Below are 57,017 nucleotides of genomic sequence, written 5' to 3' on the forward strand. Positions count from 1 at the left end.
CAACATGATGTGGAAGGTCGGCGACTACGAGGTCGACCCCGCGCTCGAGCGCGCCATGGACATCTTGTTCATCCTCCACGCCGACCACGAGCAGAACTGCGGCACCACGGCGATGCGCGTCATCGGCTCGAGCCACGCAGACCCCTACTCGTCGGCGGCCGGTGCCGCTGCTGCGTTGTACGGCCCACGCCACGGCGGCGCCAACGAGGCCGTCGTACGCATGCTGACCGACATCGGATCGATCGACAACGTTCCGGCGTTCGTCGAGTCGGTGAAGAGCGGCCAGGGACGCCTGATGGGGTTCGGCCACCGCGTCTACAAGAACTACGACCCGCGGGCGACCATCATCAAGAAGGCCGCCTACGACGTGTTCGAGGTGACCGGCAAGAGCCCGCTGCTCGACATCGCGTTGAAGCTCGAAGAGACGGCGTTGGAAGATCCGTACTTCGTCGAGCGCAAGCTGTACCCGAACGTCGACTTCTACTCCGGCCTGATCTACCAGGCACTCAACTTCCCGGTCGACATGTTCACCGTACTGTTCGCGATCCCGCGGATGTCCGGCTGGCTCGCCCACTGGCAGGAGCTGCTCGAACAGGAGCAGAAGATCAGCCGCCCCCGCCAGTGGTACGCCGGCCCCGAAGAACGCGACTACGTCGCCATCGCCGACCGCTGACAACACGTGGGGTCAGACCCCACGTGTTCAACACCTGGGGTCAGACCCCACGTGTTCAACACCTGGGGTCAGACCCCACGTGTTCAACACCTGGGGTCAGACCCCAGGTGTTGAACACGAACCCTGACACAGGGTTTCGTCATGATCGGGCCATGACTCGACCCAAGCGAATCGATCCACCCGGCGGCTGGCATCACGTGATGAGCCGTGGCGTCAACCACGACGTCGTCTTCTTCGAAGACGACGACCGACTGCTGTTCGGTCGTTTGCTGTCCACCGTCTCCGAGCGGTTCGACGTGGAGGTCCACGCCCACTGCCTGATGAGCAACCACTTCCATCTCCTCGTTCACTGCCCTGCCGGCGGTCTCTCCGACGCCATGCAACACCTCCTGTCGGTCCAAGCGCAAACAACGAACGATCGAATCGGTCGTAGCGGCCATCTCTTCACCGGCAGGTTCGTATCTCGACTCATCACGAACGAGGACTATCTCGCCAACGTCGTTCGATACATCCACCGCAACCCACTCGACATCGTCGGAGTCGACCATCCCGCCGACTATCGATGGTCGAGCCACCGTCATTATCTGGGCCGAGAAACGGCACCCGATTGGTTGCGTGTCGAACAGATCAGCAAGTGGTTCAGCGACACCACGGCGTTCGATCGCTTCGTATCGGGTTCGGCGACCTCACCGGTGTCGATCCCGAATCCGGCAGTCGCCGAGGAACTGCTGCGCGCCGTGGACCTGCTGCTTCGGGAGCGGCGATCAGCATCAGCGCGGCACGTCCCCGCGCAGCGCCGAGCGATAGCGATCGGGGCGCTGCCGCATCTCGATGAGGCGGCTCGTACAGCGGTTTGCTCGAGTTTGGGGTTGGTCGCAGGCTCGAGCGCCTACCAACAGGCCTTGTCCCGCGCCATTCGACTCTTGAACGACGAGGTCGAGTTACCACTGGTACTCGAACGGGCCCTCGAACTCTTCGGATCCGACGGGGCCCTCGGCGCGGCGGCCTGAGGCCGCACACCCGGTGATCAACACCTGGGGTCAGACCCCGGGTGTTAGAGGGTGGCGAGGATGCGGTTGAGGGTGGGGCTGGGGCGCATGGCGTCGTCGGCCTTGGTGTCGTCGGGCTGGTAGTAACCGCCGATGTCCACCGGCTGACCCTGTACGGCGAGCAACTCCTCGTGAATGGTCGACTCGTTCTCGGTCAACGCTGCTGCGAGGGGCGCGAACCGCTGGGCGACCTCGGAGTTCTCTGTCTGGTCGGCGAGCGCCTGGGCCCAATACAGCGCCAGGTAGAAGTGGCTGCCACGGTTGTCGATCGAGCCGAGACGGCGAGCCGGCGACTTGCCGTGCTCCAACACCTTGCCCGTGGCCACGTCGAGAGCCTTGCCGAGCATCTCGGCCGCCGGATTCCCGGTGACCTGGGCGAGATGCTCGAACGAGACCGCCAGCGCGAGGAACTCTCCGAGCGAGTCCCAACGCAGGTAGTTCTCCTTCACCAACTGCTGAACGTGCTTGGGAGCCGACCCGCCGGCGCCGGTCTCGAACAGACCACCACCGTTGAGGAGCGGCACGACCGACAGCATCTTCGCGCTCGTGCCGAGCTCGAGAATCGGGAACAGGTCGGTGTTGTAATCGCGCAACACGTTGCCCGTGACCGAGATCGTGTCCTCGCCGCGGCGAATGCGCTCGAGGGAGTACTTCGTCGCCGAGGTCGGATCCATGATCTCGATCTGCAGGCCGTCGGTGTCGTGGTCGCCGAGATACACCTTCACCTTCTCGATCAACTGCGCGTCGTGCGCTCGGTCGGCATCGAGCCAGAACACCGCTGGCGCACCCGTTGCACGCGCTCGGCTGACTGCCAGGCGAACCCAGTCGCGGATCGGCTCGTCTTTGACCTGACACGCACGGAAGACGTCACCGGTGTCGACGGCGTGTTCCATCAACACCGAACCGTCGGCGGCAACCACGCGAATCGTCCCCGGCGCCGGCGCTTCGAAGGTCTTGTCGTGACTGCCGTACTCCTCGGCCTTCTGCGCCATGAGGCCGACGTTGGGAACCGACCCCATCGTTGCCGGGTCGAACGCGCCGTTGGCGATGCAGTCGTCGATCGTGGCCTGATACACCCCGGCATAGGACGAATCGGGAATGACCGCCTTGGCGTCCTGGCGCTCCCCCGCCTTGTTCCACATCTTTCCCGAGTCGCGGATCATCGCCGGCATCGAGGCGTCGACGATCACATCGCTCGGCACGTGGAGGTTGGTGATGCCCTTGTCGGAATCGACCATGGCGAGATCCGGACCCGCCGCCAGTGCAGCGTCGAAATCGGCGAGGATCTCGGCCCGCTGAGCTTCCGGCAGCGAATCGAGTGATCCGAGGACGTCGCCGAGCCCGTTGTTCGGATTGGCTCCGGCGACCGCGAGCGCGTCAGCGTGCTTCGCGAAGACATCGGCGAAAAACACCTCGACCGCGTGCCCGAAGATGATCGGGTCGGAGACCTTCATCATGGTCGCTTTCATGTGCAGCGAGAACAACACGTCCGTGGCCTTGGCGTCGGCGACCTGCTCCGCGAGGAACGCTCGAAGGGCCGAGACGCTCATCACCGTCGAGTCGAGCACCTCACCGGCCAACAGCGGGAACTCACCCTTCAGCACGGTCACGTCACCGTCAGACGACACGTGTTCGATGCGTACGGCACCCGCTTCGGTCATCGTCAGCGACTGCTCGTTGGAACGGAAGTCGTTCGCGCCCATCGTTGCGACGTGCGTGAGCGAGTCGCTCGACCACGCACCCATCGAATGCGGATTGTTGCGGGCGTACTCCTTGACAGCCTTGGGCGCCCGCCGATCGGAGTTGCCCTGACGGAGCACCGGGTTGACCGCGGATCCGAGCGCCACGCTGTACTTCGCTCGGATGTCCTTCTCCTCGTCGGTCTTGGGATCGTTGGGAAAGTCGGGGAGGTCATACCCCTTGGCCTGCAGCTCGGCAACGGCTGCTTCGAGCTGCGGAATCGAGGCGGAGATGTTGGGGAGCTTGATGATGTTGGCGCCGGGCGTCAACGCGATCTCACCGAGCTCGGTGAGCGCGTCGGGCACCTGCTGCTCGGCCGTCAGACGCTCCGGGAACTGCGCCAGGATGCGAGCCGCAAGCGAGATGTCACGCGTGTCGACCTCGACGCCGGCCGCTGACGCAAACGCCTTGACGATCGGCAACAGCGAGTACGTGGCGAGCGCCGGCGCTTCGTCGGTGATGGTGTAGATGATCGTCGATTCGGTCATGTGCTGTACTCGCTTCGGTGGTTCGGACTGGCTTCGGGACGGATTCAAGCGGACGTGCTGGCGGCGTCGCCGAGCGAACCGCCACACAACTTGTCTGCTACTTGTCTACACCATAGCGCGCAACGAGCGCCGACCAAGACCTCGCCTCGCACGATCTGGAGCGCGACGCCGACGACCCCTACGCTGACCCCCGATGGACTTCACCTGGACCCCAGAGCAGCAGGCGCTTCGAGAGCAGGCCCGCCAGGTCGGCGCCGAGGCAGTCGCCCGCTACGGACGGCACAACGACTCGTGGATCAACGGCTTCTCCAAGGAGTTCGCACGCGAGATGGGCGCGCTCGGGTGGGTCGGCATGACGTGGCCGACCGAGTTCGGAGGCGGCGGTCAGCCCGACATCAATCGCTTGATCGTGGGCGAGGAGTTGATCGCCGCTGGCGCACCGGTCGCCGCGATCTGGTTCGCTGATCGCCAGATGGGGCCGACGCTCATCAAGTACGGGACCGCCGATCAGCAAGCGGAGTTCCTCCCGAAGATGCTCGCTGGCGAAACCACCTGGTGTATCGGGATGTCCGAGCCCGATGCCGGCTCCGACCTCGCATCCCTGGCCACCACCGCACTCCGCGACGGTGACGACTTCGTGATCAACGGCCAGAAGATCTGGACATCGTTCGGCGAACTCGCCGACTACTGCTATCTCATCTGCCGCACCTCCTCGGACGGACCGCCGCATCGAGGTATCAGCGAGGTGATCGTGCCCATGGACACGCCCGGCATCGAGGTTCGTCCGATCAAGGACATGACGACGAACCGTCACTTCTGCGAGGTGTGGTTCAGCGACGTGCGCGTCCCGGTCGAGAATCTGGTCGGCGTCGAAGGCAACGCATTCAAGCAGACGATGGCTCAACTCGAACACGAGCGTGGCGGGATCGACCGGCTCGTGTCGAACCAAGCGTTGTACGAGATCGCCAAAGAGCGCGCCGAGCGCGACGATCCACGAGTGCGCCAGGAGATGGCACGTATCGAGACCGGTTATGTCCTCGGTCGTATCCTCGTGACCCGCGAGGTCCTGCGCCAGGCGCCCGCCGGTTTCTCCGCAGCGACGAAGTGCTTCTGCACCGAGCACGAACAGCGCGTCGCCGCGTTCGTCGCCGCCACACTCGGCCCCGATGCGATGCTGTGGGACGACATCGGCAAGGGGCTCGCCTACGACCCGGCCTACACGATCATGGGCGGCACCTCGAACATCATGCGCAACATCCTCGGCGAACGCGTGCTCGGCCTGCCGCGCGAACCGCGCTGACCCGGTTGCCCGACGGAACTGCGCCACCCGGTCGACCGCTCTCGGCGTACGGCGAACGCGCTGGGTAGCCTTCTCGAGGTGCCGAGACCTCCCGACCACCTCCACTTCGCCGGTGCGGACGGGCCGATCGGCGCGCTGCGCTGGGCCGGCATCGACGGCGCCCCGACCGTGGTGGCGCTCCACGGCATCACCGCCAACGCCTGGCACTTCGATCCGCTCGCCCATCACCTCGCTGGTTCCGCCCATCTCGTGGCGCTCGACCTCCGCGGCCGCGGCTCCGCGTACGACCACCCCGGCCCGTTCGGGATGCGGGCCCACGCCGACGACGTCGCCGCCGTCTTGGCACAACTGGGCGGTCCCGTCACCCTCGTTGGCCATTCGATGGGCTGCTACGTCGCGTTGATGACCGCAGCGCTCCACCCGGATGCGACCGGACATCTCGTCCTCGTCGACGGCGGCAGCCGCCTGACGGTGCCCGAGGGCGTTGCCGTCGACGATGCGCTCGACACCACGCTGGGCCCCGCCATCGAACGACTCCGTCGGGTGTGGTCGGATCGCGTGTCGTATCACACGATGTGGTCGCAACACCCGGCCTTCGCCGACGGGATCTCGATCGACCTGGAGCGGAATCTGCTCGCCGATCTCATCGAGGTCGACGGCGGATTCCGAACCGCCGTCAACGAAGAAGCGGTTCGCCATGACGGGCGCGAGCTTCTCGCCGACGATGAGGTCCGCGGGCTCCTCGATGCGCGCCGAGGTCCGACGACGGTCATCCGAGCAACGCTCGGGCTGAACGGCGCTCCCCCGCCGCTCATCGACGCCGACGCGGTCACGCGAGCGCCACAACACCGCTGGATCGTCGCCGACGGCCTCAACCATTACACGGTGCTGTTGAGCTCCGAGGGGGCCTCGCTCGTCACCGCCGCCGTTCGCGATGCCCTGATCGCCGACCCGTGGCACTGACGACCCGACCGAGACCACACCATCCGGCACACCAGCGGTCAGCGTCGTCACCCGTCAGGGAAGGTCGACCTTGAACACCACGCGACCAGAAGCCCCAGGAGCCGAGGCGTCGGCTGCGGTACCGAGGCTGATCGTCAACTCGTCGACCCGTTCGAGGTCGACGCCCGCCCACAAGGTGACATCGGCCCCTTCGTTGAAGGTGCCGATGGGCACGACGCGGCCGTCGTCGAGTCGCAGCCATCCCTCGTAGAAGTCCCCGCTGGCACGGCGCGGCAGCGACGCGGCGTCGAGGTCGACACGCAGGCCTGATGACGTTTCGGTGATCTCGATCGAACCCTCCACGTCGAGGATTTCGCCAGTCGGCACCAGGTCGATCGCGACCGCGGGCGCTTCGGGCGCGCCGCTGATCGCACTCAGTGCGAGGATGCCGACGAAGAGCAGCATCAACCCCGCGGCGACGCCGATGATGGCGGGCGTGGCCGTGCGCCGCCGGGAGACTGGTGCGACGCCCTCCTCGGCATCGAGCGGCGCAGCGGCAGTCGCCGCCTCGGACATCTCCGCCTTGATCCGCGCGACCACCGCATCGCCGAGGTCGTCGCTGGGTTCGAGCCAGCTGACCGCATCGCCGAGGAGCGCTGCCACGTGTAGGCCGACCTCAGCGTCGAAGCTGACGCCGATCCGACCGTCGTCATCGGCGTACGGATCGATCTCCATCTGGTCGAACTCCGTCGGCCGATCAGTCATGGCTGCGTCCTGAACCCGTTGTGTCGTGTTGGCCGCGCACCGCGAACACGCTCATCTCGGGTCCTCTTCCTGGAGATCACGCAGGTGGCCGAGCCGGTTCACGAGGCGGCGATGCGACCGATACGACCGTGCGTTGATCACACCGATCGAAAGACCTCGCAAGTCGGCGATCTCGGAATGCGAGCGGCCCTCGAGGTGTGCCAGTCGAACGACGTCGCGTTCGTCGTGGTCGAGCGCCTCGATCGCCCGCCGAACACTCCAGAGGGTCTCCGCCTCCGTGACGCTGAGATCCATGGGACGGGAGTCGGCCAGCGTGGCCCCACTGTCATCGTCGCCGGGTTGGTCGCGGCCACCGATGTCGAGCGCGCAACGCCGAGCAATCGCCGCCAACCACGGCCCGAAATCACTTCCTGGCTCGAAGCGGTCACTCCCCCGCCAAGCGTGCACGAAGGTCTGCCGCGTGGCCTCGTCGGCCAGCGCACGGTCGCCGAGCACACGCACCGCCGTGACGAACACAGGCCCGCCATAGCGGCGAACGAGCTCACGGACGGCATCGTCATCGCCGGCGCGGAGAGCATGGGCGAGCTCGGTGTCATCGGCGACGACGCTGGCGGGGCGAAATTCCTGCACGAAACGTTCAGCGTATTGCATCGACGCCCTCGAACCGATGGCGCTGCTCGGCATCGCATCGCCAGCTCACCCGGTCGAGACGAAAAAGACGAAACCCCGCCCGATCAGCGATCGAAGCGGGGCTTCCGTGGGCACAGAGGGATTCGAACCCCCGACCCCCTGCGTGTCATGCAGGTACTCTAACCAACTGAGCTATGCGCCCTCAGCGGAGCGCAACGCTACCAGCATCTCGGCCCGCCACCACGCCCGACCCGACACGACACTGCGGTCTCGCGAGTTTCACGTCAGGAGTCGCATCGCGATGTCGTTGGCCATCAGTCGACCCGACCGGGTGAGCACGACGCGGGTCGGATCGTCGTGATGGGCGACCAGGTGCTCGGACAAGAGTTCCAGGGTTGCCGCGTCGAAATTCGACCGATCGATTCCGTCGCGCGTTCGCATCAGCAACTGGAGTCGTTCGAGCCGGCGGGTCGCTGCGTCGAGCGTTTCCGACGATGCTTCCAGCGACTCGTTCGATGCCACGAGATCGATGTAGCGATCGGGTGTGCGCACGTTCCACCAGCGACGACCGGCCGCGTGGGAGTGGGCAGCGCACCCGAACCCGCGGTAGTCGCACTGTCTCCAATACAGAAAGTTGTGAGCCGATTCGTGGCCCGGCCTCGCCCAGTTCGAGACTTCGTAGTTGAGGAGCCCGCGAGCGGACAGGACCTCGTCGGCGTGTTCGTACTTGTCGGCTTGATCGTCGTCGTCGGGGTGCCGGTCGGGCTGCGACGCGAGCGGTGTCCCGGCCTCGACGGTGAGCCCGTATGCCGACACGTGCGGCGGATCGAGTTCGAGCGCTCGGTCGAGCGTCTCCGCCCAGTCGGCGAACGACTCGCCGGCGGCGCCGTAGATCAGGTCGAGGTTGAACGTCGGCAACTCGGCCGCCCGCACGGCGTCGACCGCACGAGCGACATTGTCGATGTCGTGGGTACGTCCGAGCGCTGCCAGCACGTGCGGCGACATCGACTGCACGCCGATGCTCACCCGATTGACCCCGCCAGCGCGATATGTCCGCAGCATGTCGATGGTGACGTCGTCGGGATTGCACTCGACGGTGACCTCGGCGTCGTCGGCGATCGGGATCGAGGCGATCACCTGCGCCAATGCGGCCGGGTCGACGAGCGTCGGTGTGCCGCCCCCGACGAACACGCTGTCGGCGACGGGCAGGCCGTCGGCAACCGCTCGTCGAATCTCGGAGTCGAGCGCGTCGACGTAGGCGTCGACCAGATGCGCTCGATCGGTCCAGGTCGCAAATGCGCAGTAGTCACACTTCGACGCGCAGAACGGGATGTGTACGTACACGCCAAAGGCTGCGCGGGTCATGGCGACACGCTACGGACGGCAACCAGCAGGGAGCGCCCGAGAAGTGATCGGCCAGATCAGACGAACAGCAGGTCGAGCGCTGCGAGGCGATCGCCGACCTGGTCGACCGGGACATCGAGCATCGCCGCGATGGCCCGCGTGTCGTCGCCGCGCACCGTGATGACCCGACCGTTGAAGTCCTGACGCTGCACTTGGATCAGCCGGAGGTACCGAGCGAGCATCTCGAACGGCGAGCCGCTGAGCTGCATCAGTTTGGTGACGTCGATGGCGAGTTTCTTGTTGATCGGCGACTCGATCGCTGCCGCTTCGGATCCGGTGACCTCGCGGGGCAGCAACTGCTCGATCGGCACGTTGTAGAACTGCGACAGTCGGTCCAGACGCGGCACCGACAACGCCCGCTCGCCGCGCTCGTACGCGCCAAGCACCGACGCCTTGAACTCCTGCTCCGACTGCGCTTCGACCTCTTGCAACGAGAGCCGCTTCTGCTTGCGAATGACACGCAAACGATCGCCGACCTGACGACTGTAGGCCGAGGGTGCGTCTTCGTCGAAGGTGACCATGGTGGTTCCGCCTGGGGTTGAGAGGGCTGCTGTCGGCCGTGGTTGCCATCGCAACAAGCGGCGGCCGACCACTCTACGCAGTCGCGCCGCGCGAATCCAGTACGCACCGTCCGATCAGGCGAGGTGGACGGCGAGCGTCGCAGCAGCGACGACGGCCGTCTCGGTGCGCAGAACGTGAGGGGTCAACTGCACACGAGCAGCCGCAACTGCGAGTTCGCCATCGCTCCACCCACCCTCGGGGCCGATCGCGAGGCGACGATCGATCGTCGACAGCGGGCGGCCGCCTGGCTCGGCGACCGCGAACTCGGCGAGTACCGAACTCGCATCGATCGGACCAACAACCTCGACGCGCCACGTTCGACGGCATTGACGCAGCGCCTCGTCGGCGATCTTCTGCAGCCGGACCAACTGCTTGGTGGATCGATCCGCTTTCCATCGCACGACCGATCGCTCCGCATGCAGCAGGCAGATCCGGTCGACCCCGATCTCGGTGGCCTTCTGCACCAGCCACTCCACCCGGTCACCCTTGGGAATCGCCGTCGCTATCTCGAGGAGCGGTTCGCGACGGGCGACGCCGTGAATGTCGCTCGCTGCCGAGAGCGACACCGCCGACCCGGTGACCGTCGACCGGTACGAGCGCCATCGGCCAGCACCGTCGGTCACGGTGACGTCCTCGCCGCTCGACAGCCGCAGCACCCGGGCCAGATGATGCTCGGTGTCGCTGTCGAGGACCAGGTCGTCGGCCAGCGCGTGGCCCGATTCGATGAGGATGTGCGCCGACGAGCGGCGCAGCGCGTCGTCGATGTTCACCTCGCCGGCACCCGTCTGATCCAAATGTGTCAGGAGAACGCCGACTTGATCCGAGAGAAGATGCCCTCTTTCCCGTTGCCGACCGTCTCGCCGCGACCCTTGGCATAGGTGGTGAGCAGGTCGACTTCCGCATCGGACAGCTTCGTGGGGATGTCGACGCGCAACCGAGCGATCAGGTCGCCACGACCGCGTCCTTGCAAGCGCGGCACGCCACGCTGACGCAGCACGAACTCCCGACCCGGCTGCGTGCCGGCGGGCACCACGAGATCTTCGGTACCGTCGAGCGTCTCGAGCTTCAGCGACGTGCCGAGCGCCGCCTGAGCGAACGACACGGTCACCTCGGTGACGAGATCGTCACCCTCTCGGACGTACTGCTCATCGGGACGGACCCGCAAATGCACGTACAGGTCGCCGGGCCGGCCACCTCGAGGTCCGACCGCGCCGCGGCCGGTGAGCCGAAGCGTCGAGCCGGTGTCGACACCGGCCGGGACGTCGACCTGGTACGAGGTATCGGCCGTGACCCGGCCTTCGCCCCGACAGGTCTCGCACGGTGTCGTGATGATCTCGCCGAGACCGCCGCAACGTCCACATGTGGTGGCCGTGACCATCTGCCCGAGCAGACTCTGGCGCACGCGCTGCACCTGTCCGGCGCCATTGCATTCACTGCACGTCACCGGCTTGGTGTTCGCGCCGGCACCCGAGCCCTCACAGGTGTCGCACGTGACGGGCAGCTTGAGCTCGACCGTGATCTCGCCGCCGAACACGGCGTGCACGAAATCGATGTCGGCGATCGCTTCGACGTCTTGGCCGCGCGGCGGACCGGCCGGACCCCGCTGGCGGCCACCGCCCCCACCGAACGGGCTGCCCTGGCCTCCGAAGAACGCGTCGAAGATGTCGCCGATGCCGCCGCCGAACAGGTCGTCGGCCGACGCGCCGCCGCCACCGTTGCGCACACCGGCCTCACCGAATTGGTCGTAGCGGGCACGTTGCTGGTCGTCGGACAACACCTGGTAGGCCTGCGAGACCTCCTTGAACCTCTCCGCCGCCGAATCGTCGCCGGGGTTCGCATCGGGATGGAACTCGCGGGCGCGCTTGCGGTACGCCTTCTTGATCTCCTCGGCGGAGGCCGAGCGGGACACGCCCAACAGGTCGTAGTAGTCAGCCATGACAGGTCACAGGATGCCGTGAATCGAACGATTCCGGGCGACGAGCAATGCCCGTCACGACGCGACCGCCATCGACCGGCACGCTCACCCCTCGTCGATTCGGTGCGCGAGCTGCTCGCTCACGATGTCGACGGTCGCCAGCGCCTGGGGATAGTTCATCCGGGTCGGGCCGAGCACGCCGACCGAACCGAGATGCTCGCCGTCGACGACGACCGGGGACACGACGACCGAGCACGCCGAGAGCGGTTCGACACCGTGCTCGACTCCGATCGCCACCGACATCCCGCGGTTGACGATGTCGGACACCAGCGACACCACGACGAACTGTTGCTCGAGCGTGTGCAGCACCGAGCGCACCACCTCGACCGCGTCGAAGGCGCGGGCCACCTCGGAGGCCCCGCCGGTGTAGACGTGATCGGCGCTCGCGACCGACTGGATCGCCGTCAACGACGCCGTGCAGAGGCGATCGGTGTCGGAGTCGCCACTGGTGCCGATCGAGCGAACCTCACCGAGGACCGATCCGGCGAGCTGCAGCGACAGGTGCGCCGCTGCCGACGAGATACGCGCTTCGTCATCGACGTCGAGCAGTTCGACGGTCGTGTTCTCCACGGTGCCGTTGGCGAGCACGACGACCACGGTCGCCAGCGAGTCGGTGAGACCGACGATCTGCACGCTGCGAACCGCGACCGCTTCGGCTCGCGGGCCGACCACGACTGCAGCGCTGTGCGTCAGGTCGGCGAGCAGGTTGGAGGTCTGGTGGAGGATCTCTTCGAGGCGACCGTGCGCGGCGGAGAAGAACTCACCGACCTGACGCTGCGTGGTGCGATCGAGTCGACCCGGTGTGGTCAGGTGATCGACGAAGTATCGGTACCCCCGATCGGTCGGGATGCGACCGGCCGACGTGTGCGGCTGGACGAGGTACCCCTCCTTCTCCAGCACCGACAACTCGTTTCGGACCGTCGCCGACGAAACGTCGACGACCTCGGATCGAACGATGCTCGCGGAACCGACAGGCTGCGCCGTGGCGATGTACTCCTGCACGACGGCAGCGAGAATCGCGGTCTTGCGGTCGTCCAACATGGTCTCTCCAGAGTAGTGAATCCTCGCCACGGCCGGGAGTTGTGCACGCATCCGAAGCCAACGGTGAGTCGAAGTCTCGGTGGGACACGTCGGAGACGACCCGTCGAATGCCACGAAGCACTGCGTCGTCACGTCGGCGCGGCGCCGTCGGAGCGGCGCGACGCACTCGTGACGGCGTCGAGACGCCGAAGTGCTTCGTCGCGTTCGGCAGCGTGATCCAGCATCGGCTCGACCGCCTCCGCCACCCATCGAGCCACGTACTCACCGCTCGGGTCGTAGCGCTGCTGCTGCGTCGTCGGGTTGAAGACTCGGAAGTACGGCGCGGCGTCCGTGCCGGTCCCGGCAGCCCACTGCCACCCGTGGTTGTTCGAGGCGAGGTCACCGTCGATCAGATGCCGCATGAACCAGCGTGCGCCCCACTGCCACGGCAGGTGGAGGTCTTTCACGAGGAAGCTCGCAACGATCATCCGCACGCGGTTGTGCATCCACCCGGTCGCCGCGAGCTGGCGCATCCCGGCGTCCACGATGCCGAAGCCGGTTTCGCCTCGACACCACCGAGCGAAGCGCTCGCGAGCCGCAGCATCGGTGTCGACGACCATCGCGTCGTACTTGGTGTTGAGGTTCTCCCACGCCGTGTGCGGACGCTGGAAGAGCACGTCGGCGTAGAAGTCTCGCCACGCGAGCTCGCTCGAGAACACCGTGTGCCCGCGACCGCCGTCGCCGGTCGCATCGAGATCGGCGAGCAACGTCCGAGGGTGGATCGTGCCCCACTTGAGATCGGGCGACAGGTGACTCGTTCCCGTCAGCGCCGGACGGTCACGCAGATCGTCGTACGCCTCGACGCTCGATCGCAACGTCCCGTCGGCGGCTCCCGGCGTCTCGATGAAGGACTGCCAGCGGCGTTGCGCGGCTTCCTCCCCGGCCGAGGGCAACTCGATGCCCGGCTCGGGTCGGCTCGGCATGGGCTCTGCGTCGACGGCGGTACCGGCTCCTCTCCAGCGGAACGCGTCGTCGGGATGCGGAAACGGCGCGTCCCATCCAACCTTTCGCCACACCCTGGAGAACGGCGTGAAGACCGCATACGGCGTGCCATCGCCCTTGGTGACCCCGCCCGGGGCGACGGCGTACGGCGACCCGATGCCTCGCAGTTCTCGGCCCGAACCGCGCAGCGCGTCGGCGACCGCGAGGTCGCGTCGTCGTCCGTACGGCGAGTAGTCACGGCTGACGAATACCGCGGCCGCATCGAGTTCGTGTGCGATCGCCGGGACCACCGCTGTCGGGTCACCGTGACGAATCACCAACCCGGCTCCCGACACGGAACGGATCGAGTCGTCGAGGGCGCTCAGCACGTCGTGGAGGTACGCGAGCCGAACGGCGCCCGATGACGAAAACGTCGGATCGACCACGAACAGCGGAACGACTTCGTCGCCATCGGCACCAGCGGCCAACAGCGCCGGATTGTCGGATAGGCGAAGATCTCGACGGAACCACATGACCGAACGCTGCATCCCACGGTTGTACCGTCACGCGGGCGCTGCCGCCACTCCGGCTGGCTGTCGGTGAATCGAACGATCGGGTGCGGTGCAGCCAACCAGCGACGGAGAACGGTCGTCTCGGGTCCGTGACACACTCGCCGTCGTGACCGCTGGTCTTCGTCGTCGTCTCGCCCGATCCGAGGCTCATGCCGCGCAGCTCCTCGCGGCATCGATGCGACAGCAGGGCCATGACGAGGCCACGTCCGATGCGGTCGAGGATGGAATGATCGTCTCGCTCGGATCGAACGGCTTCGTCAACCGGTTGCTGTGCACCGCGAACCACCTGAGCCGAAACCAGGTCGTGGAGGTCATCGCCTTCTTCAGCGAGCGGCGACTCGCTCCGTCGATCCAGGTCACAGCGAACACCGACGCGAACACCGATCACCTGCTGCGAACCTTCGGTTTCGAACGCGACTGGCAGCGCGTCGTCATGGCCGCGCCTGTTCGATCGCTTCCCGAATCGCCCCTCGACGCCGGCTCCGGAGTGTCCATCGGTGTCGTGGACGACGCGAGCCTCCACGACTGGCTCGACGTCTTGGCCCGCGGTAACGGGGTCGTCACACCGCAGGCCCGGGCGCGGTCGGACCGACACGGCCTGGCCGCGCACGCCGTCCTCGGATCCGTCGACCTGCTCGCCCGACTCGCGGGGTCACCAGTTGCCTGCGGGTCGTTGCAGTACCTCGATCGAATCTGCTGGCTCGGTGGCGCTGCAACTCTGCCCGATCTTCGCAACCGCGGGCTCCAACGACGGCTGCTGGAGCACCGACTCGCTCTGGCGACGGACCTCGGTGCCGAGTTCGTCGCAGCAACCGCGGTTGCCGGTGGCGCATCCACGCGCAATCTCGAACGTGTCGATCTCACGCTGATCGACACCCAGCAGGTGTGGACCCGCCGCCCCGACTCTGGCATCTCGGCCGTCTCGGGTGCTGGGTGAGATTCAGTCGTCGAGCTTCAAAGCCTTGATGAAGACGTCGCCGGGAACTTCGACCCGGCCGATCGACTTCATCTTCTTCTTGCCTTCCTTCTGCTTCTCGAGCAGCTTGCGTTTGCGGGTGATGTCGCCGCCGTAGCACTTCGCCGTGACGTCTTTGCGACGCGCCTTCACCGTTTCGCGAGCGATGATCTTGCCGCCGATCGCCGCCTGGATCGGGACGTCGAACATCTGGCGAGGAATGAGTTCTTTGAGCTTCTCGCACATGCGGTTGCCGTACGCGTAGGCACTGTCGCGATGCACGATCATGGAGAATGCGTCGGCCGGAATCGCGTTGAGCAGCAGATCGACCTTGACGAGGTTCGACCGTCGATAGCCCGCCAGCTCGTAGTCGAGGCTGGCATAGCCCTTCGTGCGCGACTTCATCTGATCGAAGAAATCGACGACCACCTCGGCGAGCGGTACCTCGTAGACCAGTTCCATCCGCTCGGGCGAGAGATATTCCATCTTCTTCATCTCGCCACGACGGCTCTGGCACAGGTCCATCAAGGGCCCGGCGTACTCGGCGGGCGTGATGATCGACAGCTTGAAGTACGGCTCCTCGATCCCGTCGATCTTCTGGGCTTCGGGGAGGTCAGCGGGGTTGTCGACCAGGATCTCCTCGCCCGCCGTGGTCGTGACGCGGTACTCGACGCTCGGCGCGGTGGCGATCAGCGCCAGCCCGAACTCACGCTCGAGACGTTCCTTGACGATCTCCATGTGCAACAGACCGAGAAACCCGCACCTGAAGCCGAACCCCAATGCGCCAGACGACTCCGGCGTGTACATGATCGACGCGTCGTTGAGCTTGAGTTTCTCCAGCGACTCGCGGAGCTGCTCGAAGTCGTCACCGTCGATCGGAAACAGCCCGGAGAACACCATCGGTTTCGGCTCGCGGTAGCCCTCGAGCGCCACCGTCGCTCCGCCCGATGCGGTCGTGACCGTTTCTCCCGACTTCGCGTCGCCGACGTCTTTGATGCCGGCGATGAGGTAACCGACCTCGCCCGGACCGAGACGCTTGACCGGCGTCGGGACGGGGTTCCGGGTGCCGATCTCGATCGCCTCGTGGGTGGCCCCCGCCTGCATGAACTCGAGCTTCGCGCCCGAGTCCAACACGCCGTTCATGATGCGGATGCTGGAGACAACGCCTCGGTACTGATCGAACTGCGAATCGAAGATCAGGCCCTGCAGTGGAGCGTCGCGGTCGCCGCTCGGTGCCGGGATCCGCTCGATGATGGCGTCGAGCAACTCGGGCACGCCCACACCCGTCTTGGCAGACATCGGGATGATCTCTTCGCGGGGGATACCGAGGATCGTCTCGATCTCGCCGGCGTACCGCTGCACGTCAGCGGCAGGCAGATCGATCTTGTTGAGCACCGCCACGATCTCGAGGTCGTGTTCGAGCGCGAGATAGCAGTTCGCCAGCGTCTGCGCTTCGATGCCCTGCGCGGCGTCGACCACGAGCACGACGCCTTCGCACGCCGCGAGCGACCGGCTGACCTCGTAGCCGAAGTCGACGTGGCCGGGGGTGTCGATCAGGTGGAAGACATGATCCTTCCAGGGAACCCGCACGTTCTGCGCCTTGATCGTGATGCCACGCTCGCGTTCGAGGTCCATCGAATCGAGGTACTGGGCCTTCATGTCACGCGACTGGACCGCTCCGGTGATCTCGAGGATGCGATCGGACAGCGTCGACTTGCCATGGTCGATGTGTGCGATGATCGAGAAGTTGCGGATGCGGTCGAGCTCCATAGGCGCCACCAGTATGCCGGTGGCCACGATCAACCAGGGGCTCGTGCGCGCGAACGTCGCGTTCGAGCTCAGGGCGCGTTGTTGGACGCCTCACCGGGCGCCGATAGAGTTGCACGGCTGTTCGAGGCGGGTCACCGCATCACCTGAGCCGCCCGCACGATCGACGAAAGAGCACCGAGGAAACAGATGGCAAACATCAAGAGCCAGAAGAAGCGCATTCTCACCAACGCCAAGTCCCAGGAGCGCAACAAGATGGTGCGCGCCGAGATCCGCACCCGCGTCAAGGCCGCACTCGCCGAGGGCGATCCGACCGGCGAAGCTGCGCGAGCTGCGGTCAAGCGCATCGACAGCGCTGCCAGCAAGGGCATCATCCACAAGAACACCGCGGCCCGCAAGAAGAGCCGCTTGGTGAAGCAGCTTCAGTCCAGCGCCAGCTGAACGGGCCGACGACTCGGAGCGCCGCTTTCGAGCGGCGCTTTTCGTCGTTTTCGGCCCCGAATGTTCGGCCCTGGTCGGGGTACGCCGCGCTCAGCGCAGCTTCGAGAGGCGGGCGACGAGTACTTCCATGACCAACTCGGCGTCGAGATCTCTTGCACCACGCAGATCGAGGTCGGCCTGCGCCAGGAGCTGGATCGCCCGTTTCGTGCTGTCGGGTCCGAGCTTGCGATAGTTCTGCAGCGCCTTCTTCGCCGGGAACGGAGATTTGATCCCGGTTGCCGCCATCGCGTCCTGCTCGGTTCGAGCGTTGGCCCCATCGAGTCGAGCGATGCTCGAATAGTGGCTGTGCAGCGTCGACATGATCTGCAGCGGATGGCGTTTGCCGCCGTGCACCATTCGACCCAGGAGCGCCAGCGCTTTCGACGTGTTGCCGTCGCTGATCGCGTCGGTGAAGTCCCACGGCGGCACGCCGCCCGCTTCCCCGAGAAACGGCTCGAGGTCCGCGACCGACAAGCGGACGCCCTCACCGAACGCTCCGCGCAGGGTGGCGAGCACCCCGTCGAGGCGTGCAGGTTCTTCGCCGAGCCAGTCGACGAGACGAGACACCGCCTGCGGTTCGAGTTGCACGCCGGCGGCAGCGATCTGGTCACGGATCCACGTCTGGCGGTCACCGGCCTTCTTGGGCGGGCCTGTCGCTGTCACCGAGCCGCTCTGCTTGACCGCGTCGACGATCTTCTTCGACATCCGCCCGTCGCCTCCTTCGGCGAGGACGAGGTCGGAACTCTCCAGCGGGTTGGCGAGGTACGCCAGCAACCCTGGAAGGTCGTCGGCGTTGAACCGGCTGACCGACCGAGCGACCACGACACGCTTGTCGGTCAGGAACGGAGGCGTCTGTGCCGCGTCGACGACCACTCGGAGTTCGTACTCGTCGCCGTCGAACTCGTCGACCATCATCGAACGATCTCCGTCACCGACCAACTGGTGCACGAGAGCTGACACGGCGGAGCGGACCAAGGACTCGTCGTCACCGGTCACGAGATAGTTCGCCATCGCCTCAGTATCGTCGCCGACCGCCGGATCGCCACGCTCGCTGCTCACCGCCGCCGAACTCGTCGGGGGACGACGGCCATCCTCGCCGTGTGGGCGTCATCGGCGCTCGGCGCACACACCGTCGACCGGTCACCGCGAGGTGGGTTCGGGGCCGCGCCGCCGACGACCGACGATCATCAGCCCGGCGACCGCAGCCGTAACGAACCCCCAGCCGACGAACTGCGCCGGAGGGTCGGGCTCGATCGCTGCGGCGATGGTCGCGATGGTGTCGACCCAGCGGGTACCCAGCCGTGCCGGAAACATCACGACCGGAGCGATGGCCGGGATCCAGCCGGAGAGCAGCCCAGCTGGCATCCCGTACAACATGACGGCGCCGGCCACGGGAACCGCCAACAAGTTGGCGGGGATGCTCACCAGCGGCAACCGACCGAACACGAGCACGCTCGGGAGCACCACGCCGAGCTGAGCGCCGAGCGTGACTCCGATCGGCAGCGCGAACAGCCGGGTGCGGTCGAACACCGAGAGGCGCTCGGCGATCCATGGCCCGGCGCCGCTCACCCCGAGGGTCGCACCGACCGACAACCAGAATCCGATCGACCAGACCAGCAGCGGATCGACGAGGACCAGCGCGGCGACCGCGACCGCCAGAATTCGTACCGGGGCGCGATCGCGACCCAACACGAAGGCCGTGGCGGACAGCCCGGCCATGACCCCGGCGCGCACGATCGAGGGCTCGAAGCGTGTCAACGCCACGAACCATGCGATCAACGCCACGCTCGCAGCCCATCGGCCCCAAGGACGAAGGCGCCGGAGCACCGGCCCACTCGCCGCCAACAGAAACGACACGTTCTGCCCGGACACGGCGGTGAGGTGCGACAGCCCGCTCGCCCGGAAACGATCGATCATCTCACTCGGCTGATCGCGATCGTCGCCGACGACGAGGCCGCGAAAGAGTGCGCCGTCGTACCCGGGTAGCTCCATTGCGGCTCGCTCGATCGCCGCGCGGACCCGATTCGACGCACGCGCCACAGGGCCGCCCGGGTGGACGTCGCTCGCCCACTCGATGGCGAACTCACCGACGACGTGCTGCCAGGCGACGCGTCGCGCTCGCTGCGCGTCGAGCGCCTCCCGCTCGCCGCTCACGGCCACCCACTCTCCGCCGCGCCACGAGGCGATTCGCGACCGCTGCGCGCGACCTCGCGCCCAGATCTCGAAGCGCTCACCATCGATCTCGATGATGATCCGGGTGCTGGACGGGTACGGCTGAGGGTCGTCGATCACCCGAGCCCACCCTTGGTACGAGCCGAGCTGATCGGGAGCGAGTGACGCCCACGCCTGATCGCTGCGCAGCACCCCGGCGACCGCTGCCAGCACCAGTACGATCGCCAACCAACGGCGCCCGACGAGCGCCGCTCCCGCAATCGAGATGACGGCTGCGACGGCGAGGTCGCCCGACCACACACCGACGACCGTGACGATCGCCACGAGCACCATCTGCGGCGTCGTGACATGGTGATGCCGATCATCGGCGGGGTCGATCGCGTAGCGTGACGCTCGCGTGTCGTCTCCCCCGCCCAGTCCCGTCGTGTCGCCGTCGAGCGACACCATCGTCGAGTACCACCTCATCGAGGGGCCCCGCTGGTATCGGTCGCGCATTCGCACGCTCGGGCCGCTGTGTGGCCTGCTGATTCCTGGCGTGGTGGGCCTGATCGGCTATGTGTCACTACAAGCCTCGGATGCCTCGTGGAGCGGCCCGGTCGGTCTGGTCGGCGGGTACTTCGGGGCGCCAGCGCTGCTGGCCGTTGGGGCGCCGTTCGGCGACCGCGGTATCTATCCGTTGGCCGTCGCAGCCTCGGGGCTGATGTGGGTGCTGATCGGGCTCCTCGCGTCGCGCCGAGCGACCCGCAATCCGATGGCCTCGTGGAGCGATTTCTGGCGCCACTACCTGTGGATGTTGGGCGGCGTCTGGGTCGGCGTCGCCGTCGCGTTGAGCATCGCCGTCGTTCGCATCGGCGCCATCGTCGACTGGTGACACTGGCCCGTCGAGCGCTCACCACCATCGACTGCTCACGAGATCACCAGATCGCGCAGTGCTTCGAGTTTGGCTGGCCCGATCCCGGGCACCCGTTCGAGGTCGTCGACCGAGACGAAGGGCCCATTGCGCTCTCGCTCGGTGACGATCGCCGATGCGGTCGCCGGTCCGACACCGGGGAGCGAGTCGAGCTCGGTCGCCGACGCGCGGTTGACGTCGATCGGGCCGGCCGGCGTGCTCGACGCAGGTAGGGCCGGCGTCGGCGCGTCGAGCCGTGGCGGCAGGGCCTCCCCCACCATCGGGACGTAGACGCGTGTTCCGTCGACCAATGGCGCGGCCAGGTTCAAGGCGTCGGGATCGGCATCGAGGGTCACGCCACCCGCACGAGCGATCGCTGCATCGACTCGGCTTCCGACGCTCAGTTCGTACACGCCGGCTCGCTGCACGGCACCGGCGACATGCACGGTCACGACGTCACGGCCGGAATCTCGGCCGGCGGACCCTGCGGACGCGTCGACCGCCGGCGGCACGGCCGGCACCGGTTCCATCGATACGGCCGTTGCGATGGTGACGTCAGCACCGGGCGGGCTCGTGGTGGACGGCGTCGACGCCATCGGCAGTGACGATTCCGATGGCGGAACGGGCGCTCGCACCAGCCACCAGGCTCCGACGCACACGACGACGACGGCCACGGCTGAGGTGACCAGCCGGGCCACGCCGAACCATTCCATCCACTCGCGAGCGCGCTGGCTCAGCGACGTCGTAGCTCTCGGTCGCGGTACATCGTCCACGTCGTTTCTCCATCGGACGAGCAGGTGGGCCTGCGCTCCATCAGGAGGGAGTCGGTCAGAACGACGCTAGCGACGCTCGGCGAAACGGCCACGTCTCGCGCGGTCGAGGTGTGCACGCGAGAGAGGAGGTCGCCGGATCAGCGGCGACCGCTCAGTACAGCCGAAGCGTCAGTTGTTTGCGGTACTCGGCGGTGCGCGGGTCGTGGGGACCCATCAACTCGAGGATGTCGACGAACTGCTGGCGGGCTTCGTCGTCGGTCTTCACCCGGTCGAGCAACGCCGTGAGCGTCGCGTCGTGATCGTCGTCGGGCACCGTGCCGACCCGAGCGGTCGCCGCGACGTGGCGGGTGCGCTCGGATTCCGGAATCCGCTCCAGCAATTCGAGGGCTTCGTCGCCTCGACCATCGGCCACGAGCAGTTCGCCGAGCGCCACGATGACGTCTTCGTTCGCCGGTTCCATCGAGAGCGCGATGCGCAAGCTGGCCTCGTCGCCGGCCTCGACCAGCTCGCTGACCGCCATCTCCTCGGCCGACGGAAGCAGCCCATCGACGAACTGCTGCACGGCGCTCTCCGGATACGCGCCCATGAACCCGTCGACCACCGCACCGTCTTTCATCGCGTACACGGCAGGGATCGACTGAACCTTGAACGCCTGGCTCAGACCAGGGTTGGCGTCGACGTCGATCTTGACCAGCACGACCTTGCCGTCGGTGGCGTCGATGACCTTCTCGAGGATCGGGCCGAGCGTCTTGCACGGTCCGCACCAAGACGCCCACAGGTCGACGACAACGGGCACCTCCTTCGACTTCTCGAGCACGTCGGTCTCAAATGTTGCATCGGTGACGTCAATGGCAGCCATGTGATGAACGCTACCGCCAGGTGCTCGGTACCCTCGGAAACCATGAGCGAGGCCGACCAGGTGAGCGACGGCGCCGACGATGCCGAGCACGGTTCCGCCGGACGCGATCACGAACTCGACCAGCCGCTCGAGCACGCGCTCGAGCACGGTGTGCCGAGCCCCGGAGCGGCGACCGATCTCGAGCTCGGCATCGACCGCCTGGTCGTCGATCCGATGCTGCACGAGCCGGTGCTCGTCGTGATGCTGCAAGGTTGGATCGACGCGGCGGGCGCGGCCAACGTCGCCGCTGACGAGTTGTCGAACGCATGTGGGGCCGCGCCGATCATCCGCTTCGACGACGACACCTACGTCGACTATCGAGCGCGTCGACCGGTCATGGAGCTACGCAACGGCGTCAACAGCAACATCCAATGGGCGACGATCGAGTTGCGCGCCGGACGCTCCCCCGACGGCCGCGACGTCCTGCTGCTCCTCGGCCCCGAGCCCGACATGGCGTGGCGCCGATTCGGACGCGCCGTGTCCGATCTCGCCGTCGAATTCGGTGTCACCCAGATGGTCGCGTTCGGCGCGTATCCGTTCGCGGCGCCGCATACGCGAGACCCACGCCTGTCGGTGTCGTCACCGTCGATCGACGTGCTGGCCAAGGTCGACTTCACGCGCAGCTCCGTCGATGTTCCGGCTGGCGTCGCTGCGACGCTCGAACACGCGATGCATGCGGTCAAGATCCCGGCGATCGGAATCTGGGCGCAAGTCCCGCACTACGTTGCCTCGATGGAGTACCCCGCCGCCTCCGTGGCACTGCTCGAGGGCTTCTCCCAGGTCACGGGCATCAGCATCGATCTCGACGACCTCCGCTCCGACGTCGCCGATCAGCGGCGCCGGCTCGATCGAATGGTCTCCGACAACCCCGAGCACGAGAGCATGCTCGCTCAACTCGAGGAACTGTTCGATGCCACCGTGGTCGACACGACGTCGGAGCCCGACATCGAACTGCTGTCGGGCGACGAACTCGCCGACGAGATCCAACAGTTCCTTCGCGACCAGAAGTGACCGCCTGAGGTCGCGCCGCCATCGCGACCCACTCGCTCGTGCCTCGTCGTTCGTTGCCGGGCGGAGATCGTCGAGCAACTACCGTTCGCTTCATGAAGGTTGACGGCAACATCGGACTCGATCTCGACAACGTGGCGACGAACGCGAAGGAGGTCGAAGCAGCCGGCTACTCCGGGGCTTGGACCGCCGAAACCGCGCACGACCCGTTCCTCCCGCTGCTGCTCGCAGCAGAACACACCGAGCAACTCGAGCTCGGCACGTCGATCGCTGTGGCGTTCGCTCGCTCGCCGATGACCCTTGCCAACACCGCGTGGGACCTCCAGGCGTATTCGAAGGGTCGGTTCGTGCTCGGCCTCGGCAGTCAGATCAAGCCGCACATCGAGAAGCGGTTCTCGATGGAGTGGAGCAAGCCCGCTGCTCGGATGCGCGAGTTCGTGTTGGCGATGCGAGCGATCTGGAACACCTGGGAAACCGGCGAGAAGCTCGACTTCCGAGGCGAGTTCTACCGGCACACGCTGATGACCCCGTTCTTCACGCCTGATCCCGAGGAACTGGCTGGCTTCGGTACTCCGAAGGTGTTCCTCGCCGGTGTCGGCGAGTTGATGACGGAGGTGGCCGGCGAAGTGTGTGACGGCTTCATCTGCCACGGCTTCACCACGGAGAAGTACCTCCGCGAAGTCACGCTGCCGGCGCTCGAACGCGGCCGCGCCAAGGCGGGCAAGACGATGGAGGGCTTCGAGATCGTCGGACCGTCGTTCGTCGTGAGTGGCAACAACGACGAGGAGATGGCCAAGGCTGCGGCCGGGACCCGCCAGCAGATCGCGTTCTACGGCTCGACGCCTGCGTACCGCGGCGTGCTCGACATCCACGGCTGGGGCAGTCTGCAAGACGAGCTCAACGCACTGTCGAAGCAGGGTGAGTGGGAGAAGATGGGCACGCTCATCGACGACGAGATCCTCAACACCTTTGCCGTCGTCGGCGAGCCGGAACAGATCGCGCCCGAACTGTCGCAGCGCTACGGCGACGTCATCCAACGCATCAGCTTCTACGCCCCCTACGCCAGCGACCCCGATCGCTGGGCGAAGGTGATGGCCGACCTCAAGGCTGCCTGATCACGCCCGAACGACAGAGTGGGTCAGACCCACTCTGTCGTCGTGATCACGGGGCGGCGATGTCGACGATGCCGGTGATCCGGATGTCGACGCGGCCGCCGATCCAGATGTCGTCACCGACGCGTTCCACGACGACGCGGCCTCGACGGTCGAGGTTGGTTCCCTGACTCGCCACATACGGCAACGACACGTGCCCGGTGGCTTCGAGCCACTGAGCGACCGACGCATTGAGGCTGCCGGTCACGGGATCTTCCCGCACGAGCCCGCCAGCGTCGGCGAAGAGGCCTCGGACTTCGATGGCGCACTCGTCACCGTCGGCCCGCAGCCCGACCAGACCGACGTCGAAGGCCGGATGCGTACCCGACGGCAACGACACGTCGAGCACAGCGTCGGACGACGCGAGCAGGACGCCCATCCAGCCAGGACCGTTGTCGATCCACGCCGCCTCGATCACGTCACCGGAGTCGATCGCCAACGCGTCGAGCCGGGTAGCGAGCAGGTCGGGTTCGATCGGGCCCGACCGGAGCATCGGCGGCGCGGCGAACGCGAGCCGGTCGCCGTCGATCCGGATCGGCACTGCACCGGCACCACACTCCTGCACGATGCGATCGCCACGCTGGGGCACCCCGCCCGCCGCGAGCCACGCGGCGCACGTCCCCAGCGTCGGATGCCCGGCGAAGGGCAGCTCGCGACCCGGGCAGAAGATACGCACTCGATAATCGGCGGCAGGATCGGTCGGCGGCAACAGGAACGTCGCTTCGGACAGGTTCGTCCACGCGGTGAACGCCAACATCTGCTCGGTCGTCATCCCGTGGGCATCGTGAACGACAGCGAGCGGGTTGCCGGAGAACGCGTCGGAGGCGAACACGTCGACCTGGTCGAACCGACGTTGCATGCGACTCACGCTGCGCAGGCCGCGCACACCCCTTCGAGTGCGAAGTGGCCGGGTTCGAGGATGAAGCCGCTCGACGCAGCCGTCGCGTCGACGAGCGCATCGATCGCGTCGGTCGGCACCGGCTCGATGGCACCGCAGTCTTGGCACACCGCGACGAGCTGGCGGTCGCTGGAGAGACGCACCAGCGCCGGACCGTGGCCTGCGTGGACGTGGCTGGCGATGCCGACCTCGATGAGCACGGCAACGGTTCGATACACGGTCGCTTCGTGGATGCCTGACTGATGCGCCTGAGCTCGCTCCGTCAGGGTTGCGGCGTCGACGGTGCCGCCGGACTCGAGCAAAGCACGCAGCACGGCGAGACGGGGCTGGGTGACGCGACATCCGTGGGCCCGAAGTGCTTCCTCTGCCTCTTCGGGGAGCCACTGTCGTTCGTCGACCCCGCTGGTCGCCTCTGGTCTCATGCGCGCCAAGTTAGCCCTCCCGGCTGCGCCAGCATCAGTGAGCGTGGGCGACGGTGCCGGCGCGACGCCGGAGGCGACCGCCACCGACGAAGGCCATCAGGAAGAACGCCGTCGCAACGAGCACGATGGTCGAACCCGACGGCAGGTCGAGGTGGTAGCTCACGTTCATTCCGACGAAGCCGCTGATCGCTCCGAGCACCGTCGCGATCACCAACATCTTGGAGAAGCTGTCGGTCACCATCCGAGCGACGACGGCTGGCACGACCAGCGTCGCGGCGATCAGCGTGACGCCCATCACGGCCATGGTGGCGAGCACGGTCGCAGCGAGCACCATCATCAACAGCACGTCGACCAGCGTCGTGCGGACGCCGGTGGCTTGGGCGACCTCCTCGTCGAACGTGGTGAACAGCAGCGGCCGGTAGCCGAACACGACGAACGCCAACGCGACCAACGACACCGCGCCCACCAGCCACACGTCGCTCGACTTGACGCCCAAGATGTTGCCGAACAGCAAGGCATCGGCGCTGCGATCGGGTGATCCGTAGCGCTCGACGAGTGCGATACCGAGCGCGAACGACGCGGTGGTGACCACGCCGATCGCGGCATCGGAACCGATCGGGCGTCGCCGCACGATGCCACCGATCGCCAACGCCGTGACCACGCCCCACACGCCAGCCCCGAGGAACAGGTTGACGCCGACCAAGCCGGCGACGGCGTAGCCACCGAAGATGGCGTGGGACAGGCCGTGCCCGATGTAGCTCATGTTGCGGAGCACGACGTAGCAACCGACGAGACCGCAGAGCGCGCCGGCGAGGGTCGCGACGTAGACCCCGTTGCGGAAGAATTCGAACGCATACGGCGCGGTGAACTCCGACCAGTTCATCAGCCCGCCTGCGCGGCGAACGGCAAGACGCTGGCGTCAGGCCCGGCGTCGACCACGACGCGCATGCCGCCGTGCTCGAGGATCTGCATCGGCGAGCCGTAGGTGCGCTCCAAGACCTCGGGAGTCAGCACCTCGTCGGGGTGCCCGGCGCCGATCACCGACTTGTTGAGACACACGATCGTCGGCAGGTGGGTCGCGATGCCGTTGAGATCGTGGGTCGACAGCACCACCGTGACGCCGTCGGCGTTGAGATCACGCAGCAGGTGCAGCACCTCGTGACGCGTCTTCACGTCGAGACCGGAGGTGGGCTCGTCGAGGAAGACGACGTCGGCGCCGGTGAAGAGGGCCCGACCGATGAAGACCCGCTGCTGTTGTCCGCCCGACAGATCGCGGATGTGCCGGTCACCGAGTCCGTGCAGACCGAGTCGATCCAGGATCGCCACGATCTCGATGCGTTCGGCCTTGCTCAGCCACGGTGCACGAAAGCCGGTCGCCCGCGCCATGCCGATGCATTCCGCGACCGTGACGGGAAAGTTCCAGTCGATCTTCTCGACCTGTGGCACGAACCCGACCGACACACCGCGGCGTCGGGTCACGCTGCCGCGAATCGGCTTGATGCCTCCGAGCAGCGCCTTGAGCAGCGTCGACTTGCCGGAGCCCGACGGGCCGACGATTCCGATCAGGTCACGTTCGCAGATGGCGAGGTCGACGTCGACGAGCACCTCGGCTCGGTCGTAGGCGACCGTGATTCGATCGGCTCGGATGAGCGCCGACGCCTCGTCGTGCACCGGCAATCTCACGCTCACTGAGGGTACTCGGCCGCGTCGACGGCGACGTTGCGCACCTCGAACTCGGCGAGGTCGCTGGCATCGCCGCCGAGCACCTCGGTCATCGTGACGAAATTGAACTTCATCAGGCCGAGCCACGAGTGCTCGACTTCGCCGGGTACGCCCGGCAGATCGTCGTCACGAAGATCGTCGATGTACTCGGCGCCGGTCTCGTTGGCGACCTGTTCGAGCACCGGCGACGGGAACACTTCGGACCCGAAGATGGCCGGCACGCCTTCGGCGCGGATCTGCTCGATGAGGTCGACCACTTCGGATGGCGTCGGCTCACCGAAGTCGGCCGGCTGGATCGCGCCCACGACCGTCCACCCGTAGGTGTCGGCGAAGTAGGCGTACGCGTCGTGATACGTGACGAGCTTGCGGTTGTTCGCCGGCACCGAGTCGAGTGCTGCGCTCACCGCGGCGTCGAAGTCATCGACGAGGGCGGCGAACGCCTCGTAGTTCGCATCATAGGTCGCCTTCCCTTCCGGATCGACCTCGTTCATCGTGTTGCGGATGATGTCGGCGTAGACCTTCACCAAGGTCGGGTCGGTCCAGAGGTGCGGGTTCGGCTTGCCTTCGCTCTCGGGGAACGAGAAGTCGAACTTGTACTGCTCGGGATCGATCGTCTCGTCGCCCAACTCGACGAGCGGTACGCCGTCTGCGAGGTTGGCCAACGCGAGTTCCTTCGTCGGCTCTTCCAGTTGCAGGCCGTTGATGAACACGACGTCGGCGGTTGCCATCAGTTCGGCGACGGAGGGCGACGGCTCGAACGTGTGCGAGTTGGTGCCTTCGGGCACGACGCCGATGATGCTGGCACGATCGCCGATCACGTTCGCTGCGATCGAGGTGATCGGCGCGACGGTCGTGACCACGGTGAGCCCGGACGCGCTGGTATTGGCGGATTCGTCGCCGGTGTCGTCGTCGGCGCCACACGCGGCGGCGGTCAGCGCGAGGACGGCGAGGCCAGCGACGCCCCGGCGTAGGCGCCGACGGCGGGTCGTGGCGGTGGTGGCGGCGGCGGCGGTGGTGGCGGCGGCGGCGGTGGTGGTGGTGGTGTTGATTGGGTAGGCGTTGTCGAGTGCGGAGCCGGAGTTGACGGCGGAGAAGGTCACGGGGGTAAACTAACTGCGAGCTGGTCGCATCAGTTGGGCCGAGCTCCACATCCATGAGGTGACGGCCGTCACGCCGAGCGTGGCGACGACGAGCCAGCTCACAGCAGCACGACAGATTCGTCGCGTCCGAATCCGGAGCACGTCAACGACCCGCCCCGCGAGGTCGTTGTAGGTTCATGCCCATGGGGCTGTGCTCACGACCATCCGACCACTCCGACACATGGACGCCGACGACTTCGTCGCCATCGACCAGCACCCCCGGCTCGGGCCGACCGAACCTCCCGGGTCGGGTGTCGAATCGAAGCTGGGCTGGCCGGAGTGACGCCGACCACCGCGATGGAGATCGGCGATGACTGCGATCGACGAGATGCCGACGCCCACCGCCGGAGCGATCGACGAGATGCCGAGTCTGTCGATCCGCGTACACCTGGGGCCACTCTCGTCGGCCGGCGCAGACGACCTCGAGGCGCACGCGCGAGCGGGCGGCTCCGTTCTCCTCGTGGCCGACCCCGGCGACGAGTGCGCCGAGAGGCTCGCCCGGGCGCGGGTGTCAACGCGGTTGCCGTTCACCGAGTGGTTCGTCACCCTTGCTCGACGAGCCGAGAACGTGCGACTCGACGAAGAGGTCCCGATCAGCACCTCGCTTTCCACCCTCGAGCCGCTCGGGGACGAGGTCGAGGTCGCGGCGACCACCAGTGTCCGTTTCGAGCACCACCCGACGATCACGGTGCGTCGTGTCGGGGCCGGACGTGTCGTGGCCCTCGGCATCACCGACCTCGCGGCGCTCCAGGCACACCGCACGCTGGGTGTGTACGTACGTCGGCTGCTTCGTAGCGATGTTCCCGCCAGCACACCAACGTTGGGCGTCGCCGTCGTCGGCTACGGACCCTTCGGCGGGATGGGCTACCTCCACGGTCTCGCCGCCTCCGAAACCGACGGACTGGCCTTCGTCGCCGCCGCTGATGCGGTCCCCGCTCGACTCGAGGCAGCTCGCGCCGACTTCCCCGACCTGCGTTCCCACGAGTCGGGCACCTCGCTTGCCGCCGACGACTCCGTCGACATCGCGATCGTCGCCACGCCACCGGTCCATCATGCGACGCTGGCGCTCGAGCTGCTGCGTGCCGGTAAGCACGTCGTGGTCGAGAAGCCGATGTGTCTCACGAGCGCGGACGCCGACCTGCTGATCGCTACGGCCGCCGAACACGACCGCACCGTCACCGTGCATCAGAGCCGTCGCTGGGACACCGACTGGCTCGCGATCCGTCGACTGATCGAACGCGGTGATCTCGGCGACGTGTTCAACATCGAGACCTTCGTGGGCGGGTTCGAACACCCGTGCCGCGCGTGGCATTCCGAGGACTCGATCTCCGGCGGTGCCGTCTACGACTGGGGATCGCATCACATCGACTGGATCATCCAGCACTACGGCGTCGCCCCGAGCAAGGTGTTGTGTTCGGCGCACACGCGGGTCTGGCATGACACGACCAACGTCGATCAATTGTCGGTGTGGATGCAGTGGCCCGACGGCCGCGAGGCCACCTTCCGACAAAGCGACGTCTGCGCGATCCGCCGCCCGAAGTTCCACATCGAGGGAACCCTCGGGACGCTCGAAGGGCAGTACGAACCTGTCCGCCAGGATGCGGTCGTCGCCGGACGTGGTTTCCGGGCGTCGGTCTCGCATCACGCCGAGCGACCGGTCGATCTGCGCGTCGCCCGCTACGACGGCGACCATGGGCTCATCGAGTCGATCGTGGCCCCGGCGCCCCATCCGGGCTGGGGATTCCACCGCAACCTCGCCGATCACCTGCTGCTCGGCGAGCCGCTCGCCGTGCGACCCGAACAGTCGCGCGACGTCGTGCGCGTCCTCGAAGCAGCTCACCGGTCGGGCGCCAACGGTGGCGAGCTGATCGAACTCGGGTGAGCGAGCCGCGACCGGTCGGGTTCGGCGTCGTCGGGGCGCGGTCGTTCGTCGCCAATGCCGCAGTGCTCCCGGCGATCGACGCGGCGCACAACGCCCGCCTCGTGGCCACCTCGGCGCGCGGAGGGCCGGTGCCGGAGCGGTGGGCCGCCACGAGTGTCGAGTCCTACGACGCCGTCATCGCTCACCCTGACGTCGACGCCGTCTACCTCCCCCTCCCCAACGGTCTCCACCGATTCTGGGCCGAGCGAGCCGCAGCAGCCGGCAAACACGTGCTGTGCGAGAAACCGCTCGCCCCCGATGCGGCGACGGCTGCGGCGATGGCCGACACCTGCCACACGGCCGGGGTCGTCCTGGCAGAAGCATGGATGACGCCGTTCGGTGCGCGCTATCGCCACGCGATCGACCTCGCACGCAACGGCGAGATCGGGCGCATCGAGGCGATCGACGCGACGTTCACGTTCACGATCGGCCCCGACGCCGCCGACAACTACCGATGGGATGCCACGCAAGGCGGCGGCGCTCTGCTCGACGTCGGCATCTACTGTCTCGGGCCGATCGTCGAACTGTTCCCCAATCCACATTCGGCACAGGTCGTTGCGTCCGGTTCGCTCGCCGCATCGGGCGTCGACGAGCGAGTACACGCCGAGTTGCGCTTCGCCAGCGGAACGGTCGGGCGCATCAACTGTTCCTTCGTCGACGACGAGTGCCAACGGCTCACGATTTCCGGGACGACGGGGCGCATCGTCGTCGCCACCAACGCGTTCACGGGTGGTGTCGACGACACCGAGATCGTGATCGAGCGCTCGCCCGCAACCGCAGTCGAGCGAGTGTCGGCACCGTCCAATGACCCCTATCGAGCCATGATCGAATCCTTCGCCGACGCCGTCGCTGGCAGAGCGGAATGGCCACGGCCCATCGAGCGTTCGATCGACATGGCGCAGCTCATCGAACGCATCCGCCAGCGTCTTGCGGAAGGATCTGATGTCGAACACCACACACCCTGACGAGCGTGACGAGCACGAGGCTGATGTGATCGTGCCGAAGGTGGAACGGCACCCGCTGACGTCGGGCGTCGAGTTGCACATTCTGCGCTGGACTCCTCCCAGCCGGGTCGTACGAAGAGACCGCTCGTACGTGTTGACGCACGGATTGGCCTCCAACGCCCGCCTCTGGGACGGGGTAGCACGTCGGCTCGCCGCAGCTGGGCACCTCGTCGTGACCGTCGATCAGCGCGGCCACGGTCAATCGTCGAAGCCCGATGACGGCTACGACGTCGTCACCTGCGCCGACGACCTCGCCGACCTGATCGGCGTCCTCCGACTCGATCGTCCCGTCGTCGCAGGCCAATCATGGGGCGGCAACGTCGTGCTCGAACTCGGGTTCCGGCATCCTGAACTCGTCGACCAGATCGTGTGTGTCGACGGCGGCTTCATCGACCTGCAGGGTCGGTTCCCCGAGTGGGACGACTGTGCCGAGACGCTGGCTCCCCCACGACTCGCGGGCACGGCGGTCGAGTCGGTTCGCGGGTGGCTGGAGTCGTCAGCCGCCGACTGGCCCGAGGAAGGCCGAACCGGCACGATGGCCAACTTCGAGGTCCGCGCCGATGGCACGATCGCGCCGTGGCTGACCTTCGACCGGCATCTGCTCGTGCTGCGGGGCCTCTGGGAGCACCGGCCGACCGGGCGATACCCGCTCATGCAGGTGCCCGTGCTGCTGATCGCTGCAGATACCGGAGATGTCGCCTGGACCCACTCGAAGCAAGATGCCGTCGACGCGGCCCTCGACGCGTTGCCGAGCGGCGCGGCACACTGGTTTCGACCCGCCCACCACGACGTGCACGCGCAGCAGCCCGACGCCGTCGCGAGCCTGCTCCTCGCCGCCGCCGACGACCCGCACTTTTTCGATTGACGCTTCCTCGTCGACCACGCACGACTCGCCGATACCTCGCCAGCTACCTCGCCAGCCATCTCGCCAGCCATCTCGCCAGCCATCTCGCCAGCCATCTCGTTCAGTTCTCTCGCCAGCCATCTCGCCAGCCATCTCGTTCAGTTCTCTGGAGACCTCGATGCCCACCCCACTGCCACGCCTGATCTTCATCATGGGATCAGGCGAGACCGCGCCCACCATGAAGAGCCCGCACCGGTCCGTGTTCGACCGACTTGCCGACGCGACCGACTCGATCTCCCCCGTCATGCTCGACACCCCGTTCGGGTTCCAGGAGAACGCACCGATCCTCGCTGCCGCGACCACCAAGTACTTCAAGGACGCCGTGGGACGCGACGTTGCCGTCGCTGGACTGGCACGTACCGACACCGATGACACCATCGCGATCGAGACGGCGCTGTCGACCATCCGCGACGCCGACTGGGTGTTCGCCGGGCCGGGCAGCCCGACGTTCGCGCTCGAACAGTGGCGCACCACCCCACTGCGGGATCTGCTCGCCGAAAAGCTCGCGAACGGCGGCGCGATCGTGTTCTCGTCAGCCGCTGCGCTCACGCTCGGCTGTGTCACCGTGCCGGTGTACGAGATCTACAAGGTCGGCAAGGATCCGTGGTGGGAGCCCGGACTCGACCTGTTGTCGGCGATCGGCATCAACGCCGCCGTGATCCCTCACTACGACAACCAGGAGGGCGGCAACCACGACACTCGGTTCTGCTACCTCGGCGAGCGTCGCCTCACCATGCTGGAACCCGAGTTGCCCGAGGGGGCCTTCGTATTGGGGCTCGACGAGCACACCGGCGTCATCATGGATCTCGATGCCGACACGGCCGAGGTCGTCGGCAAGGGGGCGCTGACCTTGCGTCGGGCCGGTGTGTCGCAGCGGATCGAGTCCGGTGAGACGGTGTCGATCGACGTCATCCGTGCCGGCGGCTCGGTGGCCGCAGCGCCATCCGCACCTGAAGCGACGACACCGACCGGCGCCGCGGCCGACGGTGCCGCAGCGGAACCTGCCGGTGTCGGCGGGGATCGTGACGTCGATCCCGACACTTCCCTCGCTGCGACAGCGGCGCGTCTCGACGCAGCGTTCGAACAGGCGATCCTCGTCGGTGACGCATCCGGCGCGGTCGCCGCGATGCTCGACCTGGTCGCTGCGATCGACGAGTGGTCGGCCGACACGCTGCAGTCCGATGAGATGGACCAGGCGAAGCGCGCGCTGCGAGCGATGATCGTCAAACTGGGCAGCGCTGCGACGAAGGGACTGCGCGACGAGCGCGAGGTCATCGGCCCGGTCGTCGAGGCGGCACTCGCCGCTCGTCGCGTGGCGCGGGCCGAGAAGGCCTACGCCGTGTCGGATGCGCTGCGCGACGGTCTCGACGCTGCCGGCATCGAAGTCCGCGACACACCCGACGGCGTCGAGTGGCACCTGGCCAGCCGCTGAGTCACGGCGACGGTCGCACCGGGCGACCGCAGCCAGCCGGCATCGGTCAGTTCGTGACGCTGGCGGCGCCGACGAGGAACGAGCGGACGTTCTGCCCGAGCGTCTCGAGGTCGTAGCCGCCCTCCTGCACCACGGCGAGCGGCCGACCCAACTCTGCGATGTCGGCTCCCTGGCGGGCGAAGCCGTCGGTGGTGACAGACAGATCCGAGATCGGGTCGGAGCCATAGGTGTCGACGCCGAGCGACACGATCACGAGGGCCGGATCGAACGCATCGATCGCCTCGATCGCCAACCCAAGCGATGTCGCGTAGGCATCGTCATCGGTCTTCGCTGGGAGCGGCACATTGAGGTTCGTACCGCGTCCGAGCCCGGCCCCGGTCTCGTCCTTGCGCCCCGTCAGATACGGGTACGCCCGATCCGGATCGCCGTGCAAGGAGACGTACTGGATGTCGGGTCGCCGGTAGGTGATCTGCTGCGTGCCGTTGCCGTGGTGGTAGTCGACGTCGATCACGGTCACCTTGGAGCCGGTCGTCGACGCGACGTGATGCGCAGCGATCGCGGCGTTGTTGAAGAAGCAGTAGCCGCCGTAGAGGCCGGTCGGCGCGTGGTGTCCGGGCGGCCGACACAAACCGTACGCGAGGGACTCGCCGCCGAGCACGGCATCGACGGTCGACAGTGCGACATCCACCGCCGACCGCGCCGCGTCATAGGTTCCCTCGGTCAGCGGCGTCGTGGTCTCGAAGCACCAGCGGCCGAGTTGGATGTCGACATGCTTGATCGACTCGATGCGGGCGGCGTCGTCGATCCCGTCGAGCAGCCCCGGCTTGACGAAGACGTCGGGAACCACGTCGTGCGTTCCCGGGTGATGGACCTGGTAGTCGTGCCACGCTCGCGCCAGGAACCGGACCAGCGCCGGATCGTGCACCGCCTCGATCGGCCGCGCTCCCCACTCGCGAGGCTCACGAATGTCGAAGCGATCATCGCTGGCGAGCACGCGATGAATGGCGTCGGCTCGGCCCGGATGTTCCCACGGCGACTGGAAGCCAGAACTCTCGATCTCGGCGACCGGGTCATGACCGCGCTGACGTGGCGAGGAGTAGACGATCATCACCGGCGAGCGTCGGCGCAGGCCGAGGGGCGAGCCGGTCGGGAAGCGCCAGGGACGTTCCGGATCGCTCCGGACGCCCGAAGCGATTCGGAACGCCACGGTTCGGCGAGGAGGCCAGCGAGGGCGAGTTCGAGACCGAGCCGCGACGACTCGCGATATTGCTCCCAGTCGATGACCCCGTGCGCCCACTTCTCGAGCCGGTGCAGTTGCGACTGGAAGAGGGCGCGGGCGACCACCTCGGTGTCGACGTCGACGACGAACATCCCGTCGGCGGCGGCCTTCGCGAGATCGGTGTTGATGTACTGCACGACGCGTTCGCCGACCTCGCCCATTCCGTACGACCCGCTCCCCGACTTGAGACTGGCGAAGATCGACCTCCAGACCGCAGGATCTTCGAGGAACGTCTCGTCGAATGCGTCGAGCAACGTCCGGGTCGTATCCACCGGGCCGACGGGCGGCTGAGCGTCGAGGTCGATCTCGAGTTGGTCGAGTCCGCTGCTCACGAATGCGACGATCACGCCATCGCGGTCGCCGAACTGGTTGTAGAGCGTCGCGACCGCCACGCCGGCACGCTCGGCGAGCTTGCGCATGGTCACGCCATCGACACCCGATTCGGCGATGAGCGCGCCGACGGCGTCGATCACGTCTCGCCGTGTGCGCTCCTGGCGCCGAACCCAGCCGTCACTCATGCTCCCGGCAGTGTAGATCGCTCCAGCCGAGCCACCGTCCCCCGACCCGTATCGGTTTGTCTCAGAGACAAACCGATACGCCTCGCTCAGCGCCAGATGTCCATCACGCTGGCGACGAGCGAGTGGGCGTCGAGCAGGTCGATGTTGCACGCAACCGCGACCGCGAGGTCATCTGCGGGGCGCACCGCCAACGACGACGAGTAGCCGATCCACGAGCCGGCGTGCGTGAGCAGTTCGCCGTCCTCTTCCAGGCCGATGCCGAATGCATACGCCGAGCCGCCGTCCGCAACCGGACCGGGCTGCAGCATCAGTGCTCGCCACTGCGACGAACCGATGCCACCGTCCGCCTCGATGGCGTCGGGGAGGAACAGTTCGGCCCACGTGAGCAGGTCGTCGACGGTTGCGTGCACCGCGCCATCGCCGGTCTGTCGCCACGACGACCCGATCGCCTGCCAGTCTCCCGAGTCACTCTCGTCTCCGTAGCCCTGTGCTTGCCCCTCGAGCAGTTCGCCTTGGTCGTCTCGCACCACCGAGTCGGACATGCCAAGCGGCTCGAAGATCCGGTCGGCGCTGAACTCGACGAGCGACTGCCCGCTGACCCGATCGACGATCTCCGCCATCAGCACGTAGTTGGTGTTGGAGTACTCGAATGCCGCACCCGGTTCGAAGTTCAGAGCGACCCCGTCGCCGGAGATCGTGGCGAGAGCATCGGCGTTGGTGGTGACCTCGTCGTCGTCCGCATCGAGGAGCGCGGTGTAGTCCGGTAGACCGCTCGTGTGATGAATCAGGTCGGCAACGGTGACGACCTGGTCGAACGGCCCGATCTCGTCGACGAGCGAGGTGACGTCGTCGTCGAGCGACAGGTCGCCGTCGAGAACTGCAAGCGCGATGGCCCCGGCGGTGAGCTGCTTCGACACCGACCCGATGTCGAAGATCGAGTCGGGTTCCAGCGCGATCCCCGCGTCGATGTCGGCCATCCCGAATGCGTCGACGAAGCGCTCCCCCGCTCGCAGGACGCCGACAGCACACCCGGGTGACGTCGACCCGAATTCCTCGAACACTGCCGCCGTCGCTGCTGCGACCTCCGTGCCGTCGAACGGACTCCCCTGGTCGTCGCCGGTGTCATCGCCGAGCTCGATCTCCGGCTCGTCCGCGCCGGTGTCCTCCGGCTCGTCCGCGCCGGTGTCCTCCGGCTCGTCCGCGCCGGTGTCCTCCGGCTCGTCCTCGTTCGCCTCGTCCTCTGCAAACTCGTCGTCCTCGCCGGCATCGGTGTCTTCGTCGGCGTCGTCGGACTCGGCCTCATCGGCAGGGCCATCCGCACCCGCGTCGATCTCTGGGTCGATGTCCGCGTCGGCGTCGGCACCCAACGTGTCGACGTCGGACGCGTCGTCGGACGCGCAACCAGCGAGTGCGAGCGCCGTGAGGGTGAGGGAGGCGACGAGGCGGCGGCAGGTGTGCATCGGACCGAGCGTAGAGGCCGCGGTGCGCCCGAACCCACCAGCGCCACGCGGCTCGGCGACTCCGCCGCCCGTTGCGCTTGACACGTGGTCGGATCGGTGGTCCGATCAGCGCCATGACGCGCCTCGGCTATCAGATTCCCAACTTCACCTACCCGGGCGTCGGACCCGACCGCCTGTTCGACGTGGTGGCCCAGCAGGCTCGCGAAGCCGACCGTTCGGGCTTCGACACCGTGCTGGTGATGGACCACTTCTACCAACTCCCGATGCTCGGCAACCCGGACGACTTCATGCTCGAGTGCTACTCGCTGCTGTCCGCGCTCGCCCGGGAGACGTCGAACGTCAAGCTGTCGTCCCTGGTCACGGGCAACACCTACCGCAACCCGGCGGTGTTGGCGAAGACCGTCACGACGCTCGACATCGTCTCGAACGGGCGAGCGCAACTCGGGATCGGCGCCGGCTGGTTCGAGCTGGAGCACGATGCGTTCGGTATCGAGTTCGGCACCTTCACCGACCGGTTCGAAAAGCTCGAGGAAGCACTCCAGATCATCATCTCGATGCTGCGCGGCGAACGCGCATCGCTCGACGGCTCGTGGTACACCGCACGCGATGCGATGAACGAGCCGCCGCCCGTGTCGCGAATCCCCGTGATGATCGGCGGCGGCGGCGAGCGCAAGACGCTGCGGATGGTCGCCCAGTACGCCGACGAGTCGAACATCATCTGCCCCGACGACCAGATCGATCGCAAGCTCGAAGCGCTGGCCGCCCACTGCGAGGCTCTCGGACGCGACCGGTCGGAGATCACGGTCAGCAAGCAGAAGTCCGCCTGCATCGCGCCGACCAGGGAGCAGGCCGAAGAAGAGCTGCTCGCCTACTTCGACCGACGCGGCCTCGCGCTGCGCGACGCGTCGGACGAGGAGCGGGCGCCGTGGTTCGCGAACTTCGCGTGGGGCGATCCCGACACCGTCGGCGAGACCTACGCCTCGCTGCTGCGTCCCGGCCTCGACGGTTTCACGATCAACATGCCCGCCAACGGCCACCTCGAAGGCCGCGTCGAGCTCCTCGGACAGACCCTGACGCCGATCATCGGCTGACCGAACCGACCATCAGAGTCCGTCGCTCGCGAACCGATCCGTCGGTCAGGCCGGATCGGTTCGGTAGAGCATGCGTTCGTAGTCGTCCAGCATTCGTTCGACGGCGAAGGACTCCCACGTCGACTCGATGCTGGACCGCATCATCGACTCCCAACGCTCCGAATCGTTCTCGTACGTGGGCAGCACCTCGTCGAGCAGCACGCGGTAGAGCGCATCGCGGTCGTGCGCATCGAGTTCGGCGACATCGTCCGACTCGAAACCGTCGCCGATCTGCCAGCCGTTGACGCCGTGTTCGCACGCCTCCGGCCACCAGCCGTCGAGAATCGAGCAGTTGAGTACACCGTTCATCGCCGCCTTCATCCCACTGGTGCCGCTCGCCTCCTGGGGCCGTCGCGGGTTGTTGAGCCACACGTCGGACCCACGGGTCAGCATCCGGCCGATCTCCATCCCGTAGTTCTCGAGGAACACGACGCCTGCCGGGTAGTTGCGCATCATCGTCACGAGGTTGGCGACGATGTCCTTGCCGGTGTCGTCGAGGGGGTGCGCCTTGCCGGAGAAGACGATCTGGATGCGACCGTCGCGCAAGTACGGCTCGATGCGCTCGAGGTCGGAGAAGATCAAGTCGCTGCGCTTGTACGGCGCTGCTCGCCTGCTGAAACCGATCAGCAACCGATCCTGTCGCAGCGTCACACCGGCTCGGGTCTCGACGAATGCGAGCAGCTCGGCCTTGATCTCGTCGTGGACGGGCCGGAGCGGGCGCTCGTTCCGCCACGCGTCGACGATGCGGTCATCGACCCACGTGGGACGGTGGATGCAGTTCGTGATGCCGACGATCTGGCTTCGGCCTTCCACGTGGCCCCACATCTGGTTCGCCGTCTCGGCGTGGAGTTGGGCCACCGCGTTCGACTTGCGGGCGAGGCGCAGCGCCGCGACGGTCATGTTGAACGGATCGCCGCCGATGCCGATCATCTGATCCCGGCTCAGCCCGTGGAACGCCCCGACGTATTCCATCGTGTCGAGGTCGTGGCTCTCGTTGCCCTGGATCACCGGCGTGTGGGTCGTGAACACCACCTCGTCGCGGGTGGTGCGGCGTGCCTCGTCGAAGCTGGCTCCGGCCGCACGCCGCTCGGCGATCAGCTCGAGCGCAGCGAGGACGGCGTGCCCCTCGTTGAAGTGGTAGACGTCGACGTCGACGCCGAGGGCACGCAACGCCCGCACACCACCGATGCCGAGCACGATCTCCTGCGCCAGCCGCTCCTCGGCGAACCACCCGTAGAGCTGGCCGCAGATCCACCGGTCGGCATCTGCGTTGCCGTCGACGTCCGTGTCGAGCAGGTACAGCGTCGAGTTGCCGTACGCCTCGGTACGCCACACCTTGACCAGCACCGGCCGCTCGCGAATCGTCACGGTGACGGTGACGCCGGTGTCGACGAGGTCATACGTACGAGTCGTGTAGCTGTCGTAGGGACGACCGTCGTCGTTCACGTACTGGTCGGTGTAGCCCTGCTTCCACTTGATGCCGATCCCGATGATCGGTCGGCCGGTGTCGTGGGCGCCCTTCAGATAGTCGCCGGCCAGAATGCCGAGGCCGCCGGCGTACAGCTTGAGGTCGTCGTGCAGCCCGTATTCCATGCAGAAGTAGGCAACGCGCAGGTCTCGGTCTGACATCGCAGCTCCCGTGTTCGTCCTGAGTGTTCGAGGGGTGAGGTGCCTCACTCTACGACGATCGACTCCAGCCGGGGGCGGCGATGTCGGGTCTGGATTGCTCTCCTCGCCCGCTCGAGCGAGCAGCGGTCGGGCGCGGCGTCAGTCGAGGAGCGCGAGTTCTTCGGTGAGATATTCGTCGCGGCACTTGGCTCGCTGAAGCTTGCCGCTGCTGGTCTTGGGGAGCGTTCCCGGGTTGACCAGCATCACGTCACGCGGCGGCAATCCGCACACTTCGAGTGTGCGTTCGTGGATCACGTGGCGGATCGCGTCGAGGTCGCCGGACGTGTCGGTCAACCGCACCTCGGCGACGACGACGACCGACTCCTTGCCCTTGTAGCCCTCCATGCCGAACGCGATCACGTTGCCAGCACGCACACCGTCGAGCGTTCCGACGGATCGCTCGATGTCTTCGGGGAAGACGTTGCGTCCGCCCACGATGATGACGTCCTTGATGCGGCCACACATCACCAGTTGGCCGTCCAGAAGGTACGCGAGGTCGCCCGTGCAGAGCCAGTCGTCTTTGAACAATGCAGCGGTCGCGTCGGGACGCTTGTAATAGCCGGGCGTCACCGACGTACCGCGCAAGAGCAGTTCGCCGACGTGACGCTCGGGGACCTCTTCGTACGTGTCGGGGTCGACGACTTTCATCTCGAGGCCGGGCACCGCGGTGCCGAGCAGCGGGAGCCGGCGAGCGCGCACGGCGAGGTCGTCGGGATCATCGATCTCGATCGGCTTGGCGACCCGCTGGGTTTCCAGGACTTGACGGTCGACGGTGTCGGTCTGCAACCCGGCGCCACGCCGTGGGAACGATCCCGCGATGGCGACCTCGGCCATGCCGAACGCGGGGAACACACCGCCGGCCTGGAATCCGAATCGTGATGCCTCCGCGACGAACGCGTCGACGGCCTTCGGGTCGACCGGTTCGGCACCGGAGAGCGCGAGCGTGAGGCTGGACAGGTCGAGGTCCTCCATGCGCTTGAGCGCGCGCGTGGCGAGTACCCACGAGAAGTTCGGGCCGGCGGTGGCGGTGCCGCCGTAGTCGGAGATCCAGTTCATCCAGTTGCCGGGATGTCCGAGGAAATCCTGGGGCGCGGCCTGGACCAGATCGACACCCTTCGTCATCGGGAGCGCAAGGAATCCGACGAGCCCCATGTCGTGATAGAGCGGCAGCCACGACACCATCACTTCGCCGGTGCCGAGGACCGCGGCTTCGCAGGCGGCGTCGAGGTTGGCCGACAGGACCCGGTCGGGAATCATCACGCCCTTCGGCTCACTGGTCGAGCCGCTGGTGTACTGCAAGATGACGAGGCGCTCGGGGTCGTGAGCGGGGAGTTCCAGGCGATCGCCGCTCGGGACGTTCGGCGAGCCGGGCATCACCGACCGCATCGGCGCGATCGGCGGATCGCCATCGACCGCTTGGTAGAAGTCGGCGAGCATGTCGTCGATCAGGACGAGCTTGGCGTCGCCGTGGCGGATCCGGGCGCGGGTGGATTCGACGAACACGTCGAGCGATCCCATCCGCATCGGGAGCGGGAGCACCATCGACGCGATGCCGGCCATCCAGCAGCCGCGCACGATCGTGATCAACTCGCGGCTCGTGGGCCCGAGTACTGCAACGTGGTCGCCGGGCAGCAGCCCCTGCGCCTGCAACGCGGCTCCGACGGCTCGGGCCTCGTCGTGGATCTGGTCCCATCCGACATACACGGGGCCGTCATCGCCCATCACCGACTTGCCGACGAAACGCACGCCGGTTCCGTTGTCGGCCGCAGCCTCAAGACGCGAGATGGTCGAATCCACCGAGTTCATCCGCCCAACGCTAGTCACATCCCCGACCCCCTCCGCCACCGACATCAACCTGGTGTCAGACACCAGGTTGACGGATGCGGCAGGGGCATCGGCTCGATGCGCAACTACTGGCTGCCGCCGAGGCGCTCGGGCAGATGATGCGTTCGACCGCCTCGCACTCTGACGTCTGGCGGCTCGCACGCCCAGCAGCAGTACTCGACGTGGATGCCCTGCACCGACATCTGTGTACCTCGGGACTTCTCCAGGATGACCTGGGGTCGGTGGTAGAGATCGCCACCGCCGCAGTCGGGACACGTCGGACGCGGGTCGCGCAGCCAGGTCACCTTGCAGTCGTCGCAGGTGAGTCGGATCTGGCCGTCGTCGCCCGGTTCGCCGCGCAGGGCATCATCGGTGTCGCACGACGGACACACGATCTCGAGCGCCATCGCCCGAACCTATCCGTAACGGTTTGTGTCTGACACAAACCGTTACGCCTCCGACACTCGCCGAGCCGCGGCGGGATGCGAACATTGCGCATGCCGGAATACCGCACTGTCAATGACGTCCAGCTCGGTTCGAACGACTTCTGGATGCAGCCGCTCGACGAACGCGACGCGGCGTTCGCCGCACTCCGCCACGAGACGAAGTCCGGCGACGGCATGTGTTTCCACGAGGAGCTGTCGGTCATCGAGGGCGGTATCAAAGGGCCTGGCTTCTGGTCGGCGGTCACCTACGACGACGTGAAGGAGGTCAACCGCAAGGCCGACCTGTTCTCGTCGGCTGGGGGCATCACGCTCGGCGAGACGGCTCCCGAGACGCTCGAGTTCTTCGGATCGATGATCGTGATGGACAACCCTCGCCACGCGAAGTTCCGTTTGCTCGTCCAGAAGGGGTTCACCCCCAAGACCGTCGCGTCGATCGAGGAATCGGTTCGGGTTCGCGCTCGACAGCTCGTCGAGACGGCCAAGGAGTCCGGCGGATCGTGCGACTTCGTCGAGGCGTTCGCGGCGCCCCTTCCGTTGCAGATCATCTGCGACATGCTCGGCGTACCAGAGGAGGACGAACAGCAGATCTTCGACTGGACCAACATCATCCTGGGAGCCGGCGACCCCGACTTCACGACCGATTTGAACGGTCTGATCATGGGCGCCGCGGGAATGTTCGACTACGCCCAGGCGCTCGGCGAGGCCCGGCTGTCGAAGCCGACCGATGACATCGCGTCGATCCTGATGCACGCAGAAGTCGATGGCCAGCGTCTGACCCCGGCCGAGTTCGGTTCGTTCTTCATCCTCCTCGCCGTGGCGGGCAACGAGACGACCCGCAACGCGATCAGCTGGGGCATGCATCAACTCACCGCACATCCCGACCAGCGCGAACTGCTGCGCGCCAACTTCGACGAGATGGCGTTGACCGCCGCCGACGAGATCGTGCGTTGGTCGTCGCCGGTGATCCACATGCGACGGCTCGCGAACGAAGACGTTCAGATCGGCAACACCAAGGTGGCCGCGGGCGACAAGGTGGTGATGTGGTACTGGTCGGGGAATCGGGACGAGGACTACTACCCCGACGGTCACCGCTTCGACATCACGCGTCCGAACACGAAGGACATGGAGGGCTACGGCGCTGGCGGTCCGCACTTCTGTCTCGGCGCCAATCTGGCTCGCCGGGAGATCCAGGTGATGCTCGACGAGATCTTCACGCAGCTCCCCGACCTCGAGATCACCGGTGAACCCGACCGACTCGTCTCCGGCTTCATCAACGGCATCAAGCGCATGCCCTGCGAATTCTCCGTCTGATCAGCCCCGAGCGCCCGCAGCGCGACCCGTATCGGTTTGTGTCTGACACAAACCGATACGGGCAGGCAGATCGTCAGAGGCAGGCGCGGACGGCGTCGTTGAGGCGGATGGTGCGAGGGTCACCGGCGATGCCGGCGAGCATCTGGTTCATCACGTAGCCGTAGCCGACGCCGGTGTCGGGGTCGGCTTGGCCGAGCGAACCGCCTGCGCCCGCGTGGCCGAACGCGTTGGGGCCGAGCAGCGGCACGAGTTCGTTGTGGAGCATGAATCCCATGCCGAAACGAGTCTCGGCGACCAGCGACAGGTCGGTGCCGTTCACCGCTTCGGCCGAGACGAGTCGCATGGTGTCGTCACCGATGAGACGGGTGCCGTCGACCTCGCCGACGGTCGCCGCGTACATCCGCGCGAGGCTCGCTGCGTTGGTGATCCCGTTCGCCGCCGGCATCTCGGTCGCGTGCACCGCTCGGGTGTTGAACGGGTTGTCACCGGGTCCCAGCGCCATCATCGCGCCGTTCATGGTCAGCGCCTTGAACCCCATCGTCCCCGGCCCCATGACCTGCATCATCAGCATCAACTCCGCCGGGTCGGTCGGCGGCGGCGACGGCTCCAGCGTCGACACGCGAGGCTCCTCCGATTCGGGCAGACCGATCCAGAAGTCGAGACCGAGCGGACCGGCCACTTCGTCGGCGAAGTATCGCCCGAGCGTCCGACCGTCGACACGACGCACGAGTTCGCCCACCAGCCAGCCGTAGGTGAGTGCGTGGTAACCGTGCGCCGTGCCCGGCTCCCACACCGGTGCCTGCGCCGCCAGGGCCTCGACGACCGGACCGACGGCGAGGAGGTCCTCGACCGACAGCACGGCGTCGGTGTACGGCAGGCCGGCCTGGTGGCTCATGATCTGGCGCACCGTGACGTGCTCCTTGCCGGCTGCCGCGAACTCGGGCCAGTGTCGGACGACGGTGTCGTCGTACGAGAGCTTCCCGGCTTCGACGAGACGGGCGACGCAGATGGCGGCGGCACCCTTCGTGGTGGAGAAGACCAGTTGCAGGGTCCGATCGTCCCAGGGGCGACCGGTCGCCTTGTCGGCCACGCCTGCCCACACGTCGACCTTGAGCTCACCGTCCGCGTAGAGCGCGAACCCGGCTCCGAGCTCGGGGAACTCGACGAAGTTCTGTTCGAAGGCGTCTGCGACCGCCTGATATCCGGTGGCGACGTGTCCGTTGATCTCGACCATGATCGAACGCTAGTTGGCCGTCGTCGGCGCCAACGCAGCGATGGCGACAGCGGCGCTGCGAGTCTCGGCTGGCCCACCTGCCGAACTACCGTCCGGGTCGTGGTGCCGACGCCTCTCCGTTCCGCACGGCACGACTGCCATGGGCGGGCGATGTCATGGCCGACGTGACCCCGGCCCACACCGCCGCGGCCGGTCTCCAAGCGACGTCGACTCGGGGTGTCGCCGAGGCCGAGATGCTCGCGCTGATCGGACACCGATTCCCGGGCGGGACCCGCGTGATCGAACACTGGGAGAACTGGCTCCTCACCGACTGCACGGGGCGAGATCAGCTTCCCGACGACCTCGTCCATCCCGTCGCACTCTTCCACGTTCCGATCCAGGGCGTCGGCACATCGATCGCCCAGCTGTTCGCATTGGGACGAGTCGACGGCGCTGGTTCCGTCGGCCTCGACGGCTACGACTGGGAGTACTTCCAACCGCTGCGCGAACAGGTCGAGTATCGATTCACCGGTGCCGTCGTCGACGTGGAACGGTGCGAGGACCACCGCGGGGTCTACGACCGGTTCGTGTTCTCGATCGAACTCGCCCGGCCCGACGGCTCCCTCGCCGCTCGGATCACGAACCACTGGAGGCTCCGGAGATGACGGAGACGACCCGCTCGATCGTCGAGGCTGGCACCGCGGTACCGCCGTGGGTGATGGCCGACGTCGATCCGCAGCGCATGAAGACGATGGCAGCAATCTTGCGCGATCCGTATCCGGTGCATTGGGACCGGGCGTCCGTCGCCACGCTCGGACTCGGCGAACGCGTGATCAACCAGGGCCCGCTCAACCTGTCGTACCTCGCCAACATGTTGATGGCGTGGCAGGGACCGACCTGTATCCGACGACTCCAGGTGTCGTTCGGGTCACCCGTGCTCGATCACGACCACGTGACCGCAACCGGCACGGTGACCGCCGTCGAGATCGTCGACGGCGAACGACGAGCGATCTGCGACGTCCATCTCCGGCGCGACGGCCAGCCCGTCGTGAGCGGAACGGCCGTTGTAGCGTTGCGTTCCGACGAATCGGAGGACCGCTGATGGCCAGGATCGAACTTCCCGACGGTAACGACACCGAGCAGACCCGTATGTGGCAGCTCGCGCCGGAGTTGTACCAGGCGGCGGGCAACTTCACCCGAACGATGTACGCCGGAGCGCTCTCGGTGCGCGAACGCGAGCTCGCCCGAATGCGGATCGCCGAGATCAACGCCTGCCCGATTTGACTGGATACGCGAGCTGCGTCGGGAACGCAGCCCACGGTCACCGAAGCGGAGTACGAGCAGGTCTCGGAATACGCCAGCGTCGCGACGTTCTCCGAACGTGAGCGGCTCGCCATCGAGTTCGCCGAGCGCTTCGCGCTCGCACACACCGACATCGACGACGCCTTCGTCGCGCGCCTGCGCGAGCACTACGCCGACGCCGAGATCGTCGAGTTGAGCGCCACGGTCGGCTTCTGCATGGGAATCGGCCGGATCTACACCGTGCTCGACATCGCGCACGAGTGTCGCCTCGTCCACTGATTCGACGATCAACGGACGCCGATCAACGCACACAGGGTCTGACGCGGCTCGGCGCGTAGGCTTGGCCGCTGCTATGAGCGACGACAGCACCGATTCATCGACGACCGGAACGACCACCGGCACGGCACGTGACGCGGGCGGGTCCGCCGCCGACACCCCGGCGCACCGCTACACCGCGGACCTCGCGCAAGGTCTCGAAGTCGGCTGGCAGGACTGGTGGGACGAACACGGCACGTTCGAGACTCCGAACCCGGCGGGTCCGCTCGGCGACTCCGATGCGATCGCGCATCGCGGCGACAAGCTGTTCGTCCAAGACATGTTCCCGTACCCGTCGGGCGTCGGGTTGCATGTCGGTCACCCGCTCGGCTTCATCGGCACCGATGTGTTCTCACGATACAAGCGCATGACCGGGCACAACGTGCTCTACACGATGGGCTTCGACGCGTTCGGCCTGCCCGCAGAGCAGTTCGCCGTGCAGACCGGTACCCATCCGGCGATCACGACCGACGCGAACATCGCCAACATGCGACGCCAACTGCGCCGCCTCGGACTCAGCCATGACACGCGGCGCTCGATCTCGACGACCGATCCGTCCTACTACCGCTGGACCCAGTGGATCTTCAGCCAGATCTTCAACGCTTGGTACGACACCGAGCTCCAGAAAGCGCGGCCGATCGACGAACTGATCGCCGAATTCGAGTCGGGTCGCCGCCTGACCGATGACGGGCGGGCGTGGAGCGAGCTGACGCCGGTCGAACGCAACGCCATCATCGACGACCAACGGCTCGCCTACGTGAGCGAAGCACCGGTCAACTGGTGTCCGGGCCTCGGCACGGTCGTCGCCAACGAGGAGGTGACCGCCGACGGACGCTCCGACCGCGGCAACTTCCCGGTGTTCAAGCGCAACATGCGCCAGTGGATGATGCGAATCACCACCTACGCCGACCGCTTGATCGACGACCTCGAACTGCTCGACTGGACCGATGCGATCAAGTCGATGCAGCGCAACTGGATCGGTCGCAGCCACGGCGCGAGAGTTCATTTCGCCTCGGCCGTCGGCGACATCACGGTGTTCACCACCCGCCCCGACACGCTGTTCGGCGCCTCGTTCATGGTGCTGTCGCCCGAACATCCCTTCGTGGATCGCCTGGCAGCCCCCGAGTACTCCGAGACCATCGCTGCCTATCGCGAGCAAGCTGCGGCGAAAAAGGATTTCGAGCGCCAAGACGACACACGCGACAAGACCGGCGTGTTCATCGGCGCGTACGCGACCAACCCGATCAACGGCGCCGAGATCCCGATCTGGATCGCCGACTACGTGCTGATGGGCTACGGCACCGGCGCGATCATGGCCGTCCCCTGCGGCGACGAACGCGACTTCGAGTTCGCTCGAACGTTCGACCTGCCGATCCCCGCGATCCAGCGGCCACCGGCGAGCTGGTTCGAACAGCACGGCATCGAGCCGACCCTCGACACGTCGACCTGGCCGTCCGCCTACGTCGGCGACGCCCCGTACGTCCAGTCGTCCGGCACCCCGAGCGGCACCGCGGAGCTCGACCTGAACGGCATCGACAACAAGGCCGAAGGCATCGCGCTCACCAACGCGTGGCTCGAAGCCCACGATGCCGGTGAGGCCACGATCAACTACAAGCTGCGCGACTGGCTGTTCAGCCGCCAGCGCTACTGGGGCGAGCCGTTCCCGATCGTCTACGACGCGGACGGCCGTCCGCACACGGTGCCTGACGAGCTCTTGCCGATCGAGCTGCCCGAAACCGACCAGTTCTCGCCGCGCACGTTCGACGCCGACGACGAGTTCTCCAACCCCGAGAGCCCACTCGACCGGCTCCAGGACTGGGTGAACGTCGAACTCGATCTCGGCGACGGCCGCGGCGTGCAGACCTACCGGCGCGACACCAACGTGATGCCGCAGTGGGCCGGCTCGTGCTGGTACCAGCTGCGCTACATCGACCCCACCTACGAGGAACGCTTCGTCCATCCCGACAACGAGCGGTACTGGATGGGGCCGCGCACCGAGATCCGCCCCGATCATCCGGGTGGTATCGATCTGTATGTCGGCGGCGTCGAGCATGCCGTGCTGCACCTGTTGTACGCGCGCTTCTGGCACAAGATCCTCTTCGACCTGGGCCACGTGTCGTCGATCGAGCCGTACGCCCGCCTGTTCAATCAGGGCTACATCCAGGCCGCAGCGTTCAAGGACGCGCGCGAGATCTACGTCGAGGCGACCGAGGTCGACGGCGACGCCGAGTCGGGCTTCACGTACCACGGCGAGCCCGTGACGCGTGAGTGGGGCAAGATGGGCAAGAGCCTCAAGAACGCCGTCTCCCCCGACGAGATGTACGAGGCCTACGGCGCCGACACCCTGCGTCTGTACGAGATGGCGATGGGTCCGCTCGACGCATCACGCCCGTGGGAGACCCGCGACGTGGTCGGCATGTATCGCTTCTTGCAGCGGCTGTGGCGCAACATGGTCGACGAGCAGACGGGCGGGTGCATCGTCGTCGACTCGCCTGCCGACGACGAGACGCGCAAGCTGTTGCACCGCACGATCGACGTGGTCCGCACCGAGATGGATGCGCTTCGGTTCAACACGGCCATCGCCAAGCTGATCGAGTTGAACAACGCGGTCACCAAGCTCGATGCGATGCCCCGCGAGATCGCCGAGCCGATGGTCGTGATGTTGGCGCCGCTCGTCCCGCACATCGCGGAGGAGTTGTGGACTCGCCTCGGACGCGCCACCGACACCGGTGGCACGATCGCCTACGTCGAGTTCCCGGTGGCGGATCCAGCGCTGCTGGTCGATGACATGATCGAACTCCCGATCCAGATCAACGGCAAGGTCCGCAGCCGCATCGAGGTCGCCGCCGACGCGTCGAAGGACGACATCGAGGCAGCGGCCTTGGCCGATGACAGAGTCCTCGAGGCGTTGGCCGGCGGTGCGCCGAAGAAGCTGATCGTCGTTCCGGGTCGCATGGTGAACGTCGTCGTCTGAGCATCGACCACGGTCGGACACCGGTCGAAGACCACTCGCCGCGCTCGTGCATGCCGGGCGCAGCGGGTGCGGTCGCCTATCCTCCCGAGCAACGGGAGGGGAGCAAGATGGTGAGCAACACCGAAACGACCGCGCCAGACGAGCCGAGCGCACCGCAGAGCGAGAAACAATCCGACGCCGACAAACGACTCGAGATCGTCGCCGCCGTGCTGCTCGGTCTTGCGACGGTTGCGATCGCGTGGGGCGCCTATCAGGCCAACCTGTGGAGCGGCTTGCAGGACAAGGCACTCACCCAGTCGGCGAATCTCACCACCGAGGCGATCGGTGCCTACGGCGAGGCCGACGCGCTGGTGTCGCTCGACCAGACTCTGTTCGTCGAGATCGTGCTGCTCCTCAACGCCGACGACGCCGACGACGCCGACGACGCAGCGCTCGATTCCGTCGACTTCCTGCTGACCAACATGACCGCCGAGGGCGAACAAGCAGTGACCGAGTGGTTCGAGAACGATCTCGATCTGCCGTTCACCGAGGAGTACTACAGCGAGTTCTACGCCGTCGGCGACGATCTCTTCGCGCAGTCCGAGGCGAAGTTCGAGGAGGGGTCACAGAACAACACGAACGGCGACAAGTATGTCCTCGTCGCGACGATTCTCGCCTCCGTCTTGTTCTTCGCCGGTATCTCGACCGTGCTCACCTCGAGCCGCACCCGGACCGTGCTGTTGGCGGGTGGAGCACTGCTGTGGCTGGGCTCGGTGATCTACATCGCGACCCTGCCCGTCACCAGTCTCTGATCGGCGTCTGCGCTCCCGCGGGGACGTTGACGGCTCCGTTGACAGGGGTGCCGACGGGAAACCGACGCGGTCCTCGCTCGGACCGTCACGTCGCCGGCTCAGTTGCCTGAGGCCGACTCCTGCGCCCCGACCTCGAGCGCCTTCGAGCCCATCTGATCGGCTTCGGCTTCGAGGGCCGGGTCGTCGTTGATGGGGATGCCGGCGGGCGACGTCGTCGGCGACACCCGCCCTTGACGCTGCTGGACCACGTGCCACGCTTCGTGTCCCAGGTGCTGTTCCTGCCCGGAGGCGACGTGGATCTCGTTGCCCTGCGCGTAGGCGTGTGCTTGGATCTGCGCCGGCTTCGGTGAGTTGTAGTGCACCTTGACGTCGTCCATCGAGTAGCCGCTCAGGCGCTCGATGCCGGCCTTGAGATGGTCGGGCATCCCGGTGTCGTTTCCCTTGCGCTGGATGACGGCGCTGCGCTGCACACGTCGGATCGGTGGCGCCGCGTCGGACGGGACCGGTCGCGAGGGCATGACCGCGCTGCGTTGCACACGAGATGCGCCCGATGGCGCCGTGAACACGGTGGCGCTGACCGCGGCGGCTGCCGCGTCGAGACCGAGCGGTTGGGTCGCGGGCGCGACGGCCGTGGCGACTTCGGCGACCGGCGCTCCCAGTGCTGGCGCAGGGGTGGGTGCTGGCTGACGGACTCGCTCTGCGCTGTCAGACATCTTCCACCTCCATCCGGACCCTACTCGCATCACACGACCTGCACGCAGACTCGGCTGCGCAGCTCTCCGCACACCTGTCTGCTCGTCTCATCGGCGCGTGACGGCCTGACGTTGAGTTCCCCGTCGATTCGGAGCGTGCGACGTCGCCCTTGACACTTCGTGACCCATCACCTATAATGTACGTACCTTCGGACCAATCAGCGGGGCTCGACAGCGGTCCGGTCGACGCACTGCGATCGTTCGACCTAGCGTTCTCACCTCACGTCCGATCCGTCACGAAAGACACTGAGATGACCACCATCGCCAACCCGTCCAGCGGCTCCATCGCCGAGACCGACACGATCACCGCGTCGCAGGTTCGTCAACTGATGAACGAAGACCCCCAGCTGCGCATCATCGACGTGCGCACCGGCGGCGAGTTCACCGGCGCGCACATCCCCGGCTCCTACAACGTCCCGCTCGACACGCTCGGCGAGCACGCTCGCGACCTCGCCGACCTCGAGCATCCGGTCGTGCTGGTCTGCAAGTCGGGCGCACGCGCCGGACAGGCTCACGGACATCTGACCACGGCCGGCAAGCAGCGGCTCCACATTCTCGAAGGCGGCATGGACGCCTGGGAAGCAGGCGGTGGAGATGTCGTGCGCGGCACGAGCACCAAGTGGGCGATGGATCGCCAGGTGCGTCTCGTCGCCGGCTCGATCTCGCTGATCGGCATCCTCACGAGCATCTTCGTCCCGAAGGCCAAGTGGCTCTCGGGCGGTGTGGCCTTCGGCCTCACGTTCTCGGCACTGACCAACACCTGCGCCATGGGGACGGCGCTCGGAAAGTTGCCGTACAACCGCAGCGACTGTGACATCGACAAGGTGCTCACGGAGTTGCGGGCCAGCGCCTGACCGACCGGGCAGGCGCTTGGTCGGCCGTACCGGGTCGACGACAACTCATGCACGACTCATGAAGGGGACATGATGATCTTCACCCAGTACTACCTCGAGTGCCTGTCACACGCGTCGTATCTGATCGGCGACCAAACCACCGGACGCGCGGTCGTCGTCGACCCGCGCCGCGACATCGACGAGTACGTGCGTGACGCCGCTGCAGCCGGCCTCACCATCGAGCTCGTCATCGAGACCCATTTCCACGCCGACTTCCTATCGGGGCACCTCGAGTTGGCGGAGGAGACCGGCGCGCAGATCGCGTACGCGTCGGTCGCCGAGACCGAGTTCGAGTCGCGCAAGCTGGCCGACGGCGAGCGCATCGTGCTGGGCGAGGTCGTACTCGAGATCCTGCACACGCCGGGGCACACGCCCGAGTCACTCAGCGTCGTCGTGTGGGAGCACGCCGACGACGAGATCCCGTACGGCGTGCTGACGGGCGACACGTTGTTCATCGGCGACGTCGGCCGGCCCGACCTGCTTGCATCGATCGGCTTCACTCGCGAAGAACTCGCCGCCAAGCTCTACGACAGCTTGCACGACAAGCTGATGACATTGCCCGACGCGACCCGGGTGTATCCGGCGCATGGAGCCGGCTCGGCGTGCGGAAAGAACCTGTCGACCGACACGTGGTCGACGATCGGCGTGCAGCGCGAGACGAACTATGCGCTGCTCGCCGACAGCAAGGAGACGTTCTTCGATCTCGTCACCGAAGGTCAGCCGCCTGCGCCTGAGTACTTCGTCTACAACGCGATCCTCAATCGCAAGGACCGCGAGTTGCTCGACGAGACCGAGCCCCCGACACCGCTCGACCTGGCTGCCTTCGACGTCGCGGTCGCCGCCGGAGCGATGATCGTCGACGGACGTGATCCCGAAGCCTTCGCCCGCGGGCATCTCGCCGGGTCGATCAATGTCGGATTGGGCGGGCGATATGCCGAGTTCGCGGGCTCGGTCGTGCCGAGTGACGTCGACATCGTCCTCGTCGTCGACGACGGCTTCGAACTCGAAGCCCGCAACCGGCTCGGCCGTATCGGCTTCGACCGCGTACTCGGCTACCTCGAACTCCCTGCGAAGGTGATGACGGAGCATCCCGATCGGGTACGCCAAGCGTCGCGCCTGACCGCGGCCGAGTTCGATACCCGCCGAGAGGACATCGCTGGCCTGCAGCTCGTCGACATCCGCAATCCTGGCGAGATCGCGCTCGGCTCGATCGTTGGCTCGACACCGATCCCGGTCGGCCAGTTGCCGGCGCGCCTCGACGAACTCGACCCGTCGGCGCCGACCGTGGTGTTCTGCGCGGGTGGCTACCGCTCGTCGGTGGCGGCGAGCGTGCTGCGCGAGAAGGGCTTCACCGATGTATCCGACATCATCGGCGGCTACAGCGCGTGGAGCGAACTCGCCCGCACCTGAGCCGAAAACGAAGGAGCGACAGAGTGGGTCAGACCCACTCTGTCGTTAGTCGGCGGCGATACTCAGCCACTCGTCGTCGGTCCAATGCTGACGCAATTCGGTCGACACGAAGTCGGAGGTCCAGCGCACCATCTCGATCCACGGCAGATCGGCCGATGCCACCTCGGTGAACGCCATGCCGTCGAGCAGCAACGCTGCATCGTCGATCCCGATGGTGACCACCGACGTGTCGTGCGACCCCTCGCCCACGTCGTCGAGCCCGGCGACGATGCCAAGCCGCATCTCGACGTCCATCAACTGCTCGACATCCCATCGAGTGGGTACGCCCGACAACACTTGATCGGTCATGATCCCCAGGATCTGCGCCAGGCTCATCCGCGCCTCCGGCACCAACTCGAACGACCGCGGCAACAACATCTCCCTAGCGTGACACCACCGCTCGACGAACACGACACCGTGCGAAGACCTCCACCCTGGCCTCGATCCGCGCTGTTCACAGGCGCGTCGCTTCGTTCGACATGGTTGGCGGCGACGCGGCGCCGAGACGACTCAGGGTGCCTCGAAGGGGCTCGCCGCATGCGACTCGTCGACAAGCCGCGGCGCGTGCCCCTTCACTGCTTCGGGTTCTGCGTCGTTCAGGCCAGCGGTGCCTCCAGGGCGACGGCGGCGGGGCGGAGGTTCTCACGATCCAGGTAGCCGATGGCGAGTTCAAGAGTCTCGAGCTTTCGTCGAGCAGCCTTGAGTGAAGGAGCTGACTTGTCGGAGATGTGCTCGAGCCGCCCGATTTCGCGACGCACCTCGATCTCCGTTTCGACGAGATTGGCCCATGTCTGGGGGTCTTGATCCAGATTGCGAAGGCTTCGCAGGATCGCCGCACTCAACTGCGCCGCGACCACGGCCTCCACCGTTTCCGCTGTGGTTCCGGGAGCGGCCAGTCCGACGGCGACGCCCCCTCCACCAGCGCTGAGCAGGGTTCCTGCGGTGAGCAAACCACCGATCATGCCGCCGGGTCCGAACGCGGCGAGGGCACTGGTGATCGCAGCGGCACCGGCGACGCCCGGTGCGGCCGCCAGCGCCAAGCCACCCGTCGCAACGAGCAGTGCAGCGCTTCCCATCCCGAGTGCCACCCACTTCATCTTGTTCGTTTCGCCCTTCAGCGCCCTCTGCGCTTCCTCGATCGCCTCGAAAACGGCGGTGCCGAGTGAGGTCCCGAAGCCCATCTCGAGGGTGAGGTTCTCCATCGCCATTCGTCTCGGATCCTTGCCGACCTCGATCTCGTACGGAGCGACGACGTTTGCCTCCAGGATTGCGAGAAGCAGGACGACGGCGTCACCGGCTTCGAGGTGACCGGAGATCACTGGCTCTGGAGCTTGAGAGAACGGATCGGTCAGATCCACGCCGAGGCGTGCGATCAATCCCGGCGTCGGTCGACCAGTTCGATCATTCCTTCGCCGGATGTGCTCGACGGTCTCCGCCTGCGCGCGACGGAGCGCCTCGGCGAAGCGATCCTTCGCGTCACCATCGAGCTCTCTCAACGTCAAGTGTGCGTACCGCAGCGCCAGCAGCGAGAACGTCTCGGCGAAGTCGAGCACGATTTCTACACCGCTGCTCGACGGGACGAGTTCCGTCGACAACGAGCCGTAGGCGGCGAACCCGACGGCAGTCGCCACGCCGTGGTCCTTCATATAGGTCGCTGCGAAGTGGGCAGGGAGCGGATTGAAGTCGCGGATTCGCTGGTCGAGCACCCACGGGAACACTGAACAGAGGCCTCGCCCGGCCGGAACCACGTCACCGGCCGCCCGAAAGTTCACCCACCAGCCAAGGTTCGCGGGCGGGTCTTCGAGCAGCGCTTGGAGCCCGTCGACGTGGACCGACGGATGACCAAGCGGGCTGCCGATGCTGAGCACACCTGTCACGTCGAGCCCGACCGGCAGACGGCGAATCAGATCGGCAGCGATCACTGAGCCGAGGCTGTGACCGATGATCACGAGCCGCCCCTCCGAAGGGAGCCGTGAGAGAATTCGCTGGAGCACGACCGCACGAACTCTCGGATTCCTTACGTAATTGTCGACTGCCTCGATCTGCATCGCGACCAACCCGAAGAGCGGCTCGACCCCTGGTAGACCATGTCCGGGAGCCTCCCGCTGGAGTCGCGCCTCCATGGCCGCCCGCCTGCGTTCGAAGTCCCGTCGGTGAGCCTTGCCCCGGTCTCCCCGTGGTAGCCGCACCGTCACGGCGGGGATCGCGATGTCGTCGTCGACCCCCTGTAGCGCGTACTTGAATGACGGCGCGATGACATCGAGACCAGTGAGGCCCGCATATCCCACGCGCTTGAGAGACTCGTCGAGGGTCGTCCGCCACTTGTCGCTGGGGTCGGCGTGCGTGACGCCATGAAGAAACAGCAAGGTCGGCGACGGCGACATGCAAACTCCTCGGTCGGGTTGTCGGTTCGAGCGCACCGAAAGCTACATGGGCTCCGGCATGGGAACGATCACCGTCACAGCGAGGGCAGCGTTCATGGCCCCAGTTGCATGATCCGACGGGAGGGACGGCCGGGCACCACGCTGGGATGATGCTGGCGCAGCGCGCTAGCGCTTGAGGTCGGGCCAGCGCGACATCAGGGCGTGGATGTCGAGGCGTTCGGCGGCGACGAACGCCTTGTGAGCTTGCTTGGACGCATTGCGTCCGATGGCGCCAGCGATCATCCACTTCGCCAGCACGGCAGTGGCGCTGGCGGGCACGGAATCGAGTGTCGGTTGGCGGTCTGGGTAAGTGTAGAGCTCGATGGCAAGGCGCTTGATCAGCGGCGGATCAGCGTCGTAGCCGGCGCGGCGCAGGCGCGTGGCGACCAACGCCGAGAGGATCTGGAGGTCCTTGACGCCCGACCACAGCTGCGTGCTCACCGCACCGACTGTCGACGCCACCGCCACGCTCGGCACCCGCCGCAGCCCCGGCGTGCGGCTGAGCACGCCCGCCCGCTTGAGCATCGGGAGCAGGGTGACCGCGACCTTGCGGACCTGGTCGGTCAGCGCGTCGGCGTTCCAGGCGTTGTCGGTCTCCGAGAATTCGACCGCCTCCTGCGCGCTCCCGATCTCGTGCGGGCGGATCAACACCGAATCGACCGCCCGGTCATACAGCGCAGCGAGTCCGGAGGCCGCCGATCGAGCCAACGCCGGGCCGGCCTTCGACACGTTCCTCGACACGGCGGACGGTTCGTTTCGTCGACTCATCGCAACGGTATCCCCAGCCCCACGGTCCCCTCAACGCTACCGCCCGCGTCACGCCCGAGGTCCGCAACACCCAGGGTCAGGCACCAGGTGTTGAACGGCCGGACCCGCTGGTGCCTGATGCCGGGCGCGGCGCGCCAGGACGGGCTGGTCAGGTGGCAGCGGACCAGGCGAGGAGGAACTGAGCTGCGTAGTACAGGGGCAGACCCCAGAGCCGGTTGGTCGGGCCCGGTGTGACGAATCGGTCGCGGGCCACGGCGAGGTCCGACACGTAGAACGCCAACGCCCCGATCAGGATCCGAGCATCGACGTCGAACCCGAAGGTGCCTGCCGCCGCTGCGACCATCGCCGAGATCACCGCTGCATACGCGATCACCGGACCCCGCATCGACTCGGCATGGGGCAACAGCCACCGCAAGACCACCATCAGCGGCACCGCGAGTAAGGCCGCTGCCGCGAACACCCACCCGACATCGAGGCCTCGGACGGCGAAGCCGACGGTGTAGGCGACATGGCCGAGCAGAAAGCTGCCGAGCCCGAGCAGGAAAGCCGGCGTCGCCGAACCGAGCAGCGCGACGTCACCGATCGCGGACAGCACGAGCGCGACGAACACCCACGCGCCGTAGGCCGAGTCGAGTGCACCGACAGCGACGGCGGCAGCGAGAAAACACATCGACGCCGCGGGTTTCGCCACCACACGCAGCCGGCTGCCGCGAGCGTCCGCCACGACGAGACCGACGACGAACGCCGCACCGATCAGCGTGAAGACGACACCAGCGAACAAGCCGAGCACGATAGCCCCACCCCCACGCCGGACGTTCAACGCCTGCCGCCGGGCACTGGGTGATCGAATCGGCGCGCCCAGCAGG

General features: G+C 66.7%; 53 protein-coding genes and 1 tRNA gene (1 of these 54 only partly in view). 22 read left to right on the forward strand and 32 right to left on the reverse strand.

Translation table 11 applies throughout. From position 1 onward, the window contains the following. Nucleotides 1–673, forward strand: the 3' portion of a protein-coding gene (locus ACE37B_RS18755; protein ID WP_409924860.1) for a citrate synthase. It extends 590 nt beyond the left edge of the window; the window shows 673 of its 1,263 coding nt (coding positions 591–1,263); the start codon falls outside the window, past its left edge; it ends in the stop codon at nt 671–673. A gap of 152 nt (nt 674–825) precedes the next feature. Next, nucleotides 826–1,683: a transposase gene (locus tag ACE37B_RS18760; protein ID WP_409924861.1), complete on the forward strand. Its 858-nt coding sequence runs from the start codon at nt 826–828 to the stop codon at nt 1,681–1,683. 44 nt (nt 1,684–1,727) lie between these two features. On the opposite strand, the gene ACE37B_RS18765 is transcribed toward ACE37B_RS18760, so the two are convergent. Further along, a complete protein-coding gene (locus ACE37B_RS18765) occupies nt 1,728–3,950 on the reverse strand; it encodes an NADP-dependent isocitrate dehydrogenase (RefSeq protein ID WP_409924862.1) in 2,223 nt (740 codons plus the stop codon). 193 nt (nt 3,951–4,143) lie between these two features. Here ACE37B_RS18765 and ACE37B_RS18770 point away from each other — a divergent pair, with 193 nt between their 5' ends. Together ACE37B_RS18770 and ACE37B_RS18775 are read left to right on the forward strand one after the other, a co-directional pair. Continuing rightward, complete coding sequence (locus ACE37B_RS18770; RefSeq protein ID WP_409924863.1) at nt 4,144–5,250, forward strand: acyl-CoA dehydrogenase family protein; 1,107 nt, start codon at nt 4,144–4,146, stop codon at nt 5,248–5,250. A 78-nt stretch (nt 5,251–5,328) separates the two neighbouring features. Further along, the gene (locus ACE37B_RS18775) at nt 5,329–6,213 is read left to right on the forward strand and encodes an alpha/beta hydrolase (protein ID WP_409924864.1); all 885 of its coding nucleotides are present in this window, start codon (nt 5,329–5,331) and stop codon (nt 6,211–6,213) included. Nucleotides 6,214–6,267: 54 nt separating this feature from the next. On the opposite strand, the gene ACE37B_RS18780 is transcribed toward ACE37B_RS18775, so the two are convergent. The 9 genes from ACE37B_RS18780 to ACE37B_RS18820 all read right to left on the reverse strand — a co-directional run bounded on the left by ACE37B_RS18780 (nt 6,268) and on the right by ACE37B_RS18820 (nt 14,076). Next, nucleotides 6,268–6,957: an anti-sigma factor gene (locus ACE37B_RS18780; RefSeq protein WP_409924865.1), complete on the reverse strand. Its 690-nt coding sequence runs from the start codon at nt 6,955–6,957 to the stop codon at nt 6,268–6,270. A 51-nt stretch (nt 6,958–7,008) separates the two neighbouring features. Further along, nucleotides 7,009–7,587: an RNA polymerase sigma factor gene (locus ACE37B_RS18785; protein WP_409924866.1), complete on the reverse strand. Its 579-nt coding sequence runs from the start codon at nt 7,585–7,587 to the stop codon at nt 7,009–7,011. A 128-nt stretch (nt 7,588–7,715) separates the two neighbouring features. Next, a tRNA-Val gene (locus ACE37B_RS18790) sits at nt 7,716–7,789 on the reverse strand. A 77-nt stretch (nt 7,790–7,866) separates the two neighbouring features. Then, nucleotides 7,867–8,952: a radical SAM family heme chaperone HemW gene (gene hemW / locus ACE37B_RS18795; RefSeq protein WP_409924867.1), complete on the reverse strand. Its 1,086-nt coding sequence runs from the start codon at nt 8,950–8,952 to the stop codon at nt 7,867–7,869. Between the two features lie 56 nt (nt 8,953–9,008). Then, nucleotides 9,009–9,512 carry a transcriptional regulator gene (locus ACE37B_RS18800; RefSeq protein ID WP_409924868.1) on the reverse strand — a complete coding sequence of 168 codons (504 nt, stop codon included), beginning with the start codon at nt 9,510–9,512 and terminating at the stop codon, nt 9,009–9,011. Nucleotides 9,513–9,626: 114 nt separating this feature from the next. Continuing rightward, nucleotides 9,627–10,322, reverse strand: a complete 696-nt coding sequence (locus ACE37B_RS18805; protein WP_409924869.1) for an RsmE family RNA methyltransferase — start codon at nt 10,320–10,322, stop codon at nt 9,627–9,629. 29 nt (nt 10,323–10,351) lie between these two features. Continuing rightward, a complete protein-coding gene (gene dnaJ, locus ACE37B_RS18810; protein ID WP_409924870.1) occupies nt 10,352–11,488 on the reverse strand; it encodes a molecular chaperone DnaJ in 1,137 nt (378 codons plus the stop codon). A gap of 84 nt (nt 11,489–11,572) precedes the next feature. Further along, complete coding sequence (gene hrcA, locus ACE37B_RS18815; RefSeq protein WP_409924871.1) at nt 11,573–12,568, reverse strand: heat-inducible transcriptional repressor HrcA; 996 nt, start codon at nt 12,566–12,568, stop codon at nt 11,573–11,575. Between the two features lie 128 nt (nt 12,569–12,696). Beyond that, on the reverse strand, nt 12,697–14,076 hold the full coding sequence (locus tag ACE37B_RS18820; RefSeq protein ID WP_409924872.1) for a cryptochrome/photolyase family protein: 1,380 nt from the start codon (nt 14,074–14,076) through the stop codon (nt 12,697–12,699). 130 nt (nt 14,077–14,206) lie between these two features. Between ACE37B_RS18820 and ACE37B_RS18825 the strand changes: the two genes are divergently transcribed. Beyond that, nucleotides 14,207–15,037: a GNAT family N-acetyltransferase gene (locus tag ACE37B_RS18825; protein ID WP_409924873.1), complete on the forward strand. Its 831-nt coding sequence runs from the start codon at nt 14,207–14,209 to the stop codon at nt 15,035–15,037. Nucleotides 15,038–15,040: 3 nt separating this feature from the next. On the opposite strand, the gene lepA is transcribed toward ACE37B_RS18825, so the two are convergent. Next, nucleotides 15,041–16,825 (reverse strand): translation elongation factor 4, encoded by a 1,785-nt coding sequence (gene lepA, locus ACE37B_RS18830; RefSeq protein ID WP_409924874.1) that lies wholly within the window; start codon nt 16,823–16,825, stop codon nt 15,041–15,043. Nucleotides 16,826–17,011: 186 nt separating this feature from the next. Here lepA and rpsT point away from each other — a divergent pair, with 186 nt between their 5' ends. Beyond that, nucleotides 17,012–17,263 carry a 30S ribosomal protein S20 gene (rpsT, locus tag ACE37B_RS18835; RefSeq protein ID WP_409924875.1) on the forward strand — a complete coding sequence of 84 codons (252 nt, stop codon included), beginning with the start codon at nt 17,012–17,014 and terminating at the stop codon, nt 17,261–17,263. Between the two features lie 90 nt (nt 17,264–17,353). On the opposite strand, the gene holA is transcribed toward rpsT, so the two are convergent. After that, nucleotides 17,354–18,313 (reverse strand): DNA polymerase III subunit delta, encoded by a 960-nt coding sequence (gene holA, locus ACE37B_RS18840; RefSeq protein ID WP_409924876.1) that lies wholly within the window; start codon nt 18,311–18,313, stop codon nt 17,354–17,356. Between the two features lie 129 nt (nt 18,314–18,442). Continuing rightward, a complete protein-coding gene (locus ACE37B_RS18845) occupies nt 18,443–19,921 on the reverse strand; it encodes a ComEC/Rec2 family competence protein (protein WP_409924877.1) in 1,479 nt (492 codons plus the stop codon). Here ACE37B_RS18845 and ACE37B_RS18850 point away from each other — a divergent pair. After that, nucleotides 19,899–20,345 (forward strand): hypothetical protein, encoded by a 447-nt coding sequence (locus tag ACE37B_RS18850; protein WP_409924878.1) that lies wholly within the window; start codon nt 19,899–19,901, stop codon nt 20,343–20,345. The two genes, ACE37B_RS18845 and ACE37B_RS18850, sit on opposite strands and share 23 nt — an antisense overlap. 35 nt (nt 20,346–20,380) lie before the next feature. Here ACE37B_RS18850 and ACE37B_RS18855 read toward each other — a convergent pair whose 3' ends face one another. Together ACE37B_RS18855 and ACE37B_RS18860 are read right to left on the reverse strand one after the other, a co-directional pair. Next, the gene (locus tag ACE37B_RS18855) at nt 20,381–21,136 is read right to left on the reverse strand and encodes a helix-hairpin-helix domain-containing protein (RefSeq protein WP_409924879.1); all 756 of its coding nucleotides are present in this window, start codon (nt 21,134–21,136) and stop codon (nt 20,381–20,383) included. Between the two features lie 151 nt (nt 21,137–21,287). After that, nucleotides 21,288–21,995 (reverse strand): tetratricopeptide repeat protein, encoded by a 708-nt coding sequence (locus ACE37B_RS18860; RefSeq protein WP_409924880.1) that lies wholly within the window; start codon nt 21,993–21,995, stop codon nt 21,288–21,290. A gap of 42 nt (nt 21,996–22,037) precedes the next feature. Here ACE37B_RS18860 and ACE37B_RS18865 point away from each other — a divergent pair, with 42 nt between their 5' ends. Together ACE37B_RS18865 and ACE37B_RS18870 are read left to right on the forward strand one after the other, a co-directional pair. After that, nucleotides 22,038–23,045, forward strand: coding sequence for a proteasome assembly chaperone family protein (locus ACE37B_RS18865; protein WP_409924881.1), 1,008 nt, complete (start codon nt 22,038–22,040; stop codon nt 23,043–23,045). 92 nt (nt 23,046–23,137) lie between these two features. Beyond that, nucleotides 23,138–24,157, forward strand: a complete 1,020-nt coding sequence (locus ACE37B_RS18870; protein ID WP_409924882.1) for an LLM class F420-dependent oxidoreductase — start codon at nt 23,138–23,140, stop codon at nt 24,155–24,157. Nucleotides 24,158–24,203: 46 nt separating this feature from the next. Here ACE37B_RS18870 and ACE37B_RS18875 read toward each other — a convergent pair whose 3' ends face one another. From ACE37B_RS18875 to ACE37B_RS18895, 5 genes are read right to left on the reverse strand one after another with little or no spacing between them, the layout of a single operon-like run. Then, on the reverse strand, nt 24,204–25,052 hold the full coding sequence (locus tag ACE37B_RS18875; protein ID WP_409924883.1) for a PhzF family phenazine biosynthesis protein: 849 nt from the start codon (nt 25,050–25,052) through the stop codon (nt 24,204–24,206). Between the two features lie 5 nt (nt 25,053–25,057). Further along, nucleotides 25,058–25,513, reverse strand: coding sequence for a Fur family transcriptional regulator (locus tag ACE37B_RS18880; protein WP_409924884.1), 456 nt, complete (start codon nt 25,511–25,513; stop codon nt 25,058–25,060). 34 nt (nt 25,514–25,547) lie between these two features. Next, nucleotides 25,548–26,396: a metal ABC transporter permease gene (locus tag ACE37B_RS18885; protein WP_409924885.1), complete on the reverse strand. Its 849-nt coding sequence runs from the start codon at nt 26,394–26,396 to the stop codon at nt 25,548–25,550. Continuing rightward, nucleotides 26,396–27,196: a metal ABC transporter ATP-binding protein gene (locus ACE37B_RS18890; RefSeq protein ID WP_409924886.1), complete on the reverse strand. Its 801-nt coding sequence runs from the start codon at nt 27,194–27,196 to the stop codon at nt 26,396–26,398. Before ACE37B_RS18890 ends, ACE37B_RS18885 begins: the two co-directional genes overlap by 1 nt. A gap of 2 nt (nt 27,197–27,198) precedes the next feature. Continuing rightward, nucleotides 27,199–28,335 carry a metal ABC transporter substrate-binding protein gene (locus tag ACE37B_RS18895; RefSeq protein ID WP_409924887.1) on the reverse strand — a complete coding sequence of 379 codons (1,137 nt, stop codon included), beginning with the start codon at nt 28,333–28,335 and terminating at the stop codon, nt 27,199–27,201. 349 nt (nt 28,336–28,684) lie between these two features. Between ACE37B_RS18895 and ACE37B_RS18900 the strand changes: the two genes are divergently transcribed. The 4 genes from ACE37B_RS18900 (at nt 28,685) to ACE37B_RS18915 (ending at nt 33,635) form a co-directional block, all read left to right on the forward strand. Beyond that, nucleotides 28,685–30,256, forward strand: coding sequence for a Gfo/Idh/MocA family protein (locus tag ACE37B_RS18900; protein ID WP_409924888.1), 1,572 nt, complete (start codon nt 28,685–28,687; stop codon nt 30,254–30,256). After that, nucleotides 30,253–31,260: a Gfo/Idh/MocA family protein gene (locus ACE37B_RS18905; RefSeq protein WP_409924889.1), complete on the forward strand. Its 1,008-nt coding sequence runs from the start codon at nt 30,253–30,255 to the stop codon at nt 31,258–31,260. Before ACE37B_RS18900 ends, ACE37B_RS18905 begins: the two co-directional genes overlap by 4 nt. Further along, a complete protein-coding gene (locus tag ACE37B_RS18910; RefSeq protein WP_409924890.1) occupies nt 31,238–32,164 on the forward strand; it encodes an alpha/beta fold hydrolase in 927 nt (308 codons plus the stop codon). The genes ACE37B_RS18905 and ACE37B_RS18910 overlap by 23 nt, the downstream gene beginning before the upstream one ends. A 157-nt stretch (nt 32,165–32,321) precedes the next feature. Beyond that, nucleotides 32,322–33,635 (forward strand): hypothetical protein, encoded by a 1,314-nt coding sequence (locus tag ACE37B_RS18915; RefSeq protein ID WP_409924891.1) that lies wholly within the window; start codon nt 32,322–32,324, stop codon nt 33,633–33,635. A gap of 46 nt (nt 33,636–33,681) precedes the next feature. Here the strand turns inward: ACE37B_RS18915 and ACE37B_RS18920 are convergent, their stop codons facing one another. The 3 genes from ACE37B_RS18920 to ACE37B_RS18930 form a co-directional block, all read right to left on the reverse strand. Beyond that, nucleotides 33,682–34,743 carry a histone deacetylase family protein gene (locus ACE37B_RS18920; protein ID WP_409924892.1) on the reverse strand — a complete coding sequence of 354 codons (1,062 nt, stop codon included), beginning with the start codon at nt 34,741–34,743 and terminating at the stop codon, nt 33,682–33,684. Further along, nucleotides 34,743–35,432 carry a TetR/AcrR family transcriptional regulator gene (locus tag ACE37B_RS18925; RefSeq protein WP_409924893.1) on the reverse strand — a complete coding sequence of 230 codons (690 nt, stop codon included), beginning with the start codon at nt 35,430–35,432 and terminating at the stop codon, nt 34,743–34,745. The genes ACE37B_RS18920 and ACE37B_RS18925 overlap by 1 nt, the downstream gene beginning before the upstream one ends. A gap of 86 nt (nt 35,433–35,518) precedes the next feature. After that, entirely contained in the window at nt 35,519–36,892 is a 1,374-nt protein-coding gene (locus ACE37B_RS18930; protein WP_409924894.1) for a serine hydrolase, read from the reverse strand. A gap of 113 nt (nt 36,893–37,005) precedes the next feature. Between ACE37B_RS18930 and ACE37B_RS18935 the strand changes: the two genes are divergently transcribed. Beyond that, on the forward strand, nt 37,006–37,983 hold the full coding sequence (locus tag ACE37B_RS18935) for an LLM class F420-dependent oxidoreductase (RefSeq protein WP_409924895.1): 978 nt from the start codon (nt 37,006–37,008) through the stop codon (nt 37,981–37,983). 45 nt (nt 37,984–38,028) lie between these two features. On the opposite strand, the gene glgP is transcribed toward ACE37B_RS18935, so the two are convergent. The 3 genes from glgP to ACE37B_RS18950 all read right to left on the reverse strand — a co-directional run bounded on the left by glgP (nt 38,029) and on the right by ACE37B_RS18950 (nt 41,921). Further along, entirely contained in the window at nt 38,029–39,651 is a 1,623-nt protein-coding gene (gene glgP / locus ACE37B_RS18940) for an alpha-glucan family phosphorylase (protein WP_409924896.1), read from the reverse strand. 138 nt (nt 39,652–39,789) lie between these two features. After that, the gene (locus ACE37B_RS18945; RefSeq protein ID WP_409924897.1) at nt 39,790–41,496 is read right to left on the reverse strand and encodes an AMP-binding protein; all 1,707 of its coding nucleotides are present in this window, start codon (nt 41,494–41,496) and stop codon (nt 39,790–39,792) included. A gap of 104 nt (nt 41,497–41,600) precedes the next feature. Continuing rightward, nucleotides 41,601–41,921 (reverse strand): hypothetical protein, encoded by a 321-nt coding sequence (locus ACE37B_RS18950; RefSeq protein WP_409924898.1) that lies wholly within the window; start codon nt 41,919–41,921, stop codon nt 41,601–41,603. Nucleotides 41,922–42,011: 90 nt separating this feature from the next. Here ACE37B_RS18950 and ACE37B_RS18955 point away from each other — a divergent pair, with 90 nt between their 5' ends. Continuing rightward, nucleotides 42,012–43,271, forward strand: coding sequence for a cytochrome P450 (locus ACE37B_RS18955; protein ID WP_409924899.1), 1,260 nt, complete (start codon nt 42,012–42,014; stop codon nt 43,269–43,271). 73 nt (nt 43,272–43,344) lie between these two features. Here ACE37B_RS18955 and ACE37B_RS18960 read toward each other — a convergent pair whose 3' ends face one another. After that, on the reverse strand, nt 43,345–44,505 hold the full coding sequence (locus ACE37B_RS18960) for a serine hydrolase domain-containing protein (RefSeq protein WP_409924900.1): 1,161 nt from the start codon (nt 44,503–44,505) through the stop codon (nt 43,345–43,347). A 155-nt stretch (nt 44,506–44,660) separates the two neighbouring features. Here ACE37B_RS18960 and ACE37B_RS18965 point away from each other — a divergent pair, with 155 nt between their 5' ends. From ACE37B_RS18965 to ACE37B_RS18985, 5 genes are all read left to right on the forward strand, one after another. After that, on the forward strand, nt 44,661–45,149 hold the full coding sequence (locus ACE37B_RS18965) for a hypothetical protein (protein ID WP_409924901.1): 489 nt from the start codon (nt 44,661–44,663) through the stop codon (nt 45,147–45,149). Beyond that, a complete protein-coding gene (locus ACE37B_RS18970) occupies nt 45,146–45,586 on the forward strand; it encodes a MaoC family dehydratase (protein WP_409924902.1) in 441 nt (146 codons plus the stop codon). The genes ACE37B_RS18965 and ACE37B_RS18970 overlap by 4 nt, the downstream gene beginning before the upstream one ends. After that, the gene (locus tag ACE37B_RS18975; protein ID WP_409924903.1) at nt 45,586–45,768 is read left to right on the forward strand and encodes a hypothetical protein; all 183 of its coding nucleotides are present in this window, start codon (nt 45,586–45,588) and stop codon (nt 45,766–45,768) included. Before ACE37B_RS18970 ends, ACE37B_RS18975 begins: the two co-directional genes overlap by 1 nt. A 370-nt stretch (nt 45,769–46,138) precedes the next feature. Further along, entirely contained in the window at nt 46,139–49,075 is a 2,937-nt protein-coding gene (gene leuS / locus ACE37B_RS18980) for a leucine--tRNA ligase (RefSeq protein WP_409924904.1), read from the forward strand. Between the two features lie 110 nt (nt 49,076–49,185). After that, nucleotides 49,186–49,866, forward strand: coding sequence for a hypothetical protein (locus ACE37B_RS18985; RefSeq protein WP_409924905.1), 681 nt, complete (start codon nt 49,186–49,188; stop codon nt 49,864–49,866). A gap of 98 nt (nt 49,867–49,964) precedes the next feature. Here the strand turns inward: ACE37B_RS18985 and ACE37B_RS18990 are convergent, their stop codons facing one another. Then, on the reverse strand, nt 49,965–50,579 hold the full coding sequence (locus ACE37B_RS18990; RefSeq protein ID WP_409924906.1) for a DUF4157 domain-containing protein: 615 nt from the start codon (nt 50,577–50,579) through the stop codon (nt 49,965–49,967). 290 nt (nt 50,580–50,869) lie between these two features. Between ACE37B_RS18990 and ACE37B_RS18995 the strand changes: the two genes are divergently transcribed. Further along, nucleotides 50,870–51,472: a rhodanese-like domain-containing protein gene (locus ACE37B_RS18995; protein ID WP_409924907.1), complete on the forward strand. Its 603-nt coding sequence runs from the start codon at nt 50,870–50,872 to the stop codon at nt 51,470–51,472. 72 nt (nt 51,473–51,544) lie between these two features. After that, nucleotides 51,545–52,921, forward strand: a complete 1,377-nt coding sequence (locus tag ACE37B_RS19000; protein WP_409924981.1) for an MBL fold metallo-hydrolase — start codon at nt 51,545–51,547, stop codon at nt 52,919–52,921. Nucleotides 52,922–52,966: 45 nt separating this feature from the next. On the opposite strand, the gene ACE37B_RS19005 is transcribed toward ACE37B_RS19000, so the two are convergent. From ACE37B_RS19005 to ACE37B_RS19020, 4 genes are all read right to left on the reverse strand, one after another. Further along, nucleotides 52,967–53,338 carry a hypothetical protein gene (locus tag ACE37B_RS19005; protein WP_409924908.1) on the reverse strand — a complete coding sequence of 124 codons (372 nt, stop codon included), beginning with the start codon at nt 53,336–53,338 and terminating at the stop codon, nt 52,967–52,969. A gap of 218 nt (nt 53,339–53,556) precedes the next feature. Continuing rightward, complete coding sequence (locus ACE37B_RS19010; RefSeq protein ID WP_409924909.1) at nt 53,557–55,344, reverse strand: hypothetical protein; 1,788 nt, start codon at nt 55,342–55,344, stop codon at nt 53,557–53,559. Between the two features lie 165 nt (nt 55,345–55,509). Beyond that, complete coding sequence (locus tag ACE37B_RS19015; protein WP_409924910.1) at nt 55,510–56,151, reverse strand: hypothetical protein; 642 nt, start codon at nt 56,149–56,151, stop codon at nt 55,510–55,512. A 148-nt stretch (nt 56,152–56,299) separates the two neighbouring features. Beyond that, nucleotides 56,300–56,941, reverse strand: coding sequence for a lysoplasmalogenase family protein (locus tag ACE37B_RS19020; RefSeq protein ID WP_409924911.1), 642 nt, complete (start codon nt 56,939–56,941; stop codon nt 56,300–56,302). Between the last annotated feature and the right edge of the window lie 76 nt (nt 56,942–57,017).

Source organism: Ilumatobacter sp., assembly GCF_046290335.1.
Taxonomy (GTDB): Bacteria; Actinomycetota; Acidimicrobiia; order Acidimicrobiales; family Ilumatobacteraceae; genus Ilumatobacter_A.

Excerpts from the sequence above, each read along its gene's own strand:
- ACE37B_RS18900 (WP_409924888.1), top strand. The coding sequence starts at position 28,685 with ATGACTGCGATCGACGAGATGCCGACGCCCACCGCCGGAGCGATCGAC.
- ACE37B_RS18990 (WP_409924906.1), bottom strand. The coding sequence starts at position 50,579 with ATGTCTGACAGCGCAGAGCGAGTCCGTCAGCCAGCACCCACCCCTGCG.
- ACE37B_RS18875 (WP_409924883.1), bottom strand. The coding sequence starts at position 25,052 with ATGCAACGTCGGTTCGACCAGGTCGACGTGTTCGCCTCCGACGCGTTC.
- ACE37B_RS18955 (WP_409924899.1), top strand. The coding sequence starts at position 42,012 with ATGCCGGAATACCGCACTGTCAATGACGTCCAGCTCGGTTCGAACGAC.
- ACE37B_RS18975 (WP_409924903.1), top strand. The coding sequence starts at position 45,586 with ATGGCCAGGATCGAACTTCCCGACGGTAACGACACCGAGCAGACCCGT.
- ACE37B_RS18760 (WP_409924861.1), top strand. The coding sequence starts at position 826 with ATGACTCGACCCAAGCGAATCGATCCACCCGGCGGCTGGCATCACGTG.
- ACE37B_RS18800 (WP_409924868.1), bottom strand. The coding sequence starts at position 9,512 with ATGGTCACCTTCGACGAAGACGCACCCTCGGCCTACAGTCGTCAGGTC.
- ACE37B_RS18870 (WP_409924882.1), top strand. The coding sequence starts at position 23,138 with ATGAAGGTTGACGGCAACATCGGACTCGATCTCGACAACGTGGCGACG.
- ACE37B_RS18915 (WP_409924891.1), top strand. The coding sequence starts at position 32,322 with ATGCCCACCCCACTGCCACGCCTGATCTTCATCATGGGATCAGGCGAG.
- ACE37B_RS18925 (WP_409924893.1), bottom strand. The coding sequence starts at position 35,432 with ATGAGTGACGGCTGGGTTCGGCGCCAGGAGCGCACACGGCGAGACGTG.
- ACE37B_RS18780 (WP_409924865.1), bottom strand. The coding sequence starts at position 6,957 with ATGACTGATCGGCCGACGGAGTTCGACCAGATGGAGATCGATCCGTAC.
- ACE37B_RS18920 (WP_409924892.1), bottom strand. The coding sequence starts at position 34,743 with ATGATCGTCTACTCCTCGCCACGTCAGCGCGGTCATGACCCGGTCGCC.
- ACE37B_RS18945 (WP_409924897.1), bottom strand. The coding sequence starts at position 41,496 with ATGAACTCGGTGGATTCGACCATCTCGCGTCTTGAGGCTGCGGCCGAC.
- hrcA (WP_409924871.1), bottom strand. The coding sequence starts at position 12,568 with ATGTTGGACGACCGCAAGACCGCGATTCTCGCTGCCGTCGTGCAGGAG.
- ACE37B_RS18865 (WP_409924881.1), top strand. The coding sequence starts at position 22,038 with ATGAGCGAGGCCGACCAGGTGAGCGACGGCGCCGACGATGCCGAGCAC.
- ACE37B_RS18960 (WP_409924900.1), bottom strand. The coding sequence starts at position 44,505 with ATGGTCGAGATCAACGGACACGTCGCCACCGGATATCAGGCGGTCGCA.
- glgP (WP_409924896.1), bottom strand. The coding sequence starts at position 39,651 with ATGTCAGACCGAGACCTGCGCGTTGCCTACTTCTGCATGGAATACGGG.
- ACE37B_RS18770 (WP_409924863.1), top strand. The coding sequence starts at position 4,144 with ATGGACTTCACCTGGACCCCAGAGCAGCAGGCGCTTCGAGAGCAGGCC.
- ACE37B_RS18950 (WP_409924898.1), bottom strand. The coding sequence starts at position 41,921 with ATGGCGCTCGAGATCGTGTGTCCGTCGTGCGACACCGATGATGCCCTG.
- ACE37B_RS18820 (WP_409924872.1), bottom strand. The coding sequence starts at position 14,076 with ATGCAGCGTTCGGTCATGTGGTTCCGTCGAGATCTTCGCCTATCCGAC.
- lepA (WP_409924874.1), bottom strand. The coding sequence starts at position 16,825 with ATGGAGCTCGACCGCATCCGCAACTTCTCGATCATCGCACACATCGAC.
- ACE37B_RS19000 (WP_409924981.1), top strand. The coding sequence starts at position 51,545 with ATGATCTTCACCCAGTACTACCTCGAGTGCCTGTCACACGCGTCGTAT.
- ACE37B_RS18970 (WP_409924902.1), top strand. The coding sequence starts at position 45,146 with ATGACGGAGACGACCCGCTCGATCGTCGAGGCTGGCACCGCGGTACCG.
- ACE37B_RS19005 (WP_409924908.1), bottom strand. The coding sequence starts at position 53,338 with ATGTTGTTGCCGCGGTCGTTCGAGTTGGTGCCGGAGGCGCGGATGAGC.
- ACE37B_RS18910 (WP_409924890.1), top strand. The coding sequence starts at position 31,238 with ATGTCGAACACCACACACCCTGACGAGCGTGACGAGCACGAGGCTGAT.
- ACE37B_RS18880 (WP_409924884.1), bottom strand. The coding sequence starts at position 25,513 with ATGAGACCAGAGGCGACCAGCGGGGTCGACGAACGACAGTGGCTCCCC.
- ACE37B_RS18845 (WP_409924877.1), bottom strand. The coding sequence starts at position 19,921 with ATGGTGTCGCTCGACGGCGACACGACGGGACTGGGCGGGGGAGACGAC.
- ACE37B_RS18930 (WP_409924894.1), bottom strand. The coding sequence starts at position 36,892 with ATGCACACCTGCCGCCGCCTCGTCGCCTCCCTCACCCTCACGGCGCTC.
- ACE37B_RS18965 (WP_409924901.1), top strand. The coding sequence starts at position 44,661 with ATGGCCGACGTGACCCCGGCCCACACCGCCGCGGCCGGTCTCCAAGCG.
- ACE37B_RS18885 (WP_409924885.1), bottom strand. The coding sequence starts at position 26,396 with ATGAACTGGTCGGAGTTCACCGCGCCGTATGCGTTCGAATTCTTCCGC.
- ACE37B_RS19015 (WP_409924910.1), bottom strand. The coding sequence starts at position 56,151 with ATGAGTCGACGAAACGAACCGTCCGCCGTGTCGAGGAACGTGTCGAAG.
- dnaJ (WP_409924870.1), bottom strand. The coding sequence starts at position 11,488 with ATGGCTGACTACTACGACCTGTTGGGCGTGTCCCGCTCGGCCTCCGCC.
- ACE37B_RS18995 (WP_409924907.1), top strand. The coding sequence starts at position 50,870 with ATGACCACCATCGCCAACCCGTCCAGCGGCTCCATCGCCGAGACCGAC.
- leuS (WP_409924904.1), top strand. The coding sequence starts at position 46,139 with ATGAGCGACGACAGCACCGATTCATCGACGACCGGAACGACCACCGGC.
- ACE37B_RS18860 (WP_409924880.1), bottom strand. The coding sequence starts at position 21,995 with ATGGCTGCCATTGACGTCACCGATGCAACATTTGAGACCGACGTGCTC.
- ACE37B_RS19010 (WP_409924909.1), bottom strand. The coding sequence starts at position 55,344 with ATGTCGCCGTCGCCGACCTTGCTGTTTCTTCATGGCGTCACGCACGCC.
- rpsT (WP_409924875.1), top strand. The coding sequence starts at position 17,012 with ATGGCAAACATCAAGAGCCAGAAGAAGCGCATTCTCACCAACGCCAAG.
- ACE37B_RS18765 (WP_409924862.1), bottom strand. The coding sequence starts at position 3,950 with ATGACCGAATCGACGATCATCTACACCATCACCGACGAAGCGCCGGCG.
- holA (WP_409924876.1), bottom strand. The coding sequence starts at position 18,313 with ATGGCGAACTATCTCGTGACCGGTGACGACGAGTCCTTGGTCCGCTCC.
- hemW (WP_409924867.1), bottom strand. The coding sequence starts at position 8,952 with ATGACCCGCGCAGCCTTTGGCGTGTACGTACACATCCCGTTCTGCGCG.
- ACE37B_RS18935 (WP_409924895.1), top strand. The coding sequence starts at position 37,006 with ATGACGCGCCTCGGCTATCAGATTCCCAACTTCACCTACCCGGGCGTC.